The following is a 57,671-nucleotide window of genomic DNA, read 5'->3' as shown; positions in this document are numbered from 1 at the left end:
ATCGTGATATATATCCCGTTCCGGAGAAATGGCTGAAAGCCGCTCTCGGAATACCCGAGCAGAGGGGGGGGGCTTTCCGCCCCAGGTCTCCGGTGAGGCCGATCCTACCGTGTTGGGAGGTCTGCATCGACAGGTCGCGGCCGGGGTGCGAGGACGTACATCGCCACCTGTGACGTCAAGCGCCGTTATCCGACCACGCCACCGATTTTGACAAGTGCCGCCACCGCGCGGGTGCAACCATCTGGATTCCGCAAATGCTGCTTGACGATATCTCTGCGTTGACGAATGTGGGATCGCTGCTTTCGCCGCAACACGAGATCGTGGCGCCTTACGATATCGAAGTAACGGATAGCCATGCCGTGGGTTATCGCGCACTCGGGCTTTCAAACGGCATTCGCAATGCCGCTTTGGCTGAATTCAATCCGGATTACGCAGCTCAGTCGCGTGTACACGTGATTAATGGCATGGGTGTGACACTGGGTGATTCCGTCATCGGCCTTACTGCTCTTACCGCCATCAAGGCCCAGTTTCCGCGCATTTCCTTCACGATTTATCGACCGGCTCATGCGCCTGGCTACGTAAAGCGTCTTTACGAGCTAGCCGCACCGTTATTGGGTTCCATCGTGGATTTGCCGGTGAAACTTGACGCAATTACTTACAAAGAATTGGGCGTGGACCTAGGCAATCATTTATTCTGGCCAAAGTTCGCTTCGCTGCCGATGATCGATTTTTTTCTCGATGCAATGGGGATTAAGGCCGACGAAGTCCAGGCTATAGACAAGCGCAATCACTGGCTGCAGAAGCTGGCGTTGCCAAGGCCTCAGACGCTAAAGGGCGACTATGTGTTGCTGTGCCCGACCGCAAGTACGCCGGTGCGCAGCATTCCTGCATCTATGCACAAGGATTTCGTCGAAGCCTTATGGCAGCGCTACAGGCTTCCCATAGCAGGCTTTGGCGCTATCGATCATATGCTTTACACTGACGTCACTTCGCGAGCGCCCGACACGGCAGATTTCCTTGCGTGGATCAAGCACGCGGCTTATCTGGTGACGCCGGATACAGCCGCCGTTCATATAGCCGCCGGCTTTGATATCCCGACGACGGCGTTTTTCACGACCATCGCGCCTGATTTACGGGTGCGCGATTATCCACACTGCAAGGCCGTTTCCTTACCAGTTCCTGAATTGGAAGGCATACAAGCCAGCAACCGGGCATCAGATGTCGAACGGGTCGAACGCGCTTATCGGGCGCTAAGGATAGATACGGATTTTTCTGGATTTGCTTAATAGATGCACCGAAAAGCGTACTGAATACGTCAATCGGTAAATCGGAATAAATTACTTGGAAGTGTAAGAATTATTTGTGATAACGGTCGCTGAAAATCTACTGCTTTGTCATATTCGGGCAAACCATTAGGGTGGTATGCTTCCTGCAATAATCTTCATACGCAAGATGCCAGAGTTGGGTTGTGCGCCGCTTTGGAACCTGTTCTGCACCAGGTAGCGGATTTGATGCAGATTACATGCACCATCTTGTTGTTTTTAGCAAACGTTTGCGAATACCTCGAATTTCTTGATTCATCCGTTTACAGGCGGAAAAAATGCCTGCTACGCTTGGTTCAACATTCGCAGCGCGGTCCGGCTGCATGGAGCAACGCAATGTTTTTCGACGAACTCAGTAATGAAGAATGGGCATTGGTTGCCGCCCTCGTGACTGAAGGCGAAGTCCGTGAACACCGGCGTGGCCGTCCGCGTGCGCATCCGCGCACGATCGTGAATGCCGTGCTGTGGATTCTCACTACCGGCGAAACCTGGTCGAAGCTGCCCAGTCACTACCCGACCGTGCCCACCTGCCGCCGTCGTTTCAACGACTGGCAAATGAACGGCACGCTGATCGAAATGGTGACGCGGCTGGCATCGCGTGGCCGGTCCTTCGCCATCCTGCCGTCCACGCCCACCGAAGCGCCGCCGCGCCAGACGCAGGCCACCTACGAATGCGATCGGCTGCGCGGCGTGTTCTGGCAGAACCCGGAGTCGTGGGGCGGCTCCGACGGAAACGGCGCAAACGCGGTGGACGCATTGTTCAATACCGTCCCGCGCCGGATAGCTGAAGCGCACGACGTTGCGCGCGCCAATGCGCCAACGCCGCTGTCGGCAGGCAGGGCGGCCATGGTCAGCACGGCTTCGCGTTCGCTACAGCGCGAGCCGTCGGGCGCGGGGGCATGGCACCATTCCGTCGATCCCTTGCCAATGGCCTTCGAGCCCGACTGCGCCCCTGTGCATGACGGCCGCGGCTACGCCATCTACGCCATCGCGCGGCCGGTAGCGGGCAGCATGTTCCGCGGCTGGGCCGAAATAGTGAAGGACGGCCGCCGGGTGGAACGTTCTGGCCTGATCGGTCCGCGCTACGAAAACCCGCAGGAAGCGGCGGACTACGCGCTCGAATGGTCTCGCAGATGGATCGCGGCGCAATCCACGCGCGTGAGTCATCCTCCGCAAACCGCTGCGGACGCGCCTCATCGTGCAGCGCCCGTTGTCAATGCGGCCGGCTACGCGCCGCAGAGCGAGCCGAAGCATGAACCCGCCGCAGCGCCGGAGCGCGTTGAGATCCGCCGCTATGCGGACGTGCAAGGCTAACGCCGGATAGTGCACAGGACGACCGCGTCTGTTCCAGTCTGTCTGGTTTGACTCAAAATGGTTTTGAGCTCGAAACGCCGAGCGGCGCGTGTCAATCACGTGCCGCCCGGTATTTTTATTGCCGGCCGTACTTGTCGTCGAAACGGACAATATCGTCTTCGCCCAGATACGTTCCCGACTGCACCTCGATCATTTCAAGCGGCATCTTGCCCGGGTTCTCGAGCCGGTGTTGCACGCCGATCGGGATGTAGGTGGATTCGTTTTCCGCAAGAATAAACGTCTCGGTGCCGCGCGTGACAAGCGCCGTACCGCGTACCACGACCCAGTGTTCGGCGCGGTGATGATGCATTTGCAGTGACAGCCGCGCGCCCGGTTTCACCACGATCCGCTTGACCTGGAAGCGCTCGCCGTTATCGATGGAATCGTAATGACCCCACGGCCGATGCACCTTGCGATGATCCGCGGCCTCCTTGCCTTGCTCTGCTTTGATGCGCCCGACGATCGCCTTCACGTCCTGCACGCACTCCTTGTCCGCGACGAGAATGGCATCCGCCGTTTCCACGATCACCAGGTTATGCGTTCCCACGCACGCGATCAGCCGGCCTTCGGAATGCGCATACGTGGATGAAGCCCCCTGGAACATCACGCGGCCACGCGCGACGTTTTCTTCGCCGTCCTTCGGCAGGATCTTCCAGATTGCATCCCATGAGCCCACGTCGGACCAACCTGCGTTCAACGGCACGACGGCACCCGAGCAGACGCTCTGGTCGTTTGCCAACTGCTCCATGACGGCATAGTCGATAGAGTCCGACGGCGAGGCCGCGAACGCCTGCTTGTCGAGCCGGAAGAACTCGCCGTCGTGCGTGCCGGCATCGCAGGCGGCACGGCAGGCGCTGTAGATGGCAGGCTGGAAGTGTTCGATGGCCTTGAGCCATATCGAAGCGCGCACAATGAAAATCCCCGCGTTCCACCAGTATTCGCCGGAGCTGACGTACTGTCGCGCGAGTTCGAGATGCGGTTTCTCCACGAACTTCTCGAGTTGCCACGCGCCCGAGCTAAGCATCTGCTGGCCGACCTTGATATAACCGTAGCCCGTTTCGGCATGCGTCGGCACGATGCACATGGTGACGATCGCACTGTCCTGGGCGCACTTGGCGCCTGTACCGATCGCCTTGTGAAATGCTTCGGTATCCGTAACAACATGATCTGCGGGCATCACCACGAGGATAGCGTCTTCACCAGCCGCCATCGCATGCATGGCAGCGACAGTCAGCGCGGGCGCCGTATTGCGCGCAAGCGGCTCAAGGACGAGATGCGCGCGCCTGCCAGCGGCCCGCAATTGGTCGGCGGTCGTGAAGCGGTGATCCTCGCCGCACACGATGATTGCGTCGTCTATACGCGCAGTGCCGTAGGTCAGGCCATCCAGGCGCTGAGCGGTGGATTGCAGCAGCGACTGGTCACCGATCAAGCCAATCAATTGCTTGGGGAAGTGCTCGCGCGACATGGGCCACAGGCGTGTGCCTGCGCCGCCGGCCAGGATGACCGGCTGGATTCTGAGTTTCATTTCAATGGCCCCGGGCGTGAGCGGAGTGCTGGTAATTGTCGTGTCGAGAGCGGTCATGACGAGGGAACTCCTTGGGCTTGATCGGGTATTACAATTTTTAGCACGTACTAAATAGCTGATAAATCAAAAAACAGAAAAATAATCACTTGTCATACTCAAATCGGTAACTTGGTAACTAAATCGTAACGAGAGTCATGGATTGAATTTTTTTCTTACCTTTCAGGAATTTTTTCTCGAAAATTAATCACCTTGGATTCGGCTAAACGCCTTTGTCAGCATGGTGTTGAGCGATCAGTAACAATCTGAAAAAAATTCATCAATACATCGCCTGTAGACTGCTGTCGTGGCCTTCAAACCGCTTCGTGACAAAAATAAATATGCGGAAAGACGTGAATTAAACCGCGCATTATTTTGCGGTTGCAGCATGAATTTAATTCCAGCCTCATACGGGTATGTACCAAGGCGACGAGCGCTCTCGTTTCTCCGCCTTTGCTTTCTCTCTTGCAAAGCCAATGAGTGAAGCTGAAGCGAGATCCAGGCAGACCGTATCTACCCACCCGAGGTGTCTTACATGTTGAGCGTGCTTTCGAGAATGATCGACATTGCGATGGTTGCGCTGGGCGCGCTGCTGGCCGCATCGCTGCACGCGGGAAATGCCGTCTGGCTCGACGATATGCAAAGCACGCTGCTCGCGTTCAATTGCGTGCTGGTGATCATGACGTTCCCGTCGTTCGGGATATACCAGTCGTGGCGTGGCAAGCCCGTGTATGACCTGCTGTGGCGCGTGACGCTGGCGTGGCTGATGGTGGAGGGCGCGGGCGTGCTGCTGACCTTCAGCGTGCATCGCGCGGATTTGTTGTCACGTATGTGGCTGATGTACTGGGGCGCGGCGACAGCGGCCTTGCTGATGATCTCGAAGGCCGGTGTACATGCCACGCTCAAGTTGATCCGTCGCGAAGGCTTTAACCAAAAAGCGGTAGCCATCGTGGGTGCGGCGCCTTATGGGGAGTTCTTGATCGAACAGATGCGCAGCCGTCCCGAGGCGGGTTTCAGCCCGGTCTATGTGTTCGATGAAACCTTCCCGGACGTCATGCTGGCCGGCGTACCGGTAAGCCGCGACCTGAATGACCTCACGCAGCTGGTGCGTGGCCGCGCGATTCGTGAATTGTGGCTGGCACTGCCGATTTCGCAGGAGCGGATCATCCACAAGCTCGTCACGGAGTTCCGCGACGACTTCGTAAATATCCGCTTCATACCGGACGTGCGCGCCCTGTCGTTCTTCAACCATGCGGTGGTTGATCTGCTCGGTGTGCCGGCCATCAACCTGGCTGCGTCGCCGATCACCGACCTCAAGGTGCTGCCGAAGCGCGTGTTCGACCGCCTGTTCGCCGCAGGCGTGCTGCTGTGCCTCGCGCCGTTGCTGATCGTGCTGGCGGTGGCCGTGAAGATGTCCTCGCCGGGACCGGTGTTCTTCAAGCAGAAACGCAAGGGCATAGACGGCTACGAGTTCGAGATCTACAAGTTCCGTTCGATGAAAGTGCATAAGGAAACGGCCGGTCACGTCACGCAGGCGAAGAAGGGCGACAAGCGCGTGACGCGCGTGGGTGCGTTCCTGCGCAGAACCAGCCTGGACGAGTTGCCGCAGTTCATCAATGTGCTGAGAGGCGAGATGTCGGTGGTCGGTCCGCGTCCGCATGCGCTCGAACACGACGACATCTACAAGGATCTCGTCAAGGGGTACATGTACCGGTATCGCATCAAACCCGGCATCACCGGCTGGGCGCAAGTGAATGGTTTTCGTGGCGAGACCGACCGTATCGAGAAGATGATGGGGCGCGTGAAACTCGACCTGTACTACATGCAGCACTGGACCTTCGGCCTCGACATGAAGATTGTTGCAATGACCTTGTGGAAGGGTTTCGCCGGTTCGAATGCTTACTAAGAAGTTTACCAAGACCCCCGCCAAGAATGCTTTGAATAATTTGCCAACCCTGGAGCGCGTGCTATGAAACTGACCATCATCGGTAGCGGCTATGTAGGCCTCGTGACGGGCGCGTGTCTGGCCGATATCGGTAACGACGTGCTGTGCCTCGATCTCGACGAACGCAAGATCGCAATCCTGAACGGCGGCGGCGTGCCGATCCACGAACCGGGCCTGCAGGACGTGATCGCACGTAATCGTGCGGCAGGACGGCTGAGCTTTTCCACCGATGTCCAGGCTGCGGTTGAACACGGCGAAGTGCTGTTCATCGCGGTGGGCACGCCCTCCGACGAGGACGGTTCCGCCGACCTGAAGTACGTGCTTGCAGCGGCGCGTGACATTGGCCGTTATATGAACAACTTCAAGGTGATCGTCGACAAGTCGACGGTGCCGGTCGGCACGGCGCGTCGCGTGAAGGCAGCGATCGATCAGGAACTCGCCACGCGCGGTGTGCAGCACATGTTCTCGGTTGTATCGAACCCGGAGTTCCTGAAGGAAGGCGCGGCTATCGACGACTTCACGCGGCCCGACCGGATCGTGCTGGGCTGCGACGACGACGTACCCGGCGAACGCGCCCGCGAACGCATGAAGCGCCTGTATTCGCCGTTCAACCGCAATCACGAACGCACGCTTTACATGGACGTGCGCTCGGCCGAATTCACCAAGTACGCGGCCAACGCCATGCTCGCCACGCGTATCTCGTTCATGAACGAACTCGCGAATTTCGCGGACCGCGTGGGTGCGGATATTGAGGCGGTGCGTCGCGGTATCGGTTCCGATCCGCGCATTGGCTACGACTTCCTGTACGCGGGTTGCGGTTATGGCGGTTCGTGCTTTCCGAAGGACGTGCGTTCGCTGATCCAGACGGCGGGCGAGTACGACGAGCAGATGGAAATCCTGAAGGCAGTCACCTCGGTGAACGAGGCGCAGAAACAAACCCTTGCCAACAAGATCGTGGCCCGTCTGGGCGATGATCTGCGCGGCAAGAAGTTCGCGCTGTGGGGCCTGGCGTTCAAGCCGAATACCGACGACATGCGCGATGCTCCCAGCCGCGTACTGATCGCGGCACTGCTCGAACGCGGCGCGTCGATCAGCGCCTACGATCCGGTCGCAACCGACGAAGCACGCCGCGTGATCGCGCTCGATCTGCACGACACGCCTGCGCTGCTCGCTCGCCTCACCTACGCGAACGATCACACCGAAGCCCTCGATAACGCCGACGCGCTGATCATCGTGACGGAGTGGAAGGTATTCAAGAGCCCGGACTTCGACGGCATGAAGCGGCGTCTTAAGACCCCGCTGATCTTCGATGGCCGCAATCTCTACGAGCCGGAAACCATGAACGAGATCGGCGTGGAGTATCACGCGATCGGACGTGGCGTACGGCAAGCGGTGAAGGCGCCCGTAGCGGTCTGAGCGGGTTCTCCAAGCCAGCAACATTAGCTGGTCTATAAAAACGATATCGACACACCAGGCGTGGCGAGCGCGGCTTCGGTTGAAGGACCCGATGCCGCGACTGCGCCGCTTTAACGGATACAACCCATGTTTCGAAGCGTCTTGATTGTCTGCCATGCGAATGTCTGCCGAAGCCCTGCCGCGGAAATGCTGTTCCGCGCTTACGCCGGCAAGTTAGCGGGGAAAGACGCAAGACGCCCGATCGAATTCCGCTCCGCCGGCCTCTTTGCCGAGGAAGGCCGCCACATCGATCCAACGATGTACCGCTTGCTGGCGGAGCGCGACGTAGATCCATCGGGACACTCCGCGCGCCGGCTCGACGAGTCCATGGCGCGCGCAGCCGAGTTGATTCTCGTGCCCGAAAGACAGCAGATTGCCGCGATTGAACAGATGGCGCCGTACACACGCGGCAAGGTGCATCTGCTTGGCAAGTGGGAAGACTCTGAAGTGGCCGATCCGTACGGCGGCCACGAAGTTGCCTATCGCGAGAGCTTCGGGCTAATCGAACGTCTGGTCCAGGGATGGCTGAATAAAATATGGTGAACCGGTCTCTAGTCTTATCTGTCTCCGTGGTCTTTTCGCTGACGACTTTTTTGTCGGCTTGTGGCGCCTTGCCGGGTTACAACCTGAACACGTCGCGCCTGGACGATTCCGACCCCACGCCGAGCGCGACCTATTCCGTGCACCTGATCACGGCGGACGTGATCATGCAGCAGAACCGGCCGGGTCCGGCAGCGGCGCTGCCGCCCGCGCGTTTTGCGGATCCGGCGCAATACGTGTATCGCCTGGCACCGCAGGACGTGATCGGCATCACGATATGGGATCACCCGGAGCTCACCACGCAGCAGGGGCAGACCTTGTCGGCGGGCGGCAACACCACGCAAACGATCGCTGGCGCCCTCGCGCAGCCATACACCACTGCGTTGCCCGGACAGGCCGATCCGTTCGGGCAGACGGTCTCGCCTGACGGTACGATCTACTTCCCGTTCGTCGGCAAGATGCACGTTTCGGGCAAGACGGCCGGCGAGATTCGCGATCAGCTCGCGGCGGGCTTGTCGCCGTACCTGAAGAAACCGCAAGTCGATGTTCGCGTGCTTGCTTATCGCAGCCAGAAGGTTTCGGTGACCGGCGAGGTGAAGACGCCCGGACCGCTCGCGATGAGCGATGTGCCGCTCACGCTGGTCGATGCAATCACACGCTCGGGCGGCACGAACGCCGACGCCGACCTGCAGCGCGTGCGCCTCACGCGCAACGGCAAACTCTACGTGCTTGATGCCGACGGCGTGCTTGATCGTGGCGAGATTTCGCAGAACGTGATGCTGCAGTCGGGCGATATCGTGAACGTGCCGGATCGTACCGACAGCCGCGTGTTCGTGATGGGCGAAGTCAAGACGCCGCTGCCTGTTTCGATGATGAAAGGCCGCCTGACGATCGCCGATGCGCTGACGCAAGCAGGCGGCATCCTCGACACGGACGCGAACGCACGGCAAATCTACGTGGTGCGCGGTGCACGTGAGAAGCCAACCTCGCCGGAGATTTACCGGCTGGATCTGACGCAACCGGATTCGCTGCTGCTGTCCGCGCAATTCCAGCTTCACCCGCTCGACGTGGTGTACGTGGGCACGGCTGGCGCCGTCCAGTTCAACCGCATGGTCAACCAGGTTCTGCCGACCTTGCAGACACTCTTCTACCTGAAGGAACTGACGCGATGAACGCTTTTCATATCGTCGAATACCTCAAACCAACCGGGGTTGAATCGTGAGCACGCCAGCACATTCCTATCAGGGCAAGACCGATGAAGAGGACGTTGTCCTCGGGCAGTTGCTGCAGGTGGTCCTCGACGACATCTGGTGGCTGATCGGTACCGCGGCGTTCATCATTCTCGCCGCGGCCGGGTACTGCTACGTCGCGAAGCCGGTCTATTCCGCCGACGCGCACGTTCGCGTGGAGCAGTCCGACAATACGTCGCAAGCGCTCACGCAGACGCAGACGGGTGCCGCGATTGGTAATTCGTCGGGCGCGCTGCCGACTGACGCCGAGATCGAGATCATCAAGAGTCGCGGCGTGGTGGCGCCGGTCGTCACGCAGTGCAAGCTCAACTTCTCGGTGAGCCCGATGACCGTACCGGTTCTCGGCAGCATCGCTGCACGGCTCGCCACGCCAGGCAAACCCGGGAAGCCATGGCTCGGCATGACGTCGTATGCGTGGGGCGGTGAACAAGCCACGGTCGATTCCATTGAAGTGGTCCCTTCGCTGGAAGGCGTGAAGCTGACCATGACTGCGCTCGGTAATGACCGCTATTCGCTGGCAACGCCGGAAGGCGTGCCGCTGCTCGAAGGCCGTGTGGGTGAGATGGCGCAGGGCAATGGCGTATCGATCGATGTCACGAAACTGGTGGCGCGTCCCGGTACGCGCTTCGTGGTGTTACGGGCCAATGACCTCGATGCCATCGCATCATTTCAGTCGGGCATCACGGTCGTCGAGCAGGGCAAGTCGACCGGTGTGATCCAGATCTCGCTCGAGAACGGTGACCCCGCGCGCGCGGCTGAAATTGCGAATGCGCTGGCCGACTCGTATCTGCATCAGCACATTGAAAGCAAGCAGGCCGACGCCGAAAAAATGCTCGCGTTCCTGAAGAGCGAACAACCGCGACTGAAGGGTGATCTAGAGCGTGCTGAAGCCGCGCTGACGGAATATCAAAGCAAGTCCGGTTCGATCAATGCAAGCGACGAAGCGAAGGTTTACCTCGAAGGCAGCATCACCTACGAGGCGCAGATTTCCGCATTGAAGCTTCAGATCGCCACATTGGACCAGCGCTTCGAAAGCAGCCATCCGGCGCTTATCGTCGCGCAGCAGCAGCTTGGCCAACTGGAAGCTGAACGTGCGCGCTTCAGCGAACGCTTCAAGAATCTTCCGGCATCCGAAGTAAAAGCCGTATCGTTGCAGCGCGATGCCAAGGTGGCCGAAGACATCTACGTGCTGTTGCTGAATCGCGTGCAGGAGTTGTCGGTGCAGAAGGCCGGGACGGGCGGCAACGTACATATTGTCGATGCAGCGCTGCGGCCGGGTGCGCCGATCAAGCCGAAGAAATTCCTCATCATGTCGGCGGCCGTGATTCTCGGTCTGATCCTTGGGACTGGCCTCGTGTTCCTGCGCCGCGCCATGTTCAAGGGCATCGTGGATCCGGACAAGGTCGAGCGTCTGGCAGGCTTGCCGCTGATCGGCCTCGTTCCCATGAGCATGGAACAGGTGAAGCTCGATGCGGAAGCGAAGCGCACGGAGCGTGACCGTGACCGGATTGCGCCCATACTCGCGACCATGCGCCCGAACGATGTCTGCGTGGAAATCATGCGTAGCCTGCGTACGTCGCTGCAGTTCACGCTGATGGAAGCGCGCAATCACACGGTAATGCTGACGGGTCCGGCGTCGGGTGTCGGCAAGAGCTTTCTCGCGGTGAACCTCGCCGTGCTGCTCGCGGCATCGGGCAAGAAAGTGTTGCTGATCGACGGCGACATGCGGCGCGGCAAGCTGGAACGTTCGTTCGGCGTCGAGCGCACGAATGGCCTGGCGGAATTGCTTGCCGGCACGGTCGGACTCGAGCAGGCCATCCGTACCACGCGCACGCCGTTCCTGAGTTTCATGCCTGCGGGCAAGCGTCCGGAGAATCCGTCGGAGCTGCTGATGTCGCCGCGCTTGCAGCAATATCTCGACGGCCTGGGGCGCGTGTACGACGTAGTTTTCATCGATACCCCGCCGGTGCTCGCCGTCACGGATGCATCGATCATTGGCAAGCTTTCAGGGACCAACTTCCTCGTGATGCGCTCAGGCGCGCACAACGAAATGGAAATTTCCGATGCCATTCGGCGCCTGCGCTCGGCGGGTATTCCGCTGCATGGCGCGATCATGAACGGCATGCCGCAACGTTCGCGTGGTTATAACCGCGGACACTATGCAGCGGTTGAAGACTACTTGAATGTTTGAACGCGAGCGGAGCGCTGCATGACATCGACCCCAGCATCGACCTCAACCCTGACCCTCTCCGTGATGGTGCCGACATATCGTCGTCCCGCCGACCTGAAGCGTTGCCTCGACGCGTTGCGTGCGCAGGCTCGCCCGGCGGATGAAGTGCTGGTCATCGCGCGTCCCGAAGACGATGCGACGCATCGCGCGCTCGAAACGGAGCTGGCCGCGAACAATCCGTTCGAGTTGCGTGTGATCGAGACAGGTCTGGGCGGGCAGGTCGCGGCGCTGAACCGCGGACTTGATGCGGCGCGCGGCGACATCATCGCGATCACCGACGACGACGCCGCGCCGCGCGTCGACTGGCTGGCGCGAATTGATCAAGCCTTCAACGACGATCAAACGCTGGGCGCGCTCGGCGGGCGCGACTGGGTGTTCGAACGCGGGGCGCTGCTCGATGGCGAACGTTCGGAAGTCGGTGTGATACGCCGCACCGGCAAGATCTGCGGCAACCATCATCTGGGCGTGGGCGCGCCACGAACGGTCTCGTTGCTGAAGGGCGCGAACATGATTTATCGACGCTCGGCGGTGGGCGGATTGCGCTTCGATACGCGTCTGCGCGGCAAGGGCGCGCAATCCGCCAACGACCTCTCGTTTAGCCTGAGCGTGCGGCGTACGGGCTGGAAGATGGTCTACGATCCGCGCGTGGCGGTTGATCATTTCCCCGCCGAACGTTTCGATGACAACGGCCGCGACGCGCAAACGCTGGACGCGCTCGCCGACACCGCATACAACCTGCATCTGGTATTGCGCGAGCATCTGGGTCCGGTGGCGCGGCACATCGCGTGGTACTGGTACGCCGCCATTGGCACCCGTGCAATGCCCGGCTTCGCGCATGCGTTGCTCGCCCTCACCCGCACTCGCGATACCGCCTGCTGGACGCGTTATCGCGCGATGCGTCGAGGCGCCAACGACGCCCGCCGCGACGCGCAGCACGTGCCCGCAGCCTATGCGCTCGCCATGCGCGGCCGCACCGACGGCGCGAGCGCCGTATGAGCCGCGTAGCGCGGGTCCGGAACTCACAACATCAGGGCGACGCGGAGGTTTCCCGTATGCAAGCGACCAAGGTTCACGTGCATTTGTTCTACGGCGCAGACCCGCGGTTTTACCGGGCGGGGGAGAACATCGGCTGCCTGTACGGTTATCACCACGCAGAGTCTCCTGAACTCACGCTGACCTATTCGCGAGATGAACCCGAGAACAAATTCGTGCGGCTTGCGCGGCGTGGGCTGAAGGCGGCACTTGGCTTTGACTTCATTCATACGTGGCGCAATCGCGAGGAAATCCTCAACGCCGATGTCGTGTGGACGCATACCGAGCACGAGCATTTATCGGCGGCATTGCTGCTGCTTTTGAAAGGCCGGGCTCGTGGCAACCCGATGTTGCTCGCGCAAAGCGTGTGGCTGGTCGACAAGTGGGCGGGCTTCGGTGCGCTCAGGAAGTGGGTGTACAAAAAGCTGCTCGCCCGTGCCGATGTCCTGACCACGCATGCGAGCGAAAACGCGCAAATGGCGCGTGAATATTTCAAGCGCGACGATGTGGAACAGGTCTACTACGGCATCAACCCGATCGACTTTCCGCTGCAGGAGCCGAGCGCCTGGCAACCGCATACGCCAGTGCGAATTGCCGCCATTGGCAACGATCGCGATCGCGACTGGGAGTCGCTTGCTCAGGCGTTCCGGCAGAACCCGGCGCATGAAGTCCGGATCGCGACGCGTCGGCGGGTATCGAAAGCGCTGCATGCAAGCAACGTCAAGATCGCGCCGGCAGTGGGCCTGAAAGCGGCACGTGAACTGTATGACTGGGCCGACGTGATCGTGGTGCCGCTGCGCCCGAACTCACATGTGTCGGGAATTACGGTCGTGCTAGAAGCGGTGGCGCTAGGCAAGCCCGTGATCGTCTCCGATGTCGGGTCCTTGCGCGATTACTTCGGCCCGGAGCACGTGTTTTATGTGCCGGCCCACGATGTTCCCGCGTTGCAGCGCACGCTCGACACGATAGTCGCCAATCCCGAACTCGCGCTGCAACGCGCACAGGCGGCGAGCCGGCACTTCGCCGCACGCGATTACACGACACGTCAGTTCGCGCTTCAGCATGTCCGTCTTACGCAAGAGTTCATGAGGACGCGGTACATGGATATGCTCGCGCGTCCCTCGGAAACCGCGTTGCATGCCGAGCTTGGCAATGTTGCTCCTCAACGCCGCGTGAACTGATCCATGAGCACACAGGCCGCTCCCCGCACGCCGAAGTATCTGGCCGATCTGATCGAGAACGGTGGCAAGCCGCTGCGCGCCGGTTTTCTCGGCCTGTTCCGCGATGACCCCAAACATTGGGTGCCGCAAAGCGGCTTCTGGATGTTCACGCTGCTGCTCATCGTGGCGCATCAGGGAACGGCGCTGACGTACGGGTTCCCGGCCATGGCGACGGCTGTCGGCGTATGGCTGTACTTCAAGAGTCCCGCGCGTTATATCGGTTTTGTATGGTGGCAGTGGTTTCTCAGCCCCGAAGTGCGTCGGCTTGCGGACTTCGCGAAGGGCGGTTTTACGCCCACCAGCCTGATCCAGATCGCGCCCGTGGTCGTGACCATGATCTGCGCGCTGACCGTGGTCCGGCATTATCGTGTGCTGGCTGAGCGGCGCGGCTTGCCGTTCCTCCTGATCTTCATGGGCTTGGCCTACGCGTACCTGATTGGCGTGATGTCCAACGGTCCGATGGCGGCCACCTATGACCTCGCGGCATGGCTGTATCCGGTGTTGATCGGCTTTCACATCATGGTCCATGCCCGGGAGTATCCGAAGTACCGCCAGGCTATCCTCGACACGTTCATCTGGGGCATGCTGTTCATGGGCGGTTACGGCCTTGTGCAGTTCTTCCTCATGCCGGGCTGGGACTCCATGTGGATGATCGGCTCCCAAATGGCGTCGCAAGGCGATCCGGTCCGGCTCGGCGTGCGAGTGTTCAGCACCATGAATTCGTCCGGCCCCTTCGCGCTCGCCATGATGGCCGCGCTCACCTTTACCATGGCCGGCACGCAAAGCGTGCGCTGGGTCGCGGGCGGTCTCGGCTTCATCTCGTTTGGCCTGTGCATGGTCCGCTCGACATGGGGCGGCTGGGTCATCGCGATGGTGCTGCAACTGCTCAAGGCCAGCAACAAGGTGCGGGTGCGGATCCTTGTGGGCGCGGTGGTGCTGGCGGGACTTTCCGTGCCGCTGCTCACCTTCGGTCCAATTGCCGACAAGATGGCGACGCGCTTGCAGTCCATCACCAATCTCAGCGATGACAACAGCTACGCCGCGCGCAACGAGTTCTACGCGTCGTTCGCGAAAACCGCGTTCACCGACGTCTCCGGCGAAGGTTTCGGCGCCACCGGTTCATCGACGAAACTCTCCACCTCCAATGGCGATCTCGGCAAATACGGCAGCTTCGACAGTGGCGTGATGAACGTGCCGTTCGTGCTCGGCTGGCCGGGTTCGCTGATGTATCTTGCGGGGCTTGGCTTGCTGCTCGCACGTGCGTTCCGTGCTTCGTTTTCGTTACGCGATGACAAATACGCGCAGGCTTCCTTAAGCGTTGCATTTGCGATTGTCGGCATGCTGGTGTTCACGAACACGTTCACGTCTATTGGCGGGATGATCCTTTACATGGGCCTTTGCTCGGTCCTCGCGGCGCGTCACCACCAGCGGCTCGAGCGTCGCCGAGCGCAAGCGCTCTTTGAACACTCCCTCCCTGAAAAGGCACTCCGATGAGAATCGCCATCGTCACTCATGTCGTGCGTCACAACGACGGGCAAGGCCGCGTGAACTATGAGATCGCGCGCGCTGCATTGGCGGAAGGCCATCAAGTCACGCTGCTGGCATCGCACGTTGCACCGGAGCTTGCTAGCGAAGCGCGCTTGCGATGGGTCGCGATCAAGGTCGGGCGTTTCTGGCCGACCAAACTTTTCAAGCAGCAGATCTTCGCGTTGAAGACGGCGTTGTGGCTCAGGGCGCACAAGAAGGAATACGACGTCCTGCACGTAAACGGTTTTATATCGTGGGCCAAAGCCGACGTGAACACCGCCCACTTCGTGCATGGCGGCTGGCTGCGCAGTCCGTATTATCCGTTCAAGCTCACGGGTGGTTTGTGGTCCGCGTATCAGGTGTTGTATAGCCGAGTGAATGCGCGGCTTGAACACTGGGCGTATCAGCGCTCGAAGATCATTGCCGCGGTGTCCGAGAAAGTGGCTATCGAGATTCGCGCGAACGGTGTGGCTGGTGAGCGTATCGAGGTGGTCTATAACGGCGTGGATACGAGCGCGTTTAGTGCGGCCCGGGTGAACGGTGCCGACAGAAAATCGTTCGGACTGCAGGACGATGCATGCCTGTTGCTGTTCGTTGGCGACCTGCGCACGCCGCGCAAGAATTTGGACACGGTGTTAAAGGCGCTGGTGCAACTTCCCGCCCATGTTCAGTTGGCGGTGGCGGGTTATATCCCGGGCAGTCCTTATCCCGACGAGGCCAAGGCGCTGGGCATTGCGGATCGCGTGCATTTCCTCGGGCTGGTGAAGAACATGCCCACGCTGATGCATTCCGTCGACGCGTTCGTTTTCCCATCGCGTTACGAAGCGATGAGCCTCTCGTTGCTGGAAGCGCTCGCGGCGGGTCTGCCGATCATTACGGCAAAGACGGCGGGCGGGGCGGAGATTATCGGCACGGATTGCGGCATTGTGCTCGACGATCCCGACGACGCCACCGCGCTCGCGGGCGCGATCACCAGGCTTGCTGATGCACCCGAACTGCGTCGTGAAATGGGAGAAGCTGCGCGGCGCCTGGCGGACCAATTTGGGTGGGCGCGTATGGCGCGGCGGTATCTGGATTTGTATCGCGGTTTTGCGAATCAGGCCGGCGCGGCGGCGTCCGGTGAAGTGCAGGCGGAGGGTGGGGCGCCTAAAGCGGCGGCACTGATGAAGAGCGCAACGGCTGGGGCAACGGCTGGCGCGGTCCAGTCCGTGCTGCCGGGTATATCGAACGAATCACACGTATCGCCGGTATGAGCAATTTGACGGCTGTCGTTATCCATCAACAATTTCGATCAGGGTCGTGGACATGAGCACGCAAGCCATCAAGTCGCTGCAAATTGGAATGCATTGGTTCCCCGAGCGTGCGGGCGGTTTGGACCGGATGTATCACACGTTGGTCGGAGCATTGCCGGGCGCCGGCGTGACGGTACGCGGCGTGGTCGCGGGATCGGCGCGGGTGGCGGCGGACACGGAGGGCGCCATTCGCGGCTTCGGTCCGGCGGCGCAGTCCTTGCCACGCCGCTTGATGGCTGCGCGCCGCGCGTTGCGGGCGTCGTTGAGCCGTGAGCGGCCGGATGTGGTGTCGTCGCATTTCGCGCTTTATACCTTTCCGGGTCTTGATGTGACGCGCGGCATTCCGCAGGTTTCGCATTTCCAGGGACCGTGGGCGGATGAGAGCCATGTCGAGGGTGCCGATTCCATTGGTCAGCGGACCAAGCGGATGCTTGAGCAGCGGGTGTATGCGCGTTCGTCCCGGTTGATCGTATTGTCGGAGGCGTTTGGGGAGATATTGCAGTCGCGTTATGGCATTCCTGCGGAGCGGATTCGCGTGGTGCCGGGGTGTGTCGATGTCTCGCAGTTCAATCTGCCGCTGAGCCGTTCCGATGCGCGTCGCCGGCTTCAGTTGCCGCAAGACCGGCCGATTGTGCTTGCGGTGCGGCGGCTGGTCAGGCGGATGGGGTTGGAGGATTTGATTGAAGCGATGAAACGCGTGAAGGCTAGGCAACCGGATGTGTTGCTGTTGATCGCGGGGAAGGGGCGTCTTGCTGAGGAGTTGCAGGCGCGCATTACCGATGCGGGTCTTGACGACAATGTCCGGCTGCTTGGGTTTGTGCCTGACAGGCATTTGGCGGCGCTTTATCGTTCGGCGGATGTGAGTATTGTGCCGACGGTTGCGCTGGAGGGTTTTGGGCTGATTACGGTGGAGTCGCTGGCTTCCGGGACACCGGTGCTGGTGACGCCGGTCGGGGGGCTGCCGGAGGCGGTTGCACCTTTATCGGCGGGTCTTGTTTTGTCGTCGACGGGGGTGGATGCTATTGCCGATGGCTTGATTGGTGCGTTGGATGGGTCGCTGGAATTGCCGACGGAGCAGGAGTGTCGGATCTATGCGCGCGAAAATTTCGATACGCCGGTGATTGCCAGGCGCGTGGCGGCGGTTTATAGCGAAGCGATCGATGTCGGGTGTTGATTTTCGTTCGCACTTGGGCCGGGGGGCGGGGGGCTAGGTTCTGGGGTTAGTGGTCGGAGTCTATGCCGGGTTGGTGCTTTCGGCCGTGGTGGTCTGCGAGAGTCGGATTTTCTCTTTATCACTATTAGCCACTGTGCGTGGCGGCACGTCATTTCTTTGTCCAAAGCGACAAAGAAACGAAGCAAAGAAAGCGCTTTTAAAACACGCTACCCTAAGTGTCCACAGCGTGCAGTTTTCATTCATGGGTGCCCCAAAAGCACGGTGCTCGCCAGAGCGGAGGATGTGTGAAACCCTCCTTCTCGCGAATCCTGACACGAACACGCTTCGCCCCGTACGCTCTCGGGCAAGCACGAGTTGCTAAGGAACCCGCACGGCCTCACGGGAATTTACGGCTGCGGTTTTGACGGGTTAGCTACCTGTTCTGTACGACCGTATTCATTGGCCACAGCTTGATGCGTGTTTGTGTTTACTGCTTCAGTTTTTGTGAATTGGCGGCGCGTTCTGTAAAGCTATTTTCGTCGGTTACGGCCACGCATTCTGCAGCATTGTTTCTTGGCGGGTTGGCTACATGGTTCGTTATGCATACAAATTCGGTGGGTGGTTCACGCGGATAGCGCGGGGTGGTTCTTGGGCAGGTTCAATCACTGGTGGCGAAGCGTGTGGGTATCGGTGTTCGGAGAAGGAGGGGTTCACACATCCGTGGCTCTGGCGAGCACCGTGCTTTTGGGGCACCCATGAATGAAAACTGCACGCTGTGGACACTTAGGGTAGCGTGGTTGAAAGCGTTTTCTTTGCTTCGTTTCTTTGTCGCTTTGGACAAAGAAATGACGTGCCGCCACGCACAGTGGCTAATAGTGATAAAGAGAAAATCCGACTCAAGCAGACCACCACGGCCGAAAGCACCAACCCGGCACTGACCCCGACCACTAACCCCAGAACCGACCACCCCAGCATAGACCCCGACCACTAACCCCAAACAGCCCCCCCCCAACGCACCCCCCCGAACCCCGCGGCAAGCGGAACGCACCAAAACCGTCGTAGTATGTCTATTTAGGCCCGCGCAGCAGCAAAAACCCAGACACCTGACATCTGCGGGCCAGAATGGAACCGACTGTTATGGACCGTTTTCTAGCAATGAAAGTCTTCGTCCGCGTGGTCGAGAGCGGCAGCTTCTCCAAGGCCGCTGACGCATTGCGCCTGCCTGCCGCAAGCGTTTCCCGCACCGTCCAGGCACTCGAAGCACATCTCGGCGCACGCCTCCTGAACCGCACCACGCGAAGCATCAGCATCACCGAAGACGGCGAGATCTACTACGAACGATGCGTACGCGTACTCGGCGAAGTGGACGACATGGAGTCCGTCCTGTCACGCTCCAAGCTAAGCCCAAAAGGCACCGTGCGCGTCAGCCTGCCCGCACTCATGGCAAAAAGCACCATCATCTCCGCACTCCCCGAATTCTTCGCGGCCTACCCGGATATTCGCGTGGAATTGAGCCTGACCGACAAGCAGGTCGACATCATCGAGGCAGGCGTGGATTGCGTGATTCGCGTAGGCGCTGTCGGCGATATCGGCCTGGTGGCAAAGCAGATCGGCCGCTATTCCCAGGTTACTGCGGCAGCACCGTCGTATATCGAGAAATATGGCGAGCCCAATACACTCGAGGATCTTGAACACCACATGTGCGTGGATTATCTGGTGAGTAAGACCGGTCGAGTCAGAAGCTGGGAGTTCGTGGTGGACGGCGAAACCAAGACCATTCCGCTCAAGGCAATGCTGGCGGTCAATGACGCGGATTCGTATGTGGAATGCGGCCTCGCCGGCCTCGGACTGATCCAGGCGTCGAGCTATACGCTGTCCTCGTATCTGGAAAGCGGCGCGCTGAGGGAAGTGCTGCGGACGTATCCGTCGTATCCGCGCGTGGTGTCGATCCTGTATGCGGCGAACCGGCATCAGCCACGGCGAGTGAAGGTGTTTATAGAGTGGATCGCGGAGATCTATAGACGGCAATCGTCACTGCAGATAGCCGCGGATGATCTGGTCTCCGGTCATACCGTACACGCCGATCACCCTGCTCACCCCGCTCACACAAGCCACGTCACGTCTTGACGACTGCGGCACTCTGCACAGCCTCACCCTCGGCTTGCGCGCGCGCATGTTTGAACATCCACTCGAGCGTGTCGTAGATAGGGGTGACTGGCACGCGGCCAATCGCACGCCGCAGCTTGCCGTTCGAACCCACCAGCTTCGCAATCTCATTGCGCCGCATGAAACGCGGGTCGACGAAAATCTCGATCTTGTATCCGGCGATACGCTCCATCATGCCCAGGATTTCGCCAAGCGAATGGCCGGTGCCTGAACACGTATTGAATGCTTCGCCCGCAGGCGCGACTTCCAGCAGCCGTGTATAGACTTCGACGACATCGCGGACATCGGAGAAATCGCGGCTCACAGCCAGATTGCCAAGCGACATGCGTGCTTCATGACGCGCGTGATGATTGACGATCTTCGGCAACAGGAAGTCTTCGCCCTGGCCAACGCCGGTGTAGTTGAACGGCCGCGTGAAGAAGACGGGCAGGCGGTCGAGCCACAAGCGCGCCATGTTTTCCATCGCGAGCTTGCTGACCGCATAGTCGTTGCCGGGATTCAGCGGCACGTTTTCGTCGATGACTTCCACGTTCGCATTGCCATACACATTCGATGTACTCGCCATCAACACCGCACGCGGTTTCTTGTCGAGCTGCGACAACGCGTCGAGCAGATTGCGCGAGCCCATGATGTTGACAAGATAACTTTGTGTGGGCGCGTTGCCCGTGACGTGTGCGAGACCGGCGAGATGAACGACTACATCGGGCTGGGCATCGCTAACGCACGCACGCACCGCGTCGAGATCAAGCAGGTTGAGCGGAACGCCGGTCGTGCCGGGCACGTCGGGCTCGGACGCAGGCGAAGTCGTGCCCCACACGTCGTAACCTTCGTCCAGCAGACGCGCGGCCATGTGACGTCCGGTAAAGCCCGAAAGACCCGTGATGAGAGCGCGACGGCGTTTGCCGCCGTCAGGATGTTTTATGTCGTTCATTGCGCTTGATATATGCGGCGGCCGTTTGGCAAAGGGTTGCGGCATGCCGGGAATGATTCTGCATGCCTGTCCGGTGACGCCAGTTACTTACTTGCCGTTTTACGACGATGCGACCGTCGAACGATGGATTCCATCATGAAACGGCGATTCGCACGAGAACGTACAGTTCGGCTCTGCGCGAAGCGCCACGGCGTTTTCCAGCCATTTTTCGCATCAATTTAATCGCGAATTTTATCACGTAGCCCTTCTTTCAAGGGGACGGAACACTGAGTATGACCGGCGCCGGACGTGAAGTATCGCCAATTAATTGCCGAATCCCCACACGAGATCTTCGGATATCGGCAATTCCTGTCTCGATCCTGACCGTGGTGTAGCGAAGCGTAATACGCCTGCTGCGCGCGGCTTTAGTCCGACAGTCGAACATTACGCTTTCCTTATTCTATGAAGAATCGACCGGAAAATATTAAATAGCCGAAGATCACGTGTTAAAAAGTATTTCCGGAAAGTCCGCTCTGAGAGGTCTGAAAGACGTCGTATTTATTACTTTTCGAAACAATTTTTTGAAAGAAATAAGTCAGTGTGAAAGTCAGTCGAGGCTCTGGTGCCACGCTGACAATGGCTCCAGCGTCTTATTGGCGCCTTGTGCGCTGCGAGGGAGCCGTTTAAAAGTCGCTTCTAACGGTAATTGGTCGCATCGTGTGGTTCATTCACCACTGGTGATCCAGCATCGCACTCCATTTATTTCAGATTTTTTTGCAATATTTGAACGGTAGTCTTGGCTAACCCGAGTAACGGCCGTGACGTCTCTACTGCACCATCGGCCGATGGGAGCAGAGCCGGCCGCTCTCAGACGGAGAAAACCTCTTGCATCGTTTTTCGCGTTTTTCGTTTTGGGCATCACGTTTTCTGGTTGTGGGCGCGTTCGGTCTGGCTGCAGTGGACTCTGCGTATCCGGCATCGCCCACTGTGTTGCAGGCGCGTACATCCTGGATTGGCAACACCTTTGGTTTCGGCGATGGGACGTGGACGCAGATCAACATCACCGCGATCGCCGTCACGCCTGACGGCCGGGTGTACACCAACGCGCCGTGGGACGAAAGCGGCGCGGAAGTGAGCATCTACAAGGACGGCAAGGTGCTTGGCACGGCCGGTGGCACGCACGGCTGGGGCAACTACGGCGGCAACGCGATCGCGCTTAACCGGCGCTATGCATTTGTCGCGGTCGGGGTGGGCAATGAGCGGGGCAATTTGTCGAAGGCGGGTGTGTGGCCGCCCAAGGGCAAGCAGTGGTTTGGCGTGTCGCGGCGGGACATCCGCGACGTGAAACGCAGTGTGGCGTTCCAGGCGAACCTGGCCGCCGATAAAGACGGACACGCGCAGCTCGCCGCCGCTTTCCTGATGATCAACGAGGCGCCGGAAGACAAGCGCGGCGCTGCGAAGACGGACGACGTGAAGCAGGACGTAGGCGGGCTGGCTGCATCGGATGCGTTGTTGTACGTGGCGAATACCGCGATGAACCGCATCGAGGTGTACGACGCCGAGTCGATGCAGCAAAAGAGCAAATGGAACGCGACGCAGCCGGGGCGTTTGGCGCTCGCGAAGGACGGCACGCTATGGGCGCTGGTCAATACGCAGGGCGGCCGCGCGCGGCTTGCGCATTACACGTCGGCGGGTGCGGTGATCGACGATGCGCCGGCGCTGGCCGCGGGCACCGACGCCGTCGATTTGACGATAGATGTGCAGGGACGTTTGCTGGTTGCTGACAACGGACCGCGTCAGCAAGTGGTGATCTTCACGCGCGATGGCGGTGCCGGCAAGTATCGCGAGTCCGGTGCGCTGGGTGAGCGTGGCGGCATTTTTTCGGGTGTCGCGGGGCGTCCTGGTCCGCAGCGGTTCAACGGGCTGACCGGCGTGGGCGCGGATGCGGCCGGGAATGTTTATGTATCGACGAACGGCATTGGTGTGCGGCAGGGTTCGACGGGTGCGGGACTCGGTGCGACGCTTGAGAGTTATGCGTCTGATGGCAGGCAGTTGTGGCAAGTGCAGGGATTGTTGTTCGTGGATGGCGCGTGGATGGACCCGGCGCGTCCGAATAGTGTCTACACCGGCAATAAGCGTTTTGAGCTGGATTTGTCGAAGCCGGCGGGACAGGAATGGAAATACGTGGGTTTCTTGTCGGGGCGGTTCAAGTATCCCGAGGACCCGAGTTTTAGCGTTGATGACTGGCCGGGACAGCCGATCGCTCGCAAGGTGGGCGGCCGGACCTTCTTGTACTTGACGGACATGTATTCGGATCATTTGAAGATTTATCGCTTCGATGCAAAGCGTGATGGAGAGCTGGCGATTCCTTCTGGCTACTTTGCAGGACGGGAGCGTGGTGCGGAGAACATTCCGAATCATCCGCCGCATGGCGACTGGATCTGGCGCGACACGAACGGCAATGGCCGGTTTGAGGCGAACGAGTTCGACGTGAACAACGGACTACTACCTAATCCTGGTGGATGGGGGTGGTGGGTTGATACGAAGGGTGATATTTGGCACACGAGTGACACGCGCGGGATCAATCGCTTTCGATATGGTGGAGTGGACCGTGTGGGCAATCCGGTTTATGCGTATGACAACGCGCAGAACTATGCGATGCCGGCGCCGTTCAACGTGGTGAAGCGAGCGGTCTATGAGGCGGATACGGACACGATGTATTTGACTGGGTACACGGCTGACGAGCCGTTTGACCGTGGGTACTGGAAGGAAGTGGGGCGGCGGTTGATTCGATACGACCATTGGTCGAAGGATCCGGTGCAGCGGTATTCGGTTGAGTTGCCTTGGGACACGAAGAGCAAGCCGCTGGCTACGACGATTGGTTTGACGGTTGAGGGCAAGTATCTGTTCACGGTGGAACCGGTTGGGATGGTGCATGTGTATGAGAAGGATACGGGGCGAGAGGTTGGGGTGATCAAGCCGGGGCCGGAAGTGGGTGGTGCGTCAGGGTGGGTGGATGTGCCGAATGGCATTAGCGCGAGCCGGCAGGCGGATGGCGAGTATTTGGTTTTTGTTGAAGAGGATGCGCGGGGGAAGGTGATGATGTACCGGTGGCACGAGTAGCACGAGTAGCGTGTTCGTTCGCACTTTTGGGTTTTGGGTGACTAGGGTTTGGGGGTGGGGTGCTGGGTTCCCGGGTTAGCGGTCGGGGTCTATGCCGGGTTGATGCTTTCAGTGTTAGCGGTCTGCGTGAGTCGGATTTTCTCTTTATCACTATTAGCCACTGTGCGTGGCGGCACGTCATTTCTTTGTCCAAAGCGACAAAGAAACGAAGCAAAGAAAGCGCTTTCAACCACGCTACCCTAAGTGTCCACAGCGTGCAGTTTTGATTCATAGGTGCCCCAAAAGCACGGTGCTCGCCAGAGCGAAGGATGTTTGAACCCCTCCTTCTCGCGAATCCTGACACGAACACGCTTCGCCACCAGTGTTCTCGGGCAAGCACCGGCGCCCCGACGATCAGTACGGTCCTACGCGTATTTTTGTCTCATTTCTTGATGTGTTGGTTGGGTAATCTAAGCGGTTATTTCCTTGGGTCAAGGTCATGGCATTGAGCGTATTGCTGTTTCATTTCTTGGTGGGTTGATTGTGTGGGCTTGACGGTTATTTCGTCGGTTACGGCTTTACGCATTCTGCAGCATTGTTTCTTGGCGGGTTGTCTACATGGTTCGTTATGCATACAAATTTGGTGGGTGGTTCACGCGGATAGCGCGGGGTGGTCCTTGGGCAGGTTCAATCACTGGTGGCGAAGCGTGTGGGTATCCGTGTTCGGAGAAGGAGGGGTTCACACATCCGTGGCTCTGGCGAGCACCGTGCTTTTGGGGCACCTATGAATGAAAACTGCACGCTGTGGACACTTAGGGTAGCGCGGTTGGAAAGCGTTTTCTTTGCTTCGTTTCTTTGTCGCTTTGGACAAAGAAATGACGTGCCGCCACGCACAGTGGCTAATAGTGATAAAGAGAATATCCGACTCACGCAGACCACCACGGCCGAAAGCACCAACCCGGCATAGACTCCGACCGCTAACCCCAGAACCTACCAACCCAGCACTGACCCCAACCACTAACCCTAAACCCTAGCACCCCAAACCCCACCCACCACCCCCAAACCCGCAATCACCCAAAACCCAGAAGGACGAGTGCGAACGATGGAAAAATCGATGCTGAAGAACATGGCGATTAACTTCTCGGGACTGGTACTGCCTACCTTCGTCTCGTTGATCACCGTGCCCGCATACATCCATCTCGTCGGCGTTGAACGCTACGGCGTGATCAGCCTCGTCTGGACGCTTATCGGCTACTTCGGCATTCTCGATCTCGGCATGGGCATGGCCGCTCAACACCAGATCTCAAAGGCCCACGCCGCCAACGACCCCGAAGCCCGTTCACGCGTGTTCTGGAGCGCCATCTGGCTCAACCTGGGTACCGGCATCATCGGCGGTGTGCTGATCTACTTCGGCGCGTTCGCCTACACCGCCTATGTCGCGCATTCATCCCCGGCCATGCAACAGGAGGTCTATCACGCACTCCCGTGGCTCGCCCTGGCCATTCCCATCGCTAACGTCTCATGGGTCTGCGCCGGCGCAATCAACGGCGTCGAACGCTTCGGTATCTACAACACCAATCAAACCATCGGCACCTTCCTGTTCCAGTTGCTGCCGCTAGCCGCCGCCTGGAAAATCGCACCGAACCTGCAAACCGTACTCGCCGCCGCCGTCGTCGCGCGTGTCCTCGCCGTGATAATGCTTGCACGAGCGAGCTTCAAGGTGCTCGACATCAAACGCATCGAATGGCCGCAACTAGGCGTGGCCGGCGGCTTGTTCAAATTCGGCGGCTGGATGCTGGTTGCGACCATCTCCAGCATGATCACGGACTCCCTCGACCGCATCCTCCTGGGCGCCAATCTCGGCGCGCGTTTCGTCACGTACTACACCGTCCCGCAGAACCTCGTCACCCGCCTGAACATGCTGCCGAACTCACTCGTTCGCACCTTGTTTCCGCGCTTGTCCGCCGTCAAACGCGAACACGCCGATGCCATGGTCCAGCAGTCGCTTGAATTCCTGAACGGTGTCTTCACGCCGATCGCGCTCTTCGTCATGCTCGTGCTCGCCCCCTTCCTGCATCTCTGGGTAGGACAGGAAATCGCCATCGCCAGCGCGCCGGTGGGCCGGATCCTGATCATTGGCGTGTGGCTCGTCGGACAGGCCAGCGTCACGCGCATCATGATCCAGTCGCAAATCAATCCCGCCACGGCAGCGCGTATCGGCCTGGTGCAACTGCCGTTCTTCGTGACGGCACTGTGGTTCGGCATTGCGCACTTCGGTCCTATCGGCGCGGCCAGCGTGGTCGTGCTGCGCTCGCTTGCCGACTATGGCCTGCTGCTCTGGATCTCGCGTATCCACGCCCGGCCTATTGCCGCCGACATGCTGATGCACCTCGCGTTCCTCGTTGCTGGTCTGGGCGTGGCGTTTGTTATCGATCCAATCGAGTACCCGCTGCAATCAATAGCAGCGGCGTTTGTGATCTCGGGCCTTAATTGTTGCTGCTCCCTTCTTACGCGGCCCGCGTTGCGCTCCATGGCGCGCAGCTTCGTCCATGAGTTGAATGTGCGCCTGAAACGGCGCGTGAAATCCACGGTTTAAGGTAAGGAGTGACACATGAGACATGATCTCGATGAAGCGGTCATCGACCCGGTGCGAGTGACGCTCGACACGGTCGGCCTGCCTCCGCCTGCCGTGCAGGACGCGCCGCCCCGGCACCGCGCGAGAATCGCGAAACGGGTGCCGCGCGTTGCGATCGTGCATGACTGGCTCGTCGCATTCGCCGGCGCGGAGAAGGTGCTCGAACAGATCGTCATGTGTTTTCCCGATGCCGATCTTTTCAGCGTTGTCGACTTCATGGAAGAGCGGTCGTGGATGCGCGGCAAGAAGGTCACGACCTCGTTCATCCAGAAGCTGCCGCAAGCGAAAAAGCGCTACCGGTCGTATCTGCCGCTCATGCCGCTCGCGATCGAACAACTCGATGTGTCTGGCTATGACCTCGTCATTTCGAGCAGCCATGCGGTCGCGAAAGGCGTGCTGACGGGTCCCGACCAGATTCACGTGAGCTATGTGCATTCGCCCATTCGCTATGCATGGGATCTGCAGCATCAGTACTTGCAGCAATCGAATCTCACGGTCGGCGTGAAGTCGCTGCTCGCGCGCATGGTGCTGCACTACATGCGCAACTGGGATATCCGCACGTCGAATTCGGTGGATCATTTCATCGCGAATTCGGCGTTCATCGCGCGACGGATCAACAAGGTCTATCACCGCGATTCGCATGTGATCTTTCCTCCCGTCGATGTCGAAGCGTTCCAGCTTTGCGACGTGAAGGAGGACTTCTATCTGACGGCGTCGCGAATGGTGCCGTACAAGAAGATCGATTTGATCGTGGAAGCATTCGCGAAGATGCCGCAGCGCAAGCTGGTCGTGATCGGCGATGGGCCCGACATGCGCAAGATTCGTGAGAAGGCTACCCCGAACGTCGAGATCATGGGGTATCAGCCGTTCTCCGTCCTGCAGGACAAGATGCGGCGCGCGAAGGCGTTCGTGTTCGCGGCCGAAGAGGACTTCGGCATCTCGGTGGTCGAGGCGCAGGCGTGCGGTACGCCAGTGATCGCGTACGGCAAGGGCGGCGCGCTGGAAACGGTGCTGGATAGTTCGCACGCGCGCCCGACGGGCCTTTTCTTCGATGAACAGACGACGGCCGCAATCATCGATGCGGTGGAAGGTTTCGAACTCGGCGCGGTCAAGATCAATCCCGCGGATTGCCGCGCAAACGCCGAGCGTTTTTCGATCAAGCATTTCCGCGATAGTCTTCGCGCTTACGTGCAAAGCGTGGCACCTCATTTCACGCTCGCACCGCCTGCCATGCCGCCGGTACCGGTGGCCGACCCGGCAATTGCGGCCGCGGCTGCGCAGCAGGATCAGGATCACGAAGAGGCTGACGCAATGCGCGTTCTCGCCGTCGATCAGAGCGGTGTGCTGGGGGGCGCGGAACTATCGTTGCTCGAGGTGATGAAGAATATGCGCGGCACCAACGAGACCGTGTTGTTCGACGACGGCCCATTTCGTATCGCGCTAGAAGCGGTCGGTATCAAAGTCGACGTGCTTGATGGCGCCGCACTCGGCGGCTTGAGCAAGGACGGCGGGATGAAGCGGCCCAAAGCGGGCATGATCGGCGGCGTGATGGGCCTTGTGCGCGGCACGCTGGAAAAATCGCGCAACTCGGATGTGATCTACGTGAACACGCAACGCGCGATGGTGGTCGGCGCTATTGCCGGACTGATCTCGCGGCGGCCGGTGGTGTGGCATCTTCGCGATATCGTCAGTCAGGAGCATTTCGGCAAGACGCAGCTCACCATCATCAAGTGGTGCACGAAGCTCATGCTGGAACGCGTGATCGCGAACTCGACGGCGTCCGCGGTTGCGCTGACCGCGTTGACGCGTATGAAAGAGGAGCGGCTGGATGTGGTGTTCAACGGTATTTCCGCCGAGCCGTTCACCGAGCTGGAATCTGTCGCGCAGCACGAGTTGCGCTCACGTTTTGGTTTGCCTCAGGATGCGTTCCTTGTGGGCTCGTTCAGCCGGCTCGCTCGCTGGAAAGGGCAGCACATCCTGCTTGAGGCGCTGCTGGAAGCGCCCGAGATGCATGCCGTGCTGGTTGGAGCGGCGCTCTTCGGCGAGGACGCCTACGAGGCGGAATTGCGTACCTACGTGCTTGAACATGGTCTCGCCGACCGCGTGCATTTTCTTGGCTTCCAGCACGATATTGCGGCGTGCATGAAAGCGGTTGATGTCGTCGCGCATACGTCCATCAGTCCGGAGCCGTTTGGTCGTGTGATTATTGAAGGCATGCTGGCGAAGCGGCCGATCGTGGCGGCGCGGGCGGGGGGGGTGACGGACATTGTGGAGGATCGCGAGAATGGCATTCTCTGCACGCCCGGCGATGTTCATGCATTGGCGGGTGCGCTGGGTGAGTTATCGGGGGATGCTGGTTTGCGCAACCGGCTGGTCGAGCGGGGTTATGCGAATGCGATCAATCGCTTCGGGACGGAACGGTATGTGGAGAGCGTTCAAAAGATTCTCTCGGATGTTGCGGGGAAATCGCGGTTGAAACGGGCCTAAGGTTTTCTGTTTTCGCTCGCGCCGGTGGACGGGTTGGCGTTTGGTGGGTTTGAGCTTGGGGGCGGGGTCGGGTCGGGTTGCCAGGTTCCGGGGTTAGCGGTTCTGGGTCTATGCCGGGTTGCTGCTTTCGGCGTTAGTGGTCTGCCTGAGTTGGATTTTCTCTTTATCACTATTAGCCACTGTGCGTGGCGGCACGTCATTTCTTTGTCCAAAGCGACAAAGAAACGAAGCAAAGAAAGCGCTTTCAAACCACGCTACCCTAAGTGTCCACAGCGTGCAGTTTTCATTCATGGGTGCCCCAAAAGCACGGTGCTCGCCAGAACGACGGATGTTTGAACCCCTCCTTCTCGCGAATCCTGACACGAACACGCTTCGCCCCGTACGCTCTCGGGCAAGCACAATTGCTAAGGAACCCGCACGGCCCTACAGGTATTTACGGCTGCGGTTTTTTGACAGGTTAGCTACCTGGTCTGTGCGACCGTATTCATAGGTCACAGCTTCACGCGTGTTTGTGTTTACTGCTTCAGTTTTTGTGAATTGGCTGCGCGTTCTGTAAAGCTATTTTCGTCGGTTACGGCCTTACGCATTCTGCAGCATTGTTTCTTGGCGGGTTGGCCACATGGTTCGAGGTGCGTACAAATTTGTAGGGAGGTTGTCCGCGGATAGCGCGGGGTGCTCCTTGGGCAGGTTCAATCACTGGTGGCGAAGCGTGTGGGTATCGGTGTTCGGAGAAGGAGGGGTTCAAACATCCGTGGCTCTGGCGAGCACCGTGCTTTTGGGGCACCTATGAATAGAAACTGCACGCTGTGGACACTTAGGGTAGCGTGGTTGAAAGCGTTTTCTTTGCTTCGTTTCTTTGTCGCTTTGGACAAAGAAATGACGTGCCGCCACGCACAGTGGCTAATAGTGATAAAGAGAATATCCGACTCTCGCAGACCACTAACATGGAAAGCACCAACCCGGCATTGACCCCGACCGCTAACCCCAGAACCTACCAACCCGGCACTGACCCCTGACCACTACCGCCGAAAGCACCAACCCGACTCCGCCCCGCCCCCGCCCAAACTCAAACCCACCAAACCCCCAAACCCGTCCACCGGCGCGAGCGAAAATCAACCGCCCCCACTCTGACGCCGCTTAAAACTAGCAGACCAGTTGATCGCCGGCCGCTCGACCAGCATATAAAACACGAAGGCCACGGCAATCGGCACGATCATGAAGGCGAACGATGCCCAGATAGTCGTTTGCAGCGCCGAGTGAAACAGCACCGATCCGAGCAGGATAAGAATCGGAATATGCACGATATACAGTGAGAAGCTGAACTCGCCGAGCCACGAAAAACCCCTTACAGGCAACGAGCTACGCATGGGTTTATCGAGCACCTGGAACAGATACAGCGCGAACGCCAGCGCCCAGAACTGGAACGCCATGTATTGCCCGAACTTGAACGCGCCGCAACCAATCACCGCAACCACCACCGCCGCAATCTTCAGCTTCACGGACCCCTTCGGCATCTTCCGCGCATCGGGCGCGGCCTTCGCCTCGGCAATCCACGCGCCCAGCGTCCAAGAAAACCAGTACGACGCGAACAACACGATCTCATGACGCTCGAACACCAGCGCCGAAATCACATTGATAATGCCGACGCAAACCAGCACCGCCTTCATCCCGATCCGCCTGCGCAATGCGATCAGCAACGGATACACGAGATAGAACTGCACTTCCAGCGACAGCGTCCACAACGCCCCATTCGACCCGAACGTACCACCAGCCACGCCCTGCAGCGAAAGCAGGTTGACGATGAACAAATGCAGATCCGCCGTGCCGATCTTGGGGCTGACCGGCGTGAAGCCGAGGCTGAACGTGTCCAGCACGTACGTCAGCACCAGCGCGGCAAGCAGCACCGGATAAATACGCGCGAAACGGCGCATCAGGAAGTTGCCGGTATCGAAGGGAGCAGCGGGATTGGCTAGCAGCTTGCGCGCCGTTCCACGATGAATACAGTACCCGCTGATCACGAAGAAGATCGGTACGCCGGCCGAACCCCAGGCAATGGGAAAGGTGAGATAGCTGAAGACCGTGTTGAGGTCGAACCTGGCCCCGGTCCTGTGGAATTGCTGTATGCCGATCCAGGTGATCTGGCGGCAATGGAAATAAGCGACCAGTAATGCGGCAAAACCACGCCACGCGTTGATGGCGACATCGCGGTCGTCAATGCTGACAGCGGCTGCGCGTTCGAGCGGTAACTGCAAGGAGGAACCGGCCGGATCGAGCAGGGACGAATCGCTCATTTAAAGACCTCGTGTCCAGGTTGAATAAAAGCCGGAGACGGTTCCCGGCCTTGCGGCGCCTTATATGGTGCTTGTCCGGTGCACTAAGTGACCACTCAAGCGGCGCACTCGCAGATGTCATATTAATCCGGCAAATAATGGAAAAATATGCGTGACAAACACTTCATCGTGTACATGATGAGCAAAAACCTCCCGACGGTCTGTTCGAAAGGTAACGAATTTATTCAGCAATTATTTGTCGTTTTTTTTCTGCTAACTTCATTTCAAACCATTCAAAAACAGAGGTACGTCATGGACATGCACGCATTCGCCGGTATTGCTGTTTTGTTGATCCTCGCCGCGGTCTCGGCTTACCGAGACGCGCTACGTAACGATCCCATGTCGAAACTGAACGCGTCAGGCATTCGTTTTCCGCATTCGGACGATCAGGAATAAGTGTTTCAGAACGATCGTGCTGCGGTGCGGCGGAAAATTGAATATTTTTTCGTTCGCCGCGGCTGGCGCCATCTGCCATCGCGGTCAGGATGATCCGGATCATCGTCTTGCGACGCAGCAAATTATTTTACGCTTTCAAAAGCGGCTTTTAATGAATATCAACGCCGATTGAAAGCTTTGCATGAATACGAATTCGATGCATCGGGATACTGCACGAACGGGCGTTCGTGCATTAATTGAAAGTATTTTAGGGAAGCGCGTGCGATGCTGAAAGTCACCAAAGCCGTATTTCCTGTCGCGGGACTCGGCACTCGTTTCCTGCCCGCGACAAAAGCGAGTCCGAAGGAAATGCTGCCTGTCGTCGATAAACCGCTGATCCAGTACGCGGTCGAAGAGGCGATAGCAGCGGGAATCACCGAAATGATATTCGTGACGGGCCGAAGTAAGCGAGCGATCGAAGACCACTTCGACAAATCCTACGAGATCGAGGCGGAACTCGAAGCGCGGGGTAAGGCAGCGTTGCTCGAGGTCGTGCGCAATATCAAGCCTGCGAACGTGGACTGCTTTTACGTGCGTCAGCCGAGTGCGCTCGGGCTGGGCCACGCAGTGCTATGCGCGGAAAAGTTGATTGGCGAAAACCCGTTCGCCGTGATCCTTGCCGACGACCTGCTCCACAGCAAGGAGCCGGTCATGAAGCAACTGGTCGATGTGTTCAATCATTACCATAGCTCTGTCATTGGCGTAGAGCGGATCAGCCGGATCGACAGTGCGTCCTATGGCGTCATCGAAGGGCGCGAGTGGGAAGAGGACATCATCAAGCTGTCGGGGATCGTGGAGAAGCCGCAGCCGGCTTTGGCGCCGTCGAATCTGGGAGTGGTGGGGCGCTATGTGTTCATGCCGGGGATTTTCGCGCATCTGCGCAATACGCGGGCCGGCAGTGGTGGCGAGATTCAACTGACCGACGCGATTGCGTCGTTGCTCGCGGTCGAGCAGGTGCTGGCATACCGGTACTACGGCACCCGCTTCGATTGCGGCAGCAAGCTTGGTTATTTGAAGGCGACCGTGCAGCTCGCGTTGCAGCATCCCGAGGTGCGTGACGACTTCGAGGCCTATTTGCGTGAGTATCTGCCCGCGTTGTTCCCTGCGGAAGTGGTCGAGCAAGCCGAGTTGATCGAGCCTTTCTAGCGGTGGTTTTCGTTCACGCCAGCACCCCATCACATCTGGCGCGAGCGATTTCAGAAATCGAACCACCGGCATAACCACGGTGAGTAGGCTACGAGCATTTGCTGAATCGGTGCGTGATGCCCATAGGCAATCGTCGACACTGCAAGCAGACCTAGCCCGGCAAAGATCGACCCCGGCATCTTGCGCGGCTGTTTGAAAAAGCGTCGCAGGAAAAACAACGCGATACCGCCACCCAGGAACCAGCCGGCCACGACTTCAATGGGGGTATGTGCGTCCTGCACGACCCGGCAAAAGCCGATCAGCGCGCCCAGTGCCAACCCGGCCGCTGCGCCCAGCCTGTACCACCTCACGCCTCTGCTTCCGGCCAGCAGGCCGAACGTCACGCCCCATACCGCCGACGTCAGCATGGTGTGGCCGCTGATCACGCGGAAGTCGATCGAACGAAGCTCGATGCCGCAGCCCGCATACAGGATCTTGTTCACGCCGACCAACGCCAACGCGCCCACCAACGTACCCACCCAAACCAGTGCTTCACGTTTATCAGTTGTGCTTAACCACAACGCACATCCGGCTGCCACGGGAATGGTCAAACCCGCATCGCCGAAATTGGTGATCCAACTCAAAGCCGTCGTACTTGTCATACGCCCCCCGAAAAGCGCGCGCTTGATCGGCGATCAGGATCGTCGCCGCTGCGCTTGTTGCGCTGTGCCTATTGTGCCCGTTGTACCTATTGCCTGCTCTTAATCCGTGTTTCCAACTGCGCCGGAACCTGACATGACTTCCTCACTCCTCCGCGGCTTTCCTGCGTCCGGCCAACCGGTATTCGGTCGGTGAAATGGACAGGCGCTTGCGGAATATCTTGGCCAGTCCATCGCCGCTGCCGGCGCCGCATCGGCGCGCGATCTTATCGACGGGAAGATCGGTCGCGGCAAGCAGCATGCAACTGGCATCCAGTCGCGCCCGCAACAAATACTCCGACGGCGTCAAGCCGATCTGCGCCTTGAAGCGGCGCAGGAAATTGCGCTCGCTCATGGCCGCCACGCGCGCGGCATCGGCAATCGAAATCGGCCGGATGTAATTTTCGCGCATCCAGCGCGCCGCTGCGTCGATCTTTTGTCGCACGCCACCTACGTCGGTGTCGTCGAGCACGGCGGACAACTTCGGCCACGCGCCTGGAATGGAGCGCTCCGATACTTCCCGCGCCACCGCCGGACCATAATCACGCTTGATGATGGACAGCGCGGCCGCGATCGGACCCTTGGGGTCATCGAGCGTAAGTGTCTGCTCGGCGATAAACAGCGAACTCGTCAGGGCGGACGCCGCCGCCGGGTCTTCGAAGTCGGGCGCCCGGTTCTGCAATGAAAGGTTCGCCGCCGCCAGGATCTGCGAGCCTTCGCCAATGGCCTTCACAAACGATATCTTCGGTGCAACCCTGCTTAAGCGCCTGAGCAACTGCGTGTCCAGTTTCGCGCGCTGCGCGCCTTCGCCGCCCGCAATGAAGAGGGCGTCGCACTCGCTCATCCAGCGCGTGTCGAGACTCTCGGTCCAGATGCGCATGGAGCAACTGCTGGCAACGCTGCCGCCATCGCTCGACAGGAACAGCAACGCGTAATCCGGCGCCGCGCCGGACTTGACGGCAGCGGAATCGGACAACGTGTGAATCTCGTTGGCGAACGAAAACACCTCTGATATCGAACTCACCTCGACCAGCGAGAAGTCTTCGAAGATCAGTATGCCGATCCGCTTGGGCGCGGCCTTCCCTTCCTGTATCGCTTCATGCATGGCTTCTTGCATCGCTTCGTGTGCTGATCCTGGGCCTGACTCGTGCGCGGCTCCGGAGGCGGTTGCATGCTCGGGCGCGTGCCAGTTCGAGCGGGATGCATCGGGCACCGGCGCAGATGCGGACGCAGGGTCGGCACTCGGCAATCGCACGATTTGCAGCCGGCTCATACCATTGGCGTGTCCCATCAACTTGTCTCCGTTGTCGGTCCGGGCGGCGGGGATTGGTCGCGTATGCGTCGCACTATACGCGGCGCCGCAGAAGCATCAGGGCAGTCGTCTGAAAAGAACGAGATGTTGGCAGATGGTTTCGATATTCAAGTAATAAGCTGACCATCAGTGATGAAAAAAACAGTCACGGGGTCTTTCGTTCGCATAGCATGGGGCATTGCACGAGGCGTTGCGAAAGACTGCATTGACTGGAATCCTGGCCCGTCGAGCGCCGGACAAAACAAGGGGGTCGGACATGCTTAAGGTACGCAAGGCGGTGTTTCCCGTCGCAGGACTCGGTACGCGCTTTCTTCCTGCCACCAAGGCAAGTCCGAAAGAAATGCTGCCCATCGTCGATAAACCGCTGATCCAGCATGCGGTGGAAGAGGCGGTCGCGGCCGGCATCACGGAAATGATCTTCGTCACGGGCCGAGGCAAACGTGCGATCGAAGACCACTTCGATAAATCATACGAAATTGAAGCGGAGCTCGAGGCGCGCGGAAAACGTGCGTTGCTTGAACTCGTACGCAGTATCAAACCGTCCCACGTCAACTGTGTCTACGTGCGCCAGGCGGAGCCGCTCGGACTCGGCCACGCCGTGCTGTGCGCGCAAAAGCTGATCGACAACGAACCGTTCGCCGTCATGCTCGCCGACGATTTGCTCGACGGCGAGCCGCCCGTGATGGCGCAGATGGTCGAAGTCTTCAACCGTTATCACTCGTCGGTGGTGGGAGTGGAGGAGATCGATCCGCGCGAGTCGGGGTCATACGGCGTGATTGAAGGCCGGCAGTGGGAGGACGGGCTCTTCAAGATAGCAGGTATGGTGGAGAAGCCTGAGCCGGCGTTGGCGCCGTCCAACCTGGGCGTCGTCGGGCGTTATGTGCTGATGCCGCGCATCTTCGAACATCTGCGCATGCAGAAGCCGGGCGCGGGCGGCGAAATCCAGTTGACCGATGCGATCCAGGCATTGCTCGCGCATGAACAGGTGCTTGCTTACCAGTACAAAGGCAAGCGCTTCGATTGCGGTAGCAAGCTCGGTTATCTGAAGGCCACCGTGGAGTTCGCGTTACGTCACCCGGAAGTGGCCGAGCCGTTCAAAGCCTACTTGCGGGCGTTTCTCGCGAGCCGCAACCCCGCGCCGGTGACGAACGAGGAACCGCTCGGCGAAGCGCCGGAACTGATCGGCTGAATGAGTCGGCTACGTTCGCGAGCCGCGTTTCATGAACCACGAATCGATGAACGCGCGGCACTGGCGTTAGCTGCAGACACGTCAGGCGAACAAGTTGAACAGGATTCGAATTGCAGCATGAACCGCGTTGTACGTAGCGCCAGCCCCCCGGCGCGCGCTATGGTCTTTAGCCCGCTACGCGCGGGCTTTTTTTTCGCGTGCGGCACGTAAAAAAAGCGGCTCATCGAGCCGCTTATAGCGCCACCGGTGGTCCACCTGCGGTCCTTAACGAAAGTACGCTTTTGCGTTCGGGTGCACGTCTTCGCGAGCCAGCACTTCTGCGGGCATCAGCCATGCGTAGTCGCTGTGTTGATCGAAGCGGCCGATCGGTACCGAGCCGCCCAGCATGATCGAATAAGCGAGCACGACATAGTGCGTGGCAATGTCCGGTACGCCTGCGAAGTTATCGTAGTAGTGGTGCTCGAACACGCCGAACAGACGCGACGACGAGCGCTGTACGCTGGCTATGCCCAGCTCATCGCGGACTACGCGTGTGAACGCGGCGTCGAGCGTTTCGCCTTTGCGGACCCGGCCGCCCGGCACGAACCAGGTATCTTGCGCGGGCCGGTTGCGACGCTGTCCCAGCAGCACGCGGCGGTTGCCGTCGGTCACGATCAGGTCAATGGACACAAGCGGTGTCAGCCGAATGGCGTTAAGGAAGTCCGCGTCATCAAGGAGCGGGGACGCCTCGAACGGTGGCGCTTTCTTAAGAAGATCGGCCTGTTGCGCAGCGGCGGCGACTGATGAAAACGAAGAGAGATCGGTCACGCTTGTGGTACCTCAGTCATGTTCATCGTTATTGAATAAGCGCGCGGCGACGTGGCCAATGAAAAGCACCACTAGGGCGATCAGCGCGCAGACTGCCAACCCACCGCCGAGCATTGCGACGACGATGATCGTCGTCCAGCGCAGGCCGTCCATGATGGTTCCGAGTGTGCTTTGGATCGCTGTGTTTGCGGCCAGATACGCAATGTTTGCGTGTCTGCGTTCACCGCGTCGGCATTTTATGCAGATGAGCCAGTTTAGCGCGCGGTCATCGCTGCCGTATCGGCTTTGAACTGGCTTATTACGCCGAAAGATCGCGTTTGGAAGCCAATCGGAGAAATCGTCCTTGAGCGTCCTGGCGAATGCGTCATAGGCAGGAAGAAAGCAGCGACTTCCGATGGAACGTGTACCTGGATCATCCTGTGTTCCTCGCAAACCAGGCAAGCCGGTTATTCGCTGCATACACGGTGCGCGCACGCCCACGACGTTGGTCACCGCGCCGTTTGCTGCAACTCACCATGCCAGGGCGCGTGGTTGAACGGACGCAGCGTTCAGCACTTTGGCGTAGCTGGCCGAACCACGGCGGTCTTTCCCTCGATGCCTCTTGTTCGCGGCGTATCAGCGGTCCGTGACGTCCGTGGGCGCTTCAACCGACGCGCCTGCGGGAGGCTTCATCTCCCCGCTGGTGTCGCGGACATTTTCAGGTGGGCAAGCGCTCAGCACGCTCAGGCAGCCGAGTATGGCGGCGAAAAGGAGGCCGCCCGCAGAGGTGGCGGTATGCCCTGGTTCATGGTGTTTCATGGCTATTGCAGTGGGGTCACCACTGCCCTACAAACGATGTGCTCGATGGCACGAATGGCACGGACGGACGCGCCAAGGCTTGGCGGCGTGGACGAATCAGATGACTCCAGCGGCTCTCGAACATGCAATGCCCTGTCCTTCGATTGCTTCGATTGCTTCGACTGTCGTCATGGAGATCGAATGTAAGGCACGCGGGAATCCGCTTCTGTCGGAACTTTCGCAAAAATTCGATGGAGTCCTGAAACGCTGTGGAGCGTGAAAACGTGCTGCTTTAGCGCTGTTTTCATGCGGCATCGATAGCCGGTACCACGCGCGATCGTTGAATGAGAAACGAGCGTTGACTGAGAAACGTCAACGGAGAGCGCCCGGCCAGAGCGGGTGACCGGGGCATGCCAATACCTGTCAACACCCGTGCATGGCGACGGCAAGGGTTACTGCGCCACGTACCCTTCGGGCGTGTTGACGTTCGCCTTCACCACGCCGGCATTCTGCGACACCACATACACCGGCGCCTCGGTCAGCGTCAGCGCCACGCGGCCGTTTGCATAAGGCAACGTGGACGGATTGCCCATCATGTCGAGCACGGTAACCGTTCCGGATGTTCCCGCTGCATCCACCGGCAAGGTGTATTTCACGCCATGCGTCTCGCTGAATCCGGATGCCCCCGGCCATACCGCATTCTCGTGCGTCCACAGCGCGGTCACGACCTTGCCGCCGTTCAGGCGCTGGAACGCATACGCATAGACGCCGGGCGGCGTGTTCTTGATGGGCCCAAGCGTGCTGGTGCCATCGATAATGCGGGTCATCGCGGCTACGCCCATAGCTGCGGGCTTCGGGCTGATCTGCGTCTGGCCGTAGCCGCCTTCGGCGTTGACGAGATCGAAGAAGATGCCATAACCCACTTCGGTCGGATCGGCCGTGTAGAAGATATAGCTCATGTCCGCACCCTCGCCGAGCAGGATCAGGTGCGATCGTGAGACCAGCGCGCCCTGGGCATACAGCACGTTCGCCGACGGCGTCGCGCTCCCGTATTTCGTGCCGATGTCATAGCTGATACCCGACTCGGTGATGAACAGTTTCGCGCCCGGTTTAAGCATCTGCGTCATGGCGTGACGCAGCCCGCGCATCATCATGGGCAAGCTTTGCGCGGCTTTCTGCGGATCGCTGTTACCCGCCATGCGTTCTGGGGGATGCGATGGCGACGTCCCCACGTCGTAGTAACCATGCGCGCTCACGCCGTCGAGATACTTCGCAATGCCAAGCGGCGCGAGCCGGTTCAGCCACTCGGTGTTTTTCCCCAGCGACGACAACGTCAGGCCCATCACGACCGCATGAGGATCGGTAGCGTGGATCGCTTCGTAAGTCGCTTTGTACATGGCGACGAGATTGGCGTCCGTATCGCGCCACGGCAGGCCGCCTTCATAGTCGGGTTCCCAGCTCACCTGATAGTAGTTATTCGATTGCTGAGGAAACACGCTCGAGCGCACCCGGTTCGATTCCTCACCTACGCGCTTCATATAGGCGCTGTAGTCGGCAAGCGAGGACGGCGCGTAACTGTGCGTGTCCTTGCCCGTACGATTCGCCCAGCCCGGAATGCCGTCGAGCTGGATCAGCCGCAGCAGGTCGCCGGGTTTGAAGAACGGCGCGAGGTTGTCGGCGGCGGGATTGAATGTGTTCGGCGCTTGCGGCTCGGTCATGTACCAGTTGCGGTTGTCGTTGACCCAGGTGAGGCCCAGGTCGGGATAGAGCGGCCGATACCCATCGCCGGAACAGCATGTCTGGCCGGGCCGCAAATATGCCGCGCCCTGACCGCCGAAGCGATGCAGATCGGGGTGCTTATACGTGACGGCCGGCAGGACCGCGGTGAGCTCGGGCAGCACGCCAAAGGTGGCGATGCCCGCTGGCCGCGTGCCACGCGACGGCAACGCGGCGGGCGCTGCATTGGCCGCATCAAGTTGTGCGGAGATCGAAAAATAGCCGGCGGCCTGCGACGTGCACTTGATGATCGATGTATGCGCACCAGGCGTCACGGTGAAATGGCCGCTGGCCTTGACCGTGTTCCACGCATCCTCTATCCGCCATGCAAGCGTGCCGGCCGACTTGGCCCGGGTGGTCAGCGCGAGTTCGAACGGTTTGCGAAGCGGGAACATACGCGTGCCGTCGCTGCCGGGCGTATCGGCTTCGATAGCATCGCTGGAAGCCGGCGCATCGGCTGGCGCGGCAGCCGGGCTGCATTGCATCGGCAGTGGGGAGGAGGGCGGCGGCGAGTCGGCTACGAAACGCGCCATGGCGCTGTCCGCGCCGGCTTCGACCCAGCAACGCTTCGACGCACCCGGCGCGGGGTCGTCGAACACGCCGTTGTCGCAACCCGTGCCGCCCGTGAAGGTCTTGACTACGTGCTTCTCAGGCGTGCCGTAGAGCACCTTCCTCGCGCCGTCGAAGGAGCAACGCTCGTACTCCGCCGCGCAAGGTGTCCAGGAACTGCCGTCGATCCTGACGGTATCGGTGGGCGTGGCGGACGCATCCTGAGCTGCAGCGTTTTCGCCCCGGCAAGCACAGACGGACACCGCGACGACGAAGGCCAGCGCGAACCTGCTGTATCGAACCAGCAGCTGGGGCGGGCGCGGCGCCCTATGTGCGGCGAGTCTTTCGATCGATAAATTTTTCATTACACCCCGGGGTCGAGAGCCGGGTGGTTCGAGTCCGCGGCGACGGTGTTTTCCACCGAGGAAAAACGGCACTCTCCACCTTCGTGCTACCTGAATGAAACGTTTTCGTATGCGCTGCGCTGCGGTGCCCAATCACCCGGTAAATGCCTGCAAGTTTCTATCTCGCGATGCAACATAAGGCACTGTTCAAAGGTGCTGCGAGCAGGCGCGCGGCGCCAGGAGTACCTGCTCGTGCCGCTTCCGATTGCGCTGAGGATAGGCGAGCTGCAACGAACACGCCAGTCGTGGCGATGGACGTTGTCGGATGCTGACTGTATGGAACCATCCGGGCGTATATGGGTGGCGGGATAGCGCGACAATCTGGCCGATCCGGCATTGTTTGGTGCTCCTTCGGCCAACCGGCGCATGCGTAACTAATCTGTATCAAAACCAGCGGGGGCTGCTCCGGGATACGCCGTCCGAGCGTAGGCGGTCGATCGCACGTAACCACGCAAGCGCAGGGCTGCTGACAACTGGTATGTGAGTGGTTGCGCCGAGTCGTCATCCGCCGCCACGCTGGCGGATTTTTTCGCTTGGCCTTTGCGGCCTCCGAGTTCATTTGATCCTCATTCGATGAACCCGCACGCCCCGTCCGGGCCGGATTCGTTGCCGGCGACTGCCAGCTGGAGGTATTTCATTTGACGTTGAATTGGGTTTTATCAGATGAAATGATTTTGTTTCCATCGTGAAACGTCATTTTGGTAAATATAAGAAAAGAATCGAAGTATGTGCGCCACCGCACATTGCCGGATTATGTTGCTAATTGCCAAGGCGCTTTGAAGGCGTGATTTAACACTTGTATTTTAATTAGAAGTGTTTTTTCAATGGCTTAAACAGAGAGTTAAAAAGGCAACTCTTCGTGAAATGAGTTTTTAATCACGATTTCTCATGTTTCACTCACGCAACGTTTACCGCTACTCGCGCTCTGGCCGCGTCCGCGCCGGACCCGCGAATGCCGCGGAGAGCCTTGCCGCGCGGGCCTTTATAAACCGCGCGGAAGGTTGATTTGTATGACATTCGCGGCCTTGGACAGCCCTGTCCGATATGTGCTGTCGAATTGGACTGGCATTCCTCTTGCAATGTGCCATTCGAAATCAAAATCCCGGTCATTCAATCTATTTACAAAATTACCGAACGGACGTATTCAAATTTACCGAATGATAGGCAGCGCACGCACTGAAAAGGATTTGAATGGCGACGCCGGAATTTTTCCGCCAACATCTCGCTACTTTCAGTCACGACAACCTAATAAAACTTGAGGGTGTCTATGATGCACCGCAATGAGAACCCACTATCCAATCACGTTGGATTCAACAAGTTCGCAGGGGAACGCCATGCCGTATGCCAGTCTTGAACCCGCCGTAATGGGATGGCTACAGCCGGCCCCCCGCACCACGCAGGCAGAGATCCGCCGCATCGCGATCCTGCTGTTCGACGGCTTCTCGCTGCTCGGCGCCGGGATTGTCGCGGAGGTGTTCCATGTCGCGAACGAACTGGCCGTCCTGAGAGCGCGCAACGACTGGACCTACGACGTGCGTTTCCTGTCCGTCGAAGGCGGCAACGTGGCGTGTTCGTCGTCGGTACGGGTGTGGACCGACGGCCTCGATGCACGCCACTACGGCGGCTTCGACGCATTGTTCGTGGCCGGCGGCAAGGGCGCGGACGGTGCGGCGGGCGACGAACGCATCGTGGAATGGCTGCGCCGCGTGCATTCCAAGACCACGGTGGTCAAGTCGATCGCGGAAGGGCGCAAGGTGCTCGATGCCGCGGGCATCGGCCACGCGGCCGAGACGCAGATCCGCGTAGGTCATTCGATGATGCACGCCGTACGCGAAGAGCAGGCGAGCGAAGCGGGAGACCGCTACGAATCCATGAAGGGCGCGTTGCTGATGATCAAGCGCGACCTCGGCGTGGACGTGGCGCGCGGGGTTGCGGAACGTCTCATGCCCGGCTCGGCGTCCAAGCTCGTTCCGTTGCTCGGCGATAGCGGCACGGCCTCTGCCGGCGACAAGATCCGCACCGCAGCGCGCTGGCTCCAGGACAACTGCGAACGGCCGATCTCGGTCGTGGATGCAGCACAAGTGGCGGCCATGAGCGAACGCAACTTCCTGCGCCGCTTCAAGATCGAGATGGGCATCACGCCCTCGGATTATCTGCTGCAAGCACGCCTTGCCGTGACCTGCACGTTGCTCACTGATTCGGAACTGCCGGTCGACAAGATCGCGCGCCGCAGCGGCATGGGCAACGGCGACCGTCTCGCCAAGATCTTCCGCAAGCGCCTTCTTATTTCACCAACCGAATACCGGATGCAAAGCCGCCGCGATGCCGGCGTCTGATGAGGGTAAGGCCAGGTTTTTTTTGACCGTAGTCACGGAGCGTTGAGACGCAAGCGGTTCGGCTGAACCGAAGTCGACGATCGGTGCAAATGGCGCGCGCAGCTCCGCCCGAGGAACGGGTTAAAGAATATAGGAATACTAAAATGGACAGCAAGGTCAGGCAGGACATCGAGGAAACCGTTGAGACGATTACCGCTCCGGGAGTGAACACGGAGTGCCGTCGTCTCGTGCAGGTGATTCTCGCGGGTGGGTCAGGCACACGCCTGTGGCCGGTATCGAGGGAACAATTTCCGAAGCAGCTGATCGGCCTGATCGGCACCGAGTCGTTGTTACAGGCCACCGTGCAGCGCATGAAGGACTTCCCCGCAGCGTGGGACGTGGTGGCGGAGCCGGTCATCGTGTGCGGCGAAGAACATCGCTTCGCAACCGCCGAGCAGGTGCGTGAAAGTGGCGTGACTGCGCGCATCGTGGTCGAGCCTGCCCGCCGCGACACCGCCCCCGCCCTCACGCTTGCCGCACTGGCCGCCTGTGCCGACGGTCAGGACGCCATCCTCGTGGCCATGCCGGCCGACCATGCCATTGCCGATCTCGATGCACTGCATGCCTCCATCGAAACTGCCGCGCGTTTTGCGCAGGCCGGCGACATCGCCACGCTCGGCATTCCTCCTACTCGCCCCGACACAGGCTTCGGCTATATCCGCCTGGGCGACGCACTTCAAAACGGCGCGCACCGCATTGACCGCTTCGTCGAAAAGCCGCCCGCGGAACTGGCTACGCAATACGTGGCAGCCGGTAATTACTGGTGGAACAGCGGCATCTTCGTCGTGCGCGCATCGGTATGGCTTGCCGTACTCGAACAACTCCAGCCGGAGATGCACGCGGCATGTGTCTTGTCGTACGAACAATTGAATAACGCAGACGGATACTTGCGTCCATGCGCTGCGGAGTTCTCGAAGTCACCCTCTGATTCGATCGACTACGCGGTGATGGAGCACCTCGGCAAGCCCGGTTCGCCGTTCAAGGGCGTGGTCGTATCGCTTGAAGCCGGCTGGTCCGACCTCGGTTCGTGGGACGCGGTCTGGGATGCAATGGAGAAGGACGAATCCGGCAACGCGGCAAGCGGACGGGTCTTGTTCGAAGGCTCGACCGCGAGTTACGCGCGCTCGGAAGGCGGCAGGCTCGTGGCGTGTGTGGGCACGACGAACCTGATCGTGGTGGAGACCGACGACGCGGTGCTGGTGGCCGATCGCTCACGCGTGCAGGACATCAAGGGACTTGTATCGCGCATCAAGCTTGCGAAGTCGCCGGAAGCCGACGCGCATAGAAAGGTTCGCCGCCCGTGGGGTTTCTACGATTCCATCGATCACGGCGAGCGGTTCCAGGTGAAGCGCATCGTGGTGAATCCGGGGGCGCGCCTGTCGCTGCAAATGCATCACCACCGTGCGGAGCATTGGGTCGTTGTAAGCGGCACAGCGCTCGTCACGCGTGGAGAAGAGGAATTTCTGCTGAGCGAAAACGAATCGACCTACATCCCGCTCGGCGTGCGCCACCGTCTTGAGAATCCCGGTCGGGTGCCGCTTGAAATCATTGAAGTGCAGTCTGGGACCTACCTCGGCGAAGACGACATTGTCAGATTCGACGACAAGTACGGCCGGTGCAGTTAAACAACCGTCAAGCAAAAAAGTGTGTGGTTCGGGGAGAATAAAATGCGCGGAATAACAGACCTGCTGGCGCGAATATTCGATGTTGCGATGATCGTGCTGGGTGCGCTCGTGGCGTCGCAAATCCGTTTCGACGACATCTCGCAGCGTAGTTTCTATCTGGCGTTCGTGGCTTTCGCAGCGGCGTTTTCTCTCGCTGTGTTTCCTGCGTTCGGTGTGTATGCCTCATGGCGTGGCCGCTCGAAGGGGGCACTCGCGGGCCAGGTCGCGCTGAGCTGGCTCGTCGTGCAGGCCTGCGCGATGGTGCTGATGTTCTCCTTGCATCGTATCGACTTCGTGTCGCGTCTCTGGTTCGTCTACTGGACCGGCATGGCAGGCGCCGCGATGATCGCCGGCCGCCTGATCACGCACAGCGTGCTGGGACGCGTGCGCAACGCGGGCCTGAATTTGCAGCAGGTCGCAGTCGCTGGATGCGGCGAACATTGCGACGAGATCGTTCGCAAGATCGACACCGCGCCGGCAGCAGGCTTTCGTGCGACGGCAGCCTACAATGTACAGGCCGGTACCACGATGAACACGCGTGTGCCGGTGTTCGAAGAGCACGAAGCCTTTGCCAACTACGTGCGTACGCAGAACGTGGGTGAAGTCTGGCTCGCGCTGCCGCTGACCGAAGAACGCACGATCCTCAAGCTCGTCAACGAGTTCCGCAATGATCTGATCAACATTCGTTTCATGCCCGACGTGCGCACGCTCGCGCTCTTCGAAGGCAGCGTGACGAACCTGCTTGGCGTGCCGACCATCAACCTGGCGGCGTCGCCGTTGCCGCCGAACGCGATGATGCAGAAGGAGATCTTCGATCGCTTCTTTGCGCTGGGCGCCTTGCTCGCGGTCTCGCCGGTCCTGCTTGCCTGTGCAATCGCGGTGAAGCTCAGTTCGCGTGGCCCTGTGTTCTTCAAGCAACGCCGCAAAGGCGCGGATGGCCGCGTCTTCACCATCTACAAGTTCCGCACCATGCGCCTGCATGCGCAGAAAGAGGGCGTGCTCGAACAGGCCAAGCGCGGCGACCCGCGGATCACGCGCGTAGGCGGTTTCCTGCGTCGCACGAGCCTGGACGAACTGCCGCAATTCTTCAACGTACTGCGCGGCGACATGTCGGTGGTCGGACCGCGTCCGCATGCGCTCGAACACGACGATCTTTATCAGAAGGTCGTATCGGGTTACATCCACCGCTACCGGATAAAACCGGGCATTACGGGGTGGGCGCAAGTCAACGGCTTTCGCGGCGAAACCGATCGCATCGAAAAAATGGAGGGACGCGTAGCACACGATTTGTACTACCTCGGGAACTGGTCGTTCGGACTGGATATGAAAATTATCTTCGCGACGATCTTCAAGGGTTTGCGCCACACCAACGCTTATTGAGGCAGGGGACGACAACATGAACAGCCAACAACTATCCGGTGCTGCGGCGCCGAACAAAAACAGCCATGCCGTTCCCGGAACGCGTGTGGCACTCTCCCTGGCGATTGCAGCCATGCTGTCCGCGTGTTCGCTCGTACCGGGCCAACACATGGTCACGCCGGCTGCGTTGCCGGTCACGACGGCCGATAACGGTGACGTGACGAGCGACATGCAGATCCCGATCAAGCAGATCGACCTGACGCTGATCCGGCAGATTCATGCGGAGGAAAAGAGCAGCACCACGGCCCAGGCGCAGCTCAACCTGTTCGCCAAGCCCTCGGGTTACAAGCTCGGCTCGGGCGACGTGCTGCAGATCGTTGTCTGGGATCACCCTGAACTCGCGGCAGCGCTCGGCCAGCCGGCGCAGAACACCAGGCCCAGTGACCCGGCGCCCGGTTTTGTAGTCGACAGCGAAGGCAACATCCAGTTTCCGTACGTGACCCACGCGATCCACGCCGAGGGCAAGACCGCCGAGCAGGTCCAGCGCGAGATCTATGCGGACCTGAGCAAGGTGTTCGTCAAGCCGCAAGTGACGGTTCGCGTGGCTTCGTTCCGGTCGTCGCAAGTCTATGTGGATGGTGATGTGCGTGCTCCGGGTGCGCAGACGATCAACGACATTCCGATGACGTTGACCGAAGCCGTCAACCGTTCGGGCGGCTTTGCGCCGACGGCCGATCAAAGCCGCGTGACGATCACGCGCAACGGCGTGGCGTATCCCGTGAACGTCGCGCAGATGATGAGGCAGGGCAAGAATCCCGCCGACATCATGCTGCAGCCGGGTGACATGCTGCATGTGGATTCCCGCGACGACAACACCGTCTACGTGATGGGCGAAGTGACCAAGCCCACCGCCGTGTCGCCGTTGCGCGACGGCACGCTCACGCTGGGTGAGGCCATCGTGCAAGCGGGCCAGATAAACCAGGACACCTCCAATGCGGCGCAGCTTTTCGTGGTCCGCCAGTCGACCGGCGACTCGCCGGTGATCTATCGCCTGGACGCACGCTCGCCGGTGTCCATGCTGCTTGCGAACCAGTTTCCGTTGGAATCGAAGGACGTTGTCTATGTTGACAACAGCGGTCTCGTCCGCGCCAACCGTGTGTTGAACCTGTTGTTGCCGGCTATCAACGCGGGCCTGACTGCCGCGATCGTAACCAAGTAGTCATGGAGCTGCGTCCGGTGCCGAACGTCATGAAGATCACGAAGGTGACGACAGTGACGTTGGGCGCCGGCCCGTTTCGATTGTTCGTTTGAGTGAGCGACAAAAAATGGCCATCAATTTCGAAAACCGTTACGCGGACGTGGTGTCGACAGGGGACGAGTTGCGCTTGTCCGACTACCTGGCGGCCATCTTGGGAAGCTGGCGAATCATCGCCCTGGTGACCCTGGTTGTGGTCGCGCTCGGCACGGCTTACGCATTCATTGCGTCGCCGGTTTATCGCGCCGACGCGATGATCCAGGTGACCGAAAGCAATCCCGGAAACAACGCCAATAACAACAATGCCAACGCGGTGCAGACCGTGTCGCAGATGTTCGACGCGAAGTCGACGACAGCGGCCGAAATCGAGTTGCTGCGTTCGCGGCTGGTCGTCGAGGACACGGTCAACAAGCTGCATCTGGATATCAGCGCGCGCCCGCGCTACTTCCCGGTCGTGGGCGGCATGATCAGCGACATCCTGGGCACGCGCAATGGCCAGGCGCCCGTGAGCTGGCTGTCGGGTTTCGCTTGGGGCAACGAAACCATCTCGGTGCCGAAGTTCGACACGCCCAAGGAAGCCTACGACAAGACGTACATCCTCACTGCCGGCGAAAACGGCAGCTATGTCCTGAGCGACCCGGACGGCATCGCCATCCTGAACGGCAAGGTCGGCCAGGAAGCGAGCGGTACAAGCGCGCTTGGGCCCGTCACGCTGCTGGTTGAAAACATGAGCGGCGAGCCGGGTGCCAAGTTCGAACTGACGCGTGCATCCACGCTCGGTACCGTGGACGCGCTGCAAAAGCGCCTGACGGTGGCTGAAACAACGCTGCAGTCCGGCATCATCGCGTTGAGCCTCGAAGGTCACGACAGCAAGCTGACCTCGCAGATCGTGAATAACATCGCGCGCCGCTTCATTCAACAGGATCTCGACACGCGCTCGGCGGAAGCCGGCAAGACGCTCGCGTTCCTCGAGCAACAGTTGCCGGAAGTACGCGCGCAACTCGACCAGGCCGAGCAGAAGTACAACAACTTCCGTAACAAGCAAGGCACGGTCGACCTGAGCGAAGAAAGCCGCCTGTTGCTCCAGCAAGTCGTCGACAACAAGTCGAAGCTGATGGACCTGCAACAGCAACGCGCCGAACTCTCGCAGCGTTTCACCGCGAACCATCCGTCGGTGGCCGCGCTCGACGCGCAGATCGGTGCATTGCAGGCCGCACAAGGTTCACTGACCAAGAACGTTTCCGTGCTGCCCGATACCGAACAAACCGCGCTGCGCCTGCTGCGCGACGTGCGGGTCGATACCGAGCTCTATACGAACCTGCTTAACAGCGCGCAGCAGTTGCGCGTGGCGAAGGCGGGACAAGTAGGCAACGTGCGGGTGGTCGACTTCGCCGAACCGGCTGACGATCCTGTGCGTCCGAAGCGCGTGCTCGTGATCCTGATCAGCCTGGCCGGTGGCCTGGTGCTCGGCATCCTCGTGGCGTTCATCCGCAAGTCGTTGTATGGCGGCGTGGAACGTCCGGAAGAAATCGAAAATCGCCTGGGCGTGCGCGTGTTTGCCATCGTGCCGCGCAGCAGCCAGCAATTGCGCCTGCAGCAGAAGGTCGGTTCGCGCAGCCAGGGTCTTCATGTCCTCGCCGCGACCTCGCCGGAAGACGCGGCGGTGGAAGGGATTCGCGGCCTGCGCACATCATTGCAACTACAGATGGCCGATGCACGTAACAACGTGGTGATGCTGACGGGCTCGCGCCCGGATGCAGGCAAGTCGTTCCTCTCGGTCAACCTGGCGACCCTGGTGGCATCGACGAGAAAGCGTGTGTTGCTGATCGACGGCGACATGCGTCGCGGCGACGTTCACTCTCACTTCGGCGTGCGCCATATGCCGGGCTTGTCCGACGTGCTGATGGGCTCGGATATCGAAGCCGCGGTGCTGCATGACGTGCTGCCGGGCGTCGACCTGTTGACCAAGGGCTCGCTGCCGTCGCATCCGTCGGAACTGCTGATGAGCGACCGCATGCATGAAGTGCTGGAAGTGCTCAAGCACAAGTACGACCTGGTCATCATCGATACCCCGCCGGTCCTGGCTGTGACCGATGCAACCGTGATCGGCAAGCATGCCGGCACGAGCCTGCTGGTGGTGCGTCACGGCCGCAACCAGGTGGAAGAGATTGGCGAAACGATGAAGCGCCTGCATCACGGTGGCGTGAACATGAAGGGCGTGCTGCTGACCGACGTACCGCAATCGAGACTGATGTCCGGCAGCGCATACACGAACTACTACGGCTACGAGAGCATCCCTGAGTGATGCCTGGACGCGAAGATCTTGCGGCGCGCGGGGGCACGCGCCGCACATCCAATCTGAGAGACGAGAGGCACACGATGAAACGCAAGGTCGCTTTGATCACCGGCATTACCGGACAGGATGGCTCCTACCTGGCCGAGTTGCTGCTCGCAAAAGGCTATGAAGTGCACGGCATCAAGCGCCGTAGCTCGCTGTTCAACACGGACCGCATTGACCACCTGTACAGTGATCCGCACGAGTCGGATCGCAAGTTCGTCCTGCACCACGGCGACCTGACGGATACCTCGAGCATCACGCGGATCGTTCAACGTACCGAGCCCGATGAGATCTATAACCTCGGCGCGCAGAGCCACGTGCAGGTGTCGTTCGAGGAGCCCGAATACACAGCCAACGCGGACGGTCTCGGCGCGCTGCGTATTCTCGAAGCGATCCGCATTCTCGGCATGGAAAAGAAAGCGCGTTTCTACCAGGCGTCGACGTCTGAGCTCTACGGTCTCGTGCAAGAGTCGCCGCAGAAGGAAACCACGCCGTTTTATCCGCGCAGTCCGTATGCAGCGGCCAAGCTGTACGCGTACTGGATGACGGTGAACTATCGCGAAGCGTATGGCATGTATGCGTGCAACGGCATCCTGTTCAATCACGAGTCTCCCGTGCGCGGCGAGACCTTCGTCACGCGCAAGATCACCCGGGCGCTCGCGCGCATCGCGGTCGGCATGCAGGACGAGATGTATCTCGGCAACCTGTCCGCCATGCGCGACTGGGGCCATGCGCGCGACTACGTCGAGATGCAATGGCTGATGCTGCAGCAGGAGCAGCCGGAAGACTTCGTGATTGCTACCGGCGAGCAGCACAGCGTGCGCGAATTCGTGATCCAGGCCGCAGCCGAACTGGGTGTTCACATGCGCTTCGAAGGTGAAGGCGTGAACGAAGTGGGCATCGTGGACCAGGTCGAGGGGCGCGAAACGAAGATGGCCAAGGGTCACGTGATCGTCCGCGTGGACCCGCGCTATTTCCGTCCGACGGAAGTGGAAACGTTGCTTGGTGATCCGTCGAAGGCACACGCGAAACTGGGCTGGCGCCCCACCACGACATTCCCCTCGCTCGTGAAGGAAATGGTTCGTTCCGATTTTCAGATAGCACGGCGTGACGCGCTCGTCACGATGGCCGGATTCAAGGCACTTGAACACCACGAGTGAAAATCATGGATAAAAACGCACGCATTTTTGTAGCGGGTCATCGCGGCATGGTCGGCTCGGCGTTGGTCCGGCGCCTGAGCGGTGAGGGTTATCGCAACATCATCACGCGCACGAAGTCGCAACTCGACCTGACCGACCAGGTCGGGGTCAACATGTTCTTCGAGAAGGAGAGCATCGACGTGGTGTTGCTCGCCGCAGCGAAGGTCGGCGGCATTCTCGCGAATTCGACGCTGCCGGCGTCGTTTATCTACGAGAACCTCACGATCGAAACCAACGTGATTCATGCGGCCTGCCGCTGGAATGTGTCGAAGCTGGTGTTCTTCGGTTCTTCCTGCATCTATCCGAAGGCCTGCCCGCAGCCGATCAAGGAAGAGTATTTGCTGACCTCGGCGCTTGAGCCGACCAACGAGGCGTACGCCATCGCGAAGATTGCCGGGCTGAAGCTTTGCGAAGCTTATAACCGCCAGTACGGTTGCAAGTTCATCTCGCTGATGCCGACGAATCTCTACGGTCCGAACGACAACTACGACCTGAAGAGCAGCCACGTGCTGCCGGCGCTGATCCGCAAGGCGCACGAAGCGAAGCTGAACGGCGAAAGCACGCTGACGGTGTGGGGATCAGGCACGCCGCGCCGTGAGTTCCTGCACGTGGACGATCTGGCCGGGGCGGCGGTGTTCCTGATGGAGAGCGGACGTACCGAAGGCGTGTTCAACGTGGGCGTGGGCGAGGACCTGTCTATCCACGATCTCGCGGAGACGGTCTGCCGCGTGGTCGGCTTCCAGGGCCAGCTCGTGTTCGACGCGAGCAAGCCCGACGGCACGATGAGAAAGCTGCTGGATGTGTCAAAGCTGGGCGAGATGGGTTGGGTCGCGTCGACCGGGCTCGAACAGGGCATCCGGGCGACCTACCAGGATTTCCTGCAGCGCTACGAGGCGCTAAGCCAGCAACCGGCACATGCGTGAGCCCGAAGTGAGCTATTGCTTCACACACGCGCGCTACCAATCGGGGACAAGTACAACATGAACGCTACGGTCACTATTTTTCATAACGTCGTCTGGTCGCGGCACAAAGGTGCAGTGCTGTCCGCGCTGTACAACATATCCGGGTCCGGAACGATCAAGTATTCGATGGTTCAGATTGCCGACACCGAGCATGACCGCATCGGCTTCTCTGACGTGGACTATTCGTTCCACAGCTATCCGATGCGCAAGCTCTACAACGGCTGCTATGAGGACGTGCCGACCTGGCGCATGACGGCTCGCCTCACGTGGGAAGTGCTGAAGGCCAAGACAGACCTGGTGGTGCTGCCGGGTTATCACCGGCCCGAGTACTGGGCGATGATGGCCGCATGCATCCTGACGGGCAAGCGTCGCGCCGTGTTCTGCGATTCAACCGCACGCGACCGGCCGCGCAGGATGATGACGTCCATTCCGAAGCGCGTGTTTTTCTCGTTATGCGACGGTTATTTCGGGTTCGGTGAACGTAGCCGCGAGTATTTGATGTCGCTTGGCGCGAAGCAGGAAAAGATCTTCATTCCATGCCAGGCCGCCGCACTGCCACGCTCGTTTTCGCCGGAGCGCGCGCTGCCGGACCGGTTGCACTATCGCGCCGGCAACAAGCCCATTTTCCTGTATGTCGGCCGTCTGTCACCGGAGAAGGGCATTGGCACGCTGATCGATGCGTTCCGCGGGTTGAAGGAACGGATTCCAGATGCAGCGCTGCGCATCGTCGGCACCGGTCCGATGGGTGAAGAACTCAAGGCGAAGGTGGCCTCAATGGGCCTGTCCGATTCCGTTACGTTCCTGGGTAGTCTGCAGGACGAACCATTGTCGATTGAATACTTCAGCGCTACCTGCATGGTATTGCCGAGCATGAGCGAACCCTGGGGCCTGGTGGTCAACGAGGCGCTGAGCCACGGCTGTCCGTCGGTGGTGAGCGAGAGTTGCGGCTGCGTACCGGAACTGGTGATCGACGGCGTGTCGGGGTATGCGTTCCCGGCCGGCGACGTGCCTGCCATGCAACGCACGATGCTCAAGTCGATCGAGGCGTTCGCCGATACGGCAGGCGCTGCGAAACAATGCATGGGCGTGATCCAGCGTTTCGATCCGCCGTCCGCTGCGGCGAACATTGCGCGGGGCTGCGCGATGATGCTCAGCGACTGACCGTGGATCTTTGCTGCGGCCGGTCGATTCCAGAACCAAGAGAGGCATGCAGGGTCACCGAAGCGCGGTTGCGCGGGCGTGGTCCCGCAGCTGACGTTTCGCGAAAGTCCGTTCCGACGGGGCGTGCTCGCCCGGCGGAAGTGGAGGCATGATGAGAATCCTTATATACGGGCTCAATTACGCGCCCGAGTTGACGGGAACCGGCAAATACACCGCCGAGATGGCGGAGGCTTTGCAGCAGCAGGGGCACGACGTTCGCGTTGTGTGCGCACCTCCGTATTATCCGGAATGGAAGATTGCCAAAGGCTATTCGGGCTCGCGCGGTTCGCGCGAAATACGCAATCAGGTGCGTATCTGGCGTTCGCCCCTGTGGGTGCCGGCCCATCCGAGCGGTCTCAAGCGCATGATCCATCTCACTTCATTTGCGCTGGCCTCGCTGCCTGCGTTGGTCTTGCAGGTGTGGTGGCGTCCCGACGTCGTGATGTCGATTGCCCCGACCATGCTCAACGCGCCGGCCGCGCTCGTGCTCGCGCGTTTGACGGGCGCACATTCATGGCTGCATATTCAGGATTTCGAAGTAGATGCCGCGTTCGATCTCGGCCTGCTCAAGGGGCAGCGTACGGGACGCCTTGCGCGCACGATCGAAAGTGCGCTCTTGCGGCGGTTTAACGTTGTCTCGACGATCTCGGACAAGATGGCCGAGCGTGCAATTGCGAAGGGCGTTGCCTCTTCCAATGTGTTCCGCCTGCCGAACTGGGTGGATATCAGCGCGATCTATCCGCTTGATCGCGCGAATAAGTATCGCGATGAATTGAACATACCCGAGAGCGCGAAGGTCGTCCTTTACTCCGGCAACATGGGCGCGAAACAGGGCATCGAAGTGCTGGCGGGCGCAGCGGCTGCACTAGCTGCGCGCCAGGACATCGTGTTCGTGTTCTGCGGGAATGGCGCGACCAAGGCGGAGTTGGAGAAGTGCTGCGAGCATTTGTCCAACTGCCGGTTTATTCCGCTGCAACCGACCACACGCCTGAACGAACTGCTCAATCTCGCCGATATCCACGTGCTCCCGCAACGCGGCGATGCGTCCGATCTCGTCATGCCGTCCAAACTCACGGGCATATTCGCGAGCGGACGCGTGGTGATTGCCATGGCGCGTCCGGGGACTGAGCTTCATAACATCGTGACGCCGCGGGGCGTAGTCGTGCCGCCGGAGAATGTGCAGGCCTTGTCCGATGCTATCGAGATGCTCGTGGCCGATCCGGAGCAGCGCGCCATCCTCGGCGCGGAGGGCCGTGCATTCGCGGAGCTGAATTTATCGCCGGGGTGGGTGCTCGGGCGACTGGACGAAAAGCTACGCGTATTAAGGGGTGAAGGTGCGGCCGGGCGGATGAGCGAACGCAAGGAAGCGAAGACGGCCAGCGCGGCAAGCCCATCGTCCAAGGCGGGTTCCGCGGTGAAGCTGGTGGAGATCGAGAAGATCGATTGATCATTGGCCCACGGGAACCGGACGCGGCTCACGCTCCGGTGTAATCAGCCTGGTGAAGCTAGCCAGGCAACCTGCTTCACTGCCCGTTCCATAGGCTTGTTCGAAGCACGGCTCAAAACACCCACAACCGCAAGAACCTTTAATACGGAGACCGATAGATCTCTGTTGTTTTCTTGCCGGCCGGCTTCAGGCCGGTTGTGCTGTACACGGACTGCGCAGCGTCTTCCGGGGTAGTCACGAGCTTGCCGCCTGCGTCCTTCACTTGCACCCGCGCACGGGGCTTCATTGCCACCGCACCGGGGGTGATGAACGACGCGTTGGTCTGAGCCGGGTCCGCGTTGTTGGTCATCATCTTCTCAGCGGACGTGGTAGCAGCGGCGGCCTTCGCGCGGTTGCCAGCGGGAGCCTGCCCATAGGGATCGGCATAAGCTGCTCCATAGGTGTCAGGGCCACCCAGCAGCTTCTCTTCAGCCCCCAGGTCGGGCGTACCTGCATCGCCTCCGGCCGCATGGGCAGAAGGCCATGCCAAGCACGCGGCGCTCGCGACAGCCAAGGCTAATACGCGATGAAGCGAGGGTTGGCGATTGATCGATTTCATGATGCGCTCCGCAGGATCAGCAAGTAAATCGGCGAGTATGAAGATTGATTGTTATCCCAAAGCCGGCGTGGTGTCGAGCGGTTGCCACCCCTTGTTTCAGGGTAGTAAATCTTCTCGCGCACGCTCATGCAGATACCGCCAAAAGTCTTTCCCTTGCGGCCATTAGTGGGCTGGCGCACGAGAACGCCAAGACGTATCGCAGATAATCGTTTCACGCGGCGTTGTTATGCAACTGGTTATGCAATCCGCTGCACGGGCTCGGGGGCCGGCAATCATGCTCAGAACAATCGACGAACCTCGCGTTGAGGACCAGGTGGCGAATGACAAGGCCACCACCAGTCAGGGCCCACATCACAGTGCCCCGGGCGCAACCGAAGGCGCAGCGCGCTTCAATGGCGAGGGCTGCGCAGCCGGTGCAAGCACCACGGGCAGCGGCAAGGTCATCGACCTCAGTCTCGCGGGCAAGGGCAACTATGTGGCCCGGCGTGGCGTGGTGACGGAGATCGTGTGGTTCTTTATTGAAGCCGCCGTCATCAATAACAAGTTCATACCGGTATCGGCCGTACGCGTCTGGCTGTTGCGCCGCTTTGGCGCACGCATTGGTTCCGGTTGCCGGATGCCTCATCCCATTCGGGTGAAGGCGCCGTGGAATCTGGAAGTGGGCGACAACTGCTGGTTCGGCGTGAACGCGTGGATCTACAACCAGGCGCTGATTCGGATCGGCTCGAATGTATGCATCTCGCAGGACGCATTTCTCACCACCGGTTCACACGATCTGGAGAGCAACATGGACTTGCGCGTTGCGCCCATCGTGATTGAGGACGGCGTGTGGATTACATCGAAATGCGTCGTACAAATGGGCGTGACCATCGGCCGCTCGACAGTGGTGACGCCGCTGTCGGTGGTACATCGGTCGCTGGATGCAGAAGGCGTATATGGCGGGAATCCGGTGCGATTTATCAGGAAGCGGTTCACCGTATAGCACCAGAAAGGAACCAGAAAGGCACTAGGAAAGTGCGCCGCTGAAAAACGCATTTGTAGGGGCATGCCGGGCGCGTCGACCAGCGCGCTTTTGGCTGTCTGTGCCTTTATCTTGGCGGGTGACGAAGCACGAGTCCGACGATTATTACACGCAGGTAAGGCTTGCATGACTTCCTGGCTGCAAGTAATTTCGACTGAAACTCGCGCAGTGCTTCGTGGATTATTCAGGGACCGAAACCTGTCGGGTGCCGGCGGCAAATTGGCCGCGTGAAGCAGCACCGGCAGCGAAGCGTTTCGACAACGGGTGACGACAGCGGAGAGCCTGCACAACACGTGGGCGAACTGCTGCACACGAGAGGGAGCACGGGGAATGTTCATTGACAGCCGGAATGTTGAGCAGCGCGCGGTAGTTGAAACCACGGTCTGCATCATCGGGGCAGGGGTTGCCGGGATCACGCTGGCGCTCGAAATGGATAAGCACGGTATAGACACCGTCCTGCTCGAGAGTGGTGGCTACAAGCCTGACGATGCCACGCGCGATTTGTATCGCGGCGAGAACGTCGGCATTCCTTATACCTATGCGGATGGCAGTCGCAGCCGCTTCCTGGGCGGCAGCAGCAACTGCTGGGGCGGGTGGTGCCGGCCGCTCGATTCGTGGGACTTCGAAAAGCGCGACTGGGTGAACGATAGCGGCTGGCCTTTCGGGCTCGACGAATTGCGTCCGTACTATGCACGCACGCATGGCTTGCTCAAGCTGGGCGAAAATAATTTCGATCCTGCCTATTGGGAAGCCGCCATTGGCCGCGACGACGTCAGGCGTCATCCGCTGCCAAGCGGCACCGTTCGTGACACGATCTCGCAGTTCAGCCCGCCGGTGCGTTTCGGCAAGGTGTACAAGGCCGTGCTCGAGCGTTCGTCGCATGTGCGCGTGTTCCTCAATGCCAACGCGATGAACATCGACTCTGACACCGAGGCGCGCCATGTTACGCGTGTCGAGGCGGGTACGCTGAGTGGCCGGCGTTTCACCGTGGCTGCGAAGATCTTCGTGCTGGCAACAGGCGGGATTGAAAACGCCCGGCTGCTGCTGGCGTCGAACAAGGTGCAAGCTGCGGGTCTCGGCAATGGCAACGACCTGGTCGGCCGCTATTTCATGGACCACCCGCGCACCATGCAGGGCAGCATCAAGTTCAAGAAGCCGTGGGCGCGTAACAAGCTTTACGACATCAAGTATCACTATCAAAACGCTTCGGTGGCCGCGCACGGTCAGTTCATCTCGTCGCAGTTTGCGCTGACGCAGAAGGTGCTCGAACGTGAACGTTTGCTTAATGCACGCGTGTGGTTCTATTCGGTGTTTCGTGGCGAAAACACCGAGGGCGCTGAAGCGCTCGTGCGCTGCAAACAGGCGGTGTTGCAAAAGGATCAGCCGGACTGGAACTTCTCGCGGGACTTGTTGACCATGGCCATGCATCCCGTGGACACGGCGTGCTTTGGTCTTGCGCGTTTGTTGCAGCCGCGTCCGCTGATCACCGATGTCAAGTTCCAGACCATCGTGGAAGCGGAGCCGAACCGTGATAGCCGCGTGACTTTGTCGTCGCAGAAGGATGCGCTTGGCATCAATCGCGTTCGGGTGGACTGGCAGTTGACCGAGCTGGCGAAGCGTACGTTCGATCGGACCGTGACCTTGTTGGCGGAAGAAATGCAGCGAACCGGC

The 57,671-nt window shown here is 59.9% G+C and carries 40 protein-coding genes (1 of these 40 only partly in view); 30 read left to right on the top strand and 10 right to left on the bottom strand.

Annotated features, from left to right (window positions below):
• Nucleotides 1–254 precede the first annotated feature (254 nt).
• Nucleotides 255–1,286 (top strand): glycosyltransferase family 9 protein, encoded by a 1,032-nt coding sequence (locus ACSQ8V_RS14445; RefSeq protein WP_436206114.1) that lies wholly within the window; start codon nucleotides 255–257, stop codon nucleotides 1,284–1,286.
• A 372-nt stretch (nucleotides 1,287–1,658) separates the two neighbouring features.
• The gene (locus tag ACSQ8V_RS14440; RefSeq protein WP_436206113.1) at nucleotides 1,659–2,636 is read left to right on the top strand and encodes a transposase; all 978 of its coding nucleotides are present in this window, start codon (nucleotides 1,659–1,661) and stop codon (nucleotides 2,634–2,636) included.
• 115 nt (nucleotides 2,637–2,751) lie between these two features.
• On the opposite strand, the gene ACSQ8V_RS14435 is transcribed toward ACSQ8V_RS14440, so the two are convergent.
• Nucleotides 2,752–4,257: a mannose-1-phosphate guanylyltransferase/mannose-6-phosphate isomerase gene (locus tag ACSQ8V_RS14435; RefSeq protein WP_436206112.1), complete on the bottom strand. Its 1,506-nt coding sequence runs from the start codon at nucleotides 4,255–4,257 to the stop codon at nucleotides 2,752–2,754.
• 514 nt (nucleotides 4,258–4,771) lie between these two features.
• Between ACSQ8V_RS14435 and ACSQ8V_RS14430 the strand changes: the two genes are divergently transcribed.
• The 11 genes from ACSQ8V_RS14430 to ACSQ8V_RS14380 all read left to right on the top strand — a co-directional run bounded on the left by ACSQ8V_RS14430 (nucleotide 4,772) and on the right by ACSQ8V_RS14380 (nucleotide 20,007).
• On the top strand, nucleotides 4,772–6,142 hold the full coding sequence (locus ACSQ8V_RS14430; protein ID WP_213767082.1) for an undecaprenyl-phosphate glucose phosphotransferase: 1,371 nt from the start codon (nucleotides 4,772–4,774) through the stop codon (nucleotides 6,140–6,142).
• Nucleotides 6,143–6,205: 63 nt separating this feature from the next.
• Nucleotides 6,206–7,597: a UDP-glucose dehydrogenase family protein gene (locus ACSQ8V_RS14425; RefSeq protein WP_436206111.1), complete on the top strand. Its 1,392-nt coding sequence runs from the start codon at nucleotides 6,206–6,208 to the stop codon at nucleotides 7,595–7,597.
• Between the two features lie 126 nt (nucleotides 7,598–7,723).
• Nucleotides 7,724–8,179, top strand: a complete 456-nt coding sequence (locus tag ACSQ8V_RS14420; protein ID WP_213767084.1) for a low molecular weight protein-tyrosine-phosphatase — start codon at nucleotides 7,724–7,726, stop codon at nucleotides 8,177–8,179.
• Nucleotides 8,173–9,348 carry a polysaccharide biosynthesis/export family protein gene (locus tag ACSQ8V_RS14415; protein WP_213767085.1) on the top strand — a complete coding sequence of 392 codons (1,176 nt, stop codon included), beginning with the start codon at nucleotides 8,173–8,175 and terminating at the stop codon, nucleotides 9,346–9,348. The genes ACSQ8V_RS14420 and ACSQ8V_RS14415 overlap by 7 nt, the downstream gene beginning before the upstream one ends.
• A 46-nt stretch (nucleotides 9,349–9,394) precedes the next feature.
• Nucleotides 9,395–11,617, top strand: a complete 2,223-nt coding sequence (locus ACSQ8V_RS14410; RefSeq protein ID WP_436206110.1) for a polysaccharide biosynthesis tyrosine autokinase — start codon at nucleotides 9,395–9,397, stop codon at nucleotides 11,615–11,617.
• 48 nt (nucleotides 11,618–11,665) lie between these two features.
• Entirely contained in the window at nucleotides 11,666–12,652 is a 987-nt protein-coding gene (locus tag ACSQ8V_RS14405) for a glycosyltransferase family 2 protein (protein ID WP_436206663.1), read from the top strand.
• A gap of 56 nt (nucleotides 12,653–12,708) precedes the next feature.
• Complete coding sequence (locus ACSQ8V_RS14400) at nucleotides 12,709–13,869, top strand: glycosyltransferase family 4 protein (protein WP_436206109.1); 1,161 nt, start codon at nucleotides 12,709–12,711, stop codon at nucleotides 13,867–13,869.
• A gap of 3 nt (nucleotides 13,870–13,872) precedes the next feature.
• Nucleotides 13,873–15,402, top strand: coding sequence for a glucose-6-phosphate isomerase (locus ACSQ8V_RS14395; protein ID WP_436206108.1), 1,530 nt, complete (start codon nucleotides 13,873–13,875; stop codon nucleotides 15,400–15,402).
• A complete protein-coding gene (locus ACSQ8V_RS14390; protein ID WP_436206107.1) occupies nucleotides 15,399–16,688 on the top strand; it encodes a glycosyltransferase family 4 protein in 1,290 nt (429 codons plus the stop codon). Before ACSQ8V_RS14395 ends, ACSQ8V_RS14390 begins: the two co-directional genes overlap by 4 nt.
• Nucleotides 16,689–16,740: 52 nt before the next feature.
• On the top strand, nucleotides 16,741–17,901 hold the full coding sequence (locus ACSQ8V_RS14385) for a glycosyltransferase family 4 protein (protein WP_436206106.1): 1,161 nt from the start codon (nucleotides 16,741–16,743) through the stop codon (nucleotides 17,899–17,901).
• Nucleotides 17,902–19,017: 1,116 nt separating this feature from the next.
• Nucleotides 19,018–20,007: a LysR family transcriptional regulator gene (locus ACSQ8V_RS14380; RefSeq protein WP_436206105.1), complete on the top strand. Its 990-nt coding sequence runs from the start codon at nucleotides 19,018–19,020 to the stop codon at nucleotides 20,005–20,007.
• Here the strand turns inward: ACSQ8V_RS14380 and ACSQ8V_RS14375 are convergent.
• The gene (locus ACSQ8V_RS14375; protein ID WP_436206104.1) at nucleotides 19,997–20,977 is read right to left on the bottom strand and encodes a GDP-mannose 4,6-dehydratase; all 981 of its coding nucleotides are present in this window, start codon (nucleotides 20,975–20,977) and stop codon (nucleotides 19,997–19,999) included. The genes ACSQ8V_RS14380 and ACSQ8V_RS14375 overlap by 11 nt on opposite strands.
• Nucleotides 20,978–21,841: 864 nt before the next feature.
• Here ACSQ8V_RS14375 and ACSQ8V_RS14370 point away from each other — a divergent pair.
• From ACSQ8V_RS14370 to ACSQ8V_RS14360, 3 genes are all read left to right on the top strand, one after another.
• Nucleotides 21,842–24,079 carry a hypothetical protein gene (locus ACSQ8V_RS14370; protein WP_436206103.1) on the top strand — a complete coding sequence of 746 codons (2,238 nt, stop codon included), beginning with the start codon at nucleotides 21,842–21,844 and terminating at the stop codon, nucleotides 24,077–24,079.
• Nucleotides 24,080–25,160: 1,081 nt separating this feature from the next.
• Entirely contained in the window at nucleotides 25,161–26,654 is a 1,494-nt protein-coding gene (locus tag ACSQ8V_RS14365; protein WP_436206102.1) for a flippase, read from the top strand.
• A gap of 15 nt (nucleotides 26,655–26,669) precedes the next feature.
• Nucleotides 26,670–29,180, top strand: coding sequence for a glycosyltransferase family 4 protein (locus ACSQ8V_RS14360; protein ID WP_436206101.1), 2,511 nt, complete (start codon nucleotides 26,670–26,672; stop codon nucleotides 29,178–29,180).
• Between the two features lie 1,112 nt (nucleotides 29,181–30,292).
• On the opposite strand, the gene ACSQ8V_RS14355 is transcribed toward ACSQ8V_RS14360, so the two are convergent.
• Nucleotides 30,293–31,471, bottom strand: a complete 1,179-nt coding sequence (locus tag ACSQ8V_RS14355; protein ID WP_436206100.1) for an acyltransferase family protein — start codon at nucleotides 31,469–31,471, stop codon at nucleotides 30,293–30,295.
• Nucleotides 31,472–31,762: 291 nt separating this feature from the next.
• Between ACSQ8V_RS14355 and ACSQ8V_RS14350 the strand changes: the two genes are divergently transcribed.
• Nucleotides 31,763–31,906, top strand: a complete 144-nt coding sequence (locus ACSQ8V_RS14350; RefSeq protein ID WP_165092361.1) for a hypothetical protein — start codon at nucleotides 31,763–31,765, stop codon at nucleotides 31,904–31,906.
• 264 nt (nucleotides 31,907–32,170) lie between these two features.
• Nucleotides 32,171–33,091 (top strand): UTP--glucose-1-phosphate uridylyltransferase GalU, encoded by a 921-nt coding sequence (galU, locus tag ACSQ8V_RS14345; protein WP_213768955.1) that lies wholly within the window; start codon nucleotides 32,171–32,173, stop codon nucleotides 33,089–33,091.
• 50 nt (nucleotides 33,092–33,141) lie between these two features.
• Here galU (ACSQ8V_RS14345) and ACSQ8V_RS14340 read toward each other — a convergent pair whose 3' ends face one another.
• Entirely contained in the window at nucleotides 33,142–33,732 is a 591-nt protein-coding gene (locus ACSQ8V_RS14340; RefSeq protein WP_213768954.1) for a phosphatase PAP2 family protein, read from the bottom strand.
• Between the two features lie 142 nt (nucleotides 33,733–33,874).
• Nucleotides 33,875–34,885, bottom strand: a complete 1,011-nt coding sequence (locus ACSQ8V_RS14335; RefSeq protein WP_436183189.1) for a GlxA family transcriptional regulator — start codon at nucleotides 34,883–34,885, stop codon at nucleotides 33,875–33,877.
• Between the two features lie 451 nt (nucleotides 34,886–35,336).
• Between ACSQ8V_RS14335 and galU (ACSQ8V_RS14330) the strand changes: the two genes are divergently transcribed.
• A complete protein-coding gene (gene galU / locus ACSQ8V_RS14330; protein WP_213768953.1) occupies nucleotides 35,337–36,269 on the top strand; it encodes a UTP--glucose-1-phosphate uridylyltransferase GalU in 933 nt (310 codons plus the stop codon).
• Between the two features lie 264 nt (nucleotides 36,270–36,533).
• On the opposite strand, the gene ACSQ8V_RS14325 is transcribed toward galU (ACSQ8V_RS14330), so the two are convergent.
• The 4 genes from ACSQ8V_RS14325 to ACSQ8V_RS14310 form a co-directional block, all read right to left on the bottom strand.
• The gene (locus tag ACSQ8V_RS14325) at nucleotides 36,534–37,076 is read right to left on the bottom strand and encodes a GDP-mannose mannosyl hydrolase (RefSeq protein ID WP_213768952.1); all 543 of its coding nucleotides are present in this window, start codon (nucleotides 37,074–37,076) and stop codon (nucleotides 36,534–36,536) included.
• Between the two features lie 12 nt (nucleotides 37,077–37,088).
• The gene (locus ACSQ8V_RS14320; protein ID WP_436206099.1) at nucleotides 37,089–37,568 is read right to left on the bottom strand and encodes a hypothetical protein; all 480 of its coding nucleotides are present in this window, start codon (nucleotides 37,566–37,568) and stop codon (nucleotides 37,089–37,091) included.
• A gap of 123 nt (nucleotides 37,569–37,691) precedes the next feature.
• Entirely contained in the window at nucleotides 37,692–37,874 is a 183-nt protein-coding gene (locus ACSQ8V_RS14315; protein ID WP_436206098.1) for a hypothetical protein, read from the bottom strand.
• Between the two features lie 431 nt (nucleotides 37,875–38,305).
• Complete coding sequence (locus ACSQ8V_RS14310) at nucleotides 38,306–40,543, bottom strand: hypothetical protein (protein ID WP_436206097.1); 2,238 nt, start codon at nucleotides 40,541–40,543, stop codon at nucleotides 38,306–38,308.
• 1,373 nt (nucleotides 40,544–41,916) lie between these two features.
• Between ACSQ8V_RS14310 and ACSQ8V_RS14305 the strand changes: the two genes are divergently transcribed.
• The 9 genes from ACSQ8V_RS14305 (at nucleotide 41,917) to ACSQ8V_RS14265 (ending at nucleotide 54,381) form a co-directional block, all read left to right on the top strand.
• A complete protein-coding gene (locus tag ACSQ8V_RS14305; protein ID WP_089160240.1) occupies nucleotides 41,917–42,918 on the top strand; it encodes a GlxA family transcriptional regulator in 1,002 nt (333 codons plus the stop codon).
• A 143-nt stretch (nucleotides 42,919–43,061) separates the two neighbouring features.
• Nucleotides 43,062–44,582, top strand: a complete 1,521-nt coding sequence (locus ACSQ8V_RS14300; RefSeq protein ID WP_436206096.1) for a mannose-1-phosphate guanylyltransferase/mannose-6-phosphate isomerase — start codon at nucleotides 43,062–43,064, stop codon at nucleotides 44,580–44,582.
• Nucleotides 44,583–44,624: 42 nt separating this feature from the next.
• Nucleotides 44,625–46,001, top strand: coding sequence for an undecaprenyl-phosphate glucose phosphotransferase (locus ACSQ8V_RS14295; RefSeq protein WP_436182438.1), 1,377 nt, complete (start codon nucleotides 44,625–44,627; stop codon nucleotides 45,999–46,001).
• Nucleotides 46,002–46,017: 16 nt separating this feature from the next.
• Entirely contained in the window at nucleotides 46,018–47,199 is a 1,182-nt protein-coding gene (locus tag ACSQ8V_RS14290; protein WP_436206095.1) for a polysaccharide biosynthesis/export family protein, read from the top strand.
• Nucleotides 47,200–47,305: 106 nt separating this feature from the next.
• A complete protein-coding gene (locus ACSQ8V_RS14285) occupies nucleotides 47,306–49,540 on the top strand; it encodes a polysaccharide biosynthesis tyrosine autokinase (RefSeq protein WP_436206094.1) in 2,235 nt (744 codons plus the stop codon).
• A 74-nt stretch (nucleotides 49,541–49,614) separates the two neighbouring features.
• Complete coding sequence (gene gmd / locus ACSQ8V_RS14280) at nucleotides 49,615–50,733, top strand: GDP-mannose 4,6-dehydratase (RefSeq protein WP_213768945.1); 1,119 nt, start codon at nucleotides 49,615–49,617, stop codon at nucleotides 50,731–50,733.
• 5 nt (nucleotides 50,734–50,738) lie between these two features.
• The gene (locus ACSQ8V_RS14275) at nucleotides 50,739–51,695 is read left to right on the top strand and encodes a GDP-L-fucose synthase family protein (protein WP_436206093.1); all 957 of its coding nucleotides are present in this window, start codon (nucleotides 50,739–50,741) and stop codon (nucleotides 51,693–51,695) included.
• A gap of 57 nt (nucleotides 51,696–51,752) precedes the next feature.
• On the top strand, nucleotides 51,753–52,895 hold the full coding sequence (locus ACSQ8V_RS14270) for a glycosyltransferase family 4 protein (protein WP_213768943.1): 1,143 nt from the start codon (nucleotides 51,753–51,755) through the stop codon (nucleotides 52,893–52,895).
• 151 nt (nucleotides 52,896–53,046) lie between these two features.
• The gene (locus ACSQ8V_RS14265; RefSeq protein ID WP_436206662.1) at nucleotides 53,047–54,381 is read left to right on the top strand and encodes a glycosyltransferase WbuB; all 1,335 of its coding nucleotides are present in this window, start codon (nucleotides 53,047–53,049) and stop codon (nucleotides 54,379–54,381) included.
• A gap of 139 nt (nucleotides 54,382–54,520) precedes the next feature.
• Here ACSQ8V_RS14265 and ACSQ8V_RS14260 read toward each other — a convergent pair whose 3' ends face one another.
• Nucleotides 54,521–54,979 (bottom strand): hypothetical protein, encoded by a 459-nt coding sequence (locus ACSQ8V_RS14260; RefSeq protein ID WP_436206092.1) that lies wholly within the window; start codon nucleotides 54,977–54,979, stop codon nucleotides 54,521–54,523.
• 274 nt (nucleotides 54,980–55,253) lie between these two features.
• Here ACSQ8V_RS14260 and ACSQ8V_RS14255 point away from each other — a divergent pair, with 274 nt between their 5' ends.
• Nucleotides 55,254–55,961: a putative colanic acid biosynthesis acetyltransferase gene (locus tag ACSQ8V_RS14255; RefSeq protein WP_436206091.1), complete on the top strand. Its 708-nt coding sequence runs from the start codon at nucleotides 55,254–55,256 to the stop codon at nucleotides 55,959–55,961.
• A 369-nt stretch (nucleotides 55,962–56,330) separates the two neighbouring features.
• Nucleotides 56,331–57,671 carry the 5' portion of an FAD-dependent oxidoreductase gene (locus ACSQ8V_RS14250; protein WP_213768940.1) on the top strand. 402 nt of this gene lie beyond the right edge of the window, so only the first 1,341 of its 1,743 coding nucleotides appear in the window; its start codon is at nucleotides 56,331–56,333; its stop codon lies off the right edge, out of view.

The organism is Caballeronia sp. LjRoot31, assembly GCF_964253885.1.
Lineage (GTDB): Bacteria > Pseudomonadota > Gammaproteobacteria > Burkholderiales > Burkholderiaceae > Caballeronia.
The sequence above is the reverse complement of the archived record's forward strand: the minus strand, read 5'-3'. Positions and strand labels throughout refer to the sequence as shown.

Coding starts and splice junctions, on each gene's coding strand:
- ACSQ8V_RS14445 (WP_436206114.1), top strand. CDS start 255: ATGCTGCTTGACGATATCTCTGCGTTGACGAATGTGGGATCGCTGCTT.
- ACSQ8V_RS14440 (WP_436206113.1), top strand. CDS start 1,659: ATGTTTTTCGACGAACTCAGTAATGAAGAATGGGCATTGGTTGCCGCC.
- ACSQ8V_RS14435 (WP_436206112.1), bottom strand. CDS start 4,257: ATGACCGCTCTCGACACGACAATTACCAGCACTCCGCTCACGCCCGGG.
- ACSQ8V_RS14430 (WP_213767082.1), top strand. CDS start 4,772: ATGTTGAGCGTGCTTTCGAGAATGATCGACATTGCGATGGTTGCGCTG.
- ACSQ8V_RS14425 (WP_436206111.1), top strand. CDS start 6,206: ATGAAACTGACCATCATCGGTAGCGGCTATGTAGGCCTCGTGACGGGC.
- ACSQ8V_RS14420 (WP_213767084.1), top strand. CDS start 7,724: ATGTTTCGAAGCGTCTTGATTGTCTGCCATGCGAATGTCTGCCGAAGC.
- ACSQ8V_RS14415 (WP_213767085.1), top strand. CDS start 8,173: ATGGTGAACCGGTCTCTAGTCTTATCTGTCTCCGTGGTCTTTTCGCTG.
- ACSQ8V_RS14400 (WP_436206109.1), top strand. CDS start 12,709: ATGCAAGCGACCAAGGTTCACGTGCATTTGTTCTACGGCGCAGACCCG.
- ACSQ8V_RS14395 (WP_436206108.1), top strand. CDS start 13,873: ATGAGCACACAGGCCGCTCCCCGCACGCCGAAGTATCTGGCCGATCTG.
- ACSQ8V_RS14390 (WP_436206107.1), top strand. CDS start 15,399: ATGAGAATCGCCATCGTCACTCATGTCGTGCGTCACAACGACGGGCAA.
- ACSQ8V_RS14385 (WP_436206106.1), top strand. CDS start 16,741: ATGAGCACGCAAGCCATCAAGTCGCTGCAAATTGGAATGCATTGGTTC.
- ACSQ8V_RS14380 (WP_436206105.1), top strand. CDS start 19,018: ATGGACCGTTTTCTAGCAATGAAAGTCTTCGTCCGCGTGGTCGAGAGC.
- ACSQ8V_RS14375 (WP_436206104.1), bottom strand. CDS start 20,977: ATGAACGACATAAAACATCCTGACGGCGGCAAACGCCGTCGCGCTCTC.
- ACSQ8V_RS14365 (WP_436206102.1), top strand. CDS start 25,161: ATGGAAAAATCGATGCTGAAGAACATGGCGATTAACTTCTCGGGACTG.
- ACSQ8V_RS14360 (WP_436206101.1), top strand. CDS start 26,670: ATGAGACATGATCTCGATGAAGCGGTCATCGACCCGGTGCGAGTGACG.
- ACSQ8V_RS14355 (WP_436206100.1), bottom strand. CDS start 31,471: ATGAGCGATTCGTCCCTGCTCGATCCGGCCGGTTCCTCCTTGCAGTTA.
- ACSQ8V_RS14350 (WP_165092361.1), top strand. CDS start 31,763: ATGGACATGCACGCATTCGCCGGTATTGCTGTTTTGTTGATCCTCGCC.
- galU (WP_213768955.1), top strand. CDS start 32,171: ATGCTGAAAGTCACCAAAGCCGTATTTCCTGTCGCGGGACTCGGCACT.
- ACSQ8V_RS14340 (WP_213768954.1), bottom strand. CDS start 33,732: ATGACAAGTACGACGGCTTTGAGTTGGATCACCAATTTCGGCGATGCG.
- ACSQ8V_RS14335 (WP_436183189.1), bottom strand. CDS start 34,885: ATGCAAGAAGCCATGCATGAAGCGATACAGGAAGGGAAGGCCGCGCCC.
- galU (WP_213768953.1), top strand. CDS start 35,337: ATGCTTAAGGTACGCAAGGCGGTGTTTCCCGTCGCAGGACTCGGTACG.
- ACSQ8V_RS14315 (WP_436206098.1), bottom strand. CDS start 37,874: ATGAAACACCATGAACCAGGGCATACCGCCACCTCTGCGGGCGGCCTC.
- ACSQ8V_RS14310 (WP_436206097.1), bottom strand. CDS start 40,543: ATGAAAAATTTATCGATCGAAAGACTCGCCGCACATAGGGCGCCGCGC.
- ACSQ8V_RS14305 (WP_089160240.1), top strand. CDS start 41,917: ATGCCGTATGCCAGTCTTGAACCCGCCGTAATGGGATGGCTACAGCCG.
- ACSQ8V_RS14300 (WP_436206096.1), top strand. CDS start 43,062: ATGGACAGCAAGGTCAGGCAGGACATCGAGGAAACCGTTGAGACGATT.
- ACSQ8V_RS14295 (WP_436182438.1), top strand. CDS start 44,625: ATGCGCGGAATAACAGACCTGCTGGCGCGAATATTCGATGTTGCGATG.
- ACSQ8V_RS14290 (WP_436206095.1), top strand. CDS start 46,018: ATGAACAGCCAACAACTATCCGGTGCTGCGGCGCCGAACAAAAACAGC.
- ACSQ8V_RS14285 (WP_436206094.1), top strand. CDS start 47,306: ATGGCCATCAATTTCGAAAACCGTTACGCGGACGTGGTGTCGACAGGG.
- gmd (WP_213768945.1), top strand. CDS start 49,615: ATGAAACGCAAGGTCGCTTTGATCACCGGCATTACCGGACAGGATGGC.
- ACSQ8V_RS14275 (WP_436206093.1), top strand. CDS start 50,739: ATGGATAAAAACGCACGCATTTTTGTAGCGGGTCATCGCGGCATGGTC.
- ACSQ8V_RS14270 (WP_213768943.1), top strand. CDS start 51,753: ATGAACGCTACGGTCACTATTTTTCATAACGTCGTCTGGTCGCGGCAC.
- ACSQ8V_RS14265 (WP_436206662.1), top strand. CDS start 53,047: ATGAGAATCCTTATATACGGGCTCAATTACGCGCCCGAGTTGACGGGA.
- ACSQ8V_RS14260 (WP_436206092.1), bottom strand. CDS start 54,979: ATGAAATCGATCAATCGCCAACCCTCGCTTCATCGCGTATTAGCCTTG.
- ACSQ8V_RS14255 (WP_436206091.1), top strand. CDS start 55,254: ATGCTCAGAACAATCGACGAACCTCGCGTTGAGGACCAGGTGGCGAAT.